This is a genomic window from Nitrospira sp. (genome assembly GCA_016715825.1).
Lineage (GTDB): Bacteria > Nitrospirota > Nitrospiria > Nitrospirales > Nitrospiraceae > Nitrospira_D.
Map to the genome: position 1 here is coordinate 230,687 of JADJXO010000003.1, position 57,671 is coordinate 288,357.

A 57,671-nucleotide genomic window follows, 5' to 3' on the forward strand; every position below is an offset into this window, starting at 1 on the left:
GCGCTACTCGATCAGCACGACCGCGAAGTACGGCGATGTGACTCGAGGCCCGCGCGTTGTCACGGAACAGACCAAGCAGGAAATGAAGAAGATTCTCGATGAGATCCAGACAGGGCGGTTCGCCAAAGAGTGGGTCCTTGAAAATCAGGCCAACCGCCCGGTGTACAATGCGCTGCTCGCCAAGGGTGAAGCGCACCCGATCGAGGCGGTCGGATCGAAGCTTCGTGCGATGATGCCGTGGCTGAAAAAGGATCAGCTCGTCGACAAGACTAAGAACTGAGGTCCTGCTGTGGCAGATCGTGCCGTCGGTATTCCATTCGCTAAAGAAGGAATTCCCTTCATCGCAGCGCCGGCTGGCGTTACACTGCTGGCTGGATGGTTGGGTTGGCCGGTCTTCGCGTTTCTCGGAGGCGTGGCGACACTCTTCTCGGCCTGGTTCTTTAGGAATCCAGCCCGGGTGGTACCGCAAGGCCCCAAGCTGGTCGTCGCTCCCGGCGATGGGAAAGTGATTGCGATTGAGGAAGAGTTTGAACCGAGATATTTAAAGGAACGTTCCCTAAGAGTGACGATCTTTTTGAATGTGTTCAACGTCCATATTAATCGGATGCCTTGCGATGGGGTCATCGAGGATGTGCAGTATCAACCAGGTTTGTTCATGGTGGCCAGTAAGCCGGAAGCCACGTTGAGAAATGAACAGAACGCGGTGATGATTAAGACGAAGGAAGGCATCAAGGTGCTGTGCGTCCAAGTAGCAGGACTCATTGCCCGGCGCATCGTGTCTTGGGTTTCACCACGGGATCAGGCCATTCGAGGTGAACGGTTCGGGTTGATCCGTTTTGGATCTAGAATGGATACCTTCCTGCCCATCGGTACCACGGTTCGGGTCGCGATCGGGGACCAAGTCAAAGGTGGGGAAACAATCGTAGGGGAATTGCCATGAAAACGGCAGGATTTAAGAATTCGTTCGGGAAAGAAGGCAAGCGGCGAAAAGCCGCCATGCACCTCATCCCGAATCTGTTTACAACCGGCAACCTGTTTTGCGGAGTATATGCCATCCTTTCCGTCTTCAACGCCAACTACCTGGAAGCGGCCATTGCGATTCTCGTCGCGATGATTTTTGATGTGCTTGACGGAAAGTCGGCACGCTTGACCAATAGTACGAGCCAATTCGGTCTGGAATACGACTCGTTGTCCGATGTCGTATCGTTCGGTGTTGCGCCGGGTCTGTTGATCTACTCCTGGGCCTTGAGTGGACAGGGGACGTTCGGTGTCGCGGTGATGTTTGCTTACGTCGCGATGGGGGCCGTGCGGCTGGCGCGATTCAACTCTACGGTCGCGGTATCAGATGGGAAATATTTTACCGGGTTGGCCATCCCAGCCGCCGCCGGGGTGGTGGCTTCTCTGGTAGTGTTTGATCATTACATCCTCAAGATGGGATCGGAACCCAAACCGATCGTGGTCTTGATCATGACCTTGATACTGGCGTTCTTGATGGTCAGTACGATCAAGTATCGTAGCTTCAAAGACTTGAAGTTTAAGGGCCACCGGCACATTACCTACCTCGTGTGGGGGATTCTCGCGTTGATGATGGTGGCAGCCCTACCAGCCGTCATGCTATTTGTGGTTTTTGCTGGGTATGCATTGATGGGTCCGGTCGAAAAGTTGTATTGGTTGGTAGCTCCGTCTGCTGGGAAAAAAGGTGTTGGGAAAGTCGACCCATCACCGATTGAAACACGACTGTGACCACGGATATTGGGAGGATTCGCAACGTATCGACTGGCGAAGACGAGGAGTAGTAGGCGAATAATCTAGAAGAGGGTATGCCGTACCTTTTAGAGAGCTGGTGGGTGGTGCGAACCAGCCTGGATTTCGTCGAACTCGCCTCCGAGCCGAATCTCTGAACCTATGAAGTAAGAGATTCCGTCTTGCCCTCGTAAGGGGCCTAACGAAGGGCCTGCGCAACCGAGTCGGTGTTCAGGCTAAATCAGGGTGGTACCACGAAGTGCGTGTCGAGCCTTCGTCCCTGGGTATAACGGGATGAAGGCTTTTCTATTTTCAGCAATCTTCGTTAGGAGAAGAGGTAACACCATGACACGCCTGATCAGAATTTTCGATACGACATTGCGAGATGGTGAACAATCGCCGGGCGCCAGCATGAACGTGGAAGAGAAGGTCATGGTGGCCAAACAGCTGGCGAGGCTTGGTGTCGATATCATCGAGGCAGGGTTCGCGTACAGTTCACCAGGGGATTTTGAGGCGGTTCGACGGATTGCTCAGGAAGTGGAAGGGCCGACGATCTGCAGCCTTGCCCGCGCGCGTCCTGAAGATATTGATCGAGCCTGGGAGGCGTTACAAGGCGCTCCGAAGGTGCGTATCCACACGTTCCTGTCGACGTCCGATATTCATCTCAAACACCAGTTTCGGATGACCCGGGAACAGGCGAAGCGGCGTGCTGTGGACATGGTCCAGCGGGCTCGCGGCTACGTCGACGACGTCGAGTTTTCCCCGATGGATGCCAGCCGGTCAGATCCAGCGTATCTCTGCGAAGTCATTGAGGCAGTCATTGCGGCAGGAGCGGGAACCATCAATATTCCCGACACGGTGGGATATGCCGTGCCTCAGGAATTTGGTGCGCTGATCAAGGGAATTTGCGATCGGGTTCCGAATTCTAAGCAGGCCGTCATTTCTGTCCATTGCCACAATGATCTCGGCGTCGCTGTCGCAAACAGCCTGGCGGCCATCATCAACGGGGCTGGACAGGTGGAGTGTACGATCAATGGCATTGGCGAACGGGCCGGGAATACGTCGTTGGAAGAAATTGTGATGGGTCTACGCACCAGGACGGACTTCTATCAGGCAGATACGGGTATCAAGACGGACGAGATCGCAAAAACCAGTCGCTTAGTGAGCAAGATCACGGGGATGGTCGTACAACCGAACAAGGCCATCGTGGGGGCCAATGCGTTTGCCCATACCTCCGGCATTCATCAAGACGGCTTACTCAAAGACAAGACCACCTATGAGATCATGCGACCGGAATCCATCGGTTTGGTCGAGAGTCAGATGGTGATGGGAAAACTCTCCGGTCGGCACGCATTTCGTCAACGGTTGGAAGAGTTGGGATATAAGCTCAACGAGGAAGAGGTCAATCACGCGTTTGAACGGTTCAAGAAGCTGGCCGATCAAAAAAAAGAAATTTTCGAGGAAGACCTCGAGGTCATCGTCTCCGAAGAGTTGTCGAAGATGGCCGATCGCATCACCTTGACGGCGTTGCGCGTATCGAGCGGCACCAGCCAGGTTCCCACCGCTACCGTCGAACTGGAGGTTGACGGTAAAGCCATGGCTCAAACCGGCACTGGCGACGGCCCAGTGGATGCGGTCTACCGCACGATTGCAGAGATCACGCAGACCAAAAGTCAATTGCTGATGTATGTGGTGAAGGGCATCACAGGGGGTACTGATGCACAGGGGGAAGTCTCGGTACGGGTTCAAGAAGATGGTCGAACCGTCACCGGGCACGGGGCCGATACGGATATCATCACCGCCTCAGCGCGAGCCTATCTCAATGCCTTGAATAAGCTCGCCTATCTTGCGGGCAAACACGCGCAAGGGGAGCAGAAGGTGAACTTGATTTGACGAGGATACGCACGGTAGAGTTTTCAATTCGGGGGCAGAAGAGCATCCTTGGAAGGAGCCTGGGCCGTGTGGAAGGTTGCGCTGGGGGACCGGCCGGAGTTTCTAGCTGGTGACCATACTCGGTTACGGGAGATTCTGCATCCTGCGAAGGACCCGCTTGAACTGGGGTATAGCCTGGCCCACGGAAGGCTGAGCCCAGGAGCGCGCTCCAAACGGCATCGTTTGACCTCTTCCGAAGTCTACTATTTTATCTCCGGCCAAGGGCGATTCACGATCAATGGCCAGGTTACGCCAATCGAAGCGGGAACCACGGTCTATGTTCAGCCTGGAGGTGAACAGTTTCTTGAAAATACGGGAGCAGTCGATATTGAGTTCTTGTGTCTGGTGGATCCCGCTTGGCGAGAAGAAGACGAAACAGTATTAGAATAGCGCATGGGAATCGTGAACGATCGAAAGGAGACGCAGTGAAGGCCAAGATCGCAGTGCTTGCTGGGGATGGAGTCGGGCGTGAAATCGTTCCGGAAGCCGTGAAAGTCCTCAAAGTAATCGCCGAGCAATACGGCCATGCGTTCGAATTTGTGACCGCCGATATTGGAGGGCAGGCGATCGATAAGTTTGGTGTGCCGTTGCCGAATGATACCCTGACGCTTGCCAAACAAAGCGACGCCGTCTTACTGGGAGCGGTAGGAGGCCCGCGGTGGGAAAGCTTGGACTACAGCCTCAGGCCGGAACGAGCGCTCCTGGGAATCCGTGAAGCCTTAGGGCTCTATGCCAATCTGAGGCCGGCGAAGGTGTACTCGAACCTCGTGGATGCCTCCAGTTTAAAGCGCGAGGTGGTCGAAGGGATCGATATTCTCGTCATTCGAGAACTCACCGGGGGTATCTATTTCGGCAAGCCTAAAGGCATCGAAAAACTACCGAATGGTCAGGAGCGGGGGGTCAATACAGAAGTCTATACCACGGAAGAAGTCCGTCGGATTGCCAAGGTCGCGTTCGAAGCGGCGAGGAAACGAGGCAAAAAAGTGACGTCGGTGGACAAGGCTAATGTATTGGAATCCTCCGAGCTGTGGCGCAAGGTCGTCATTGAGGTCCATGCGTCTTATCCGGACGTTGAATTGGGGCATATCTATGTCGATAACGCTGCCATGCAGCTGGTCAGGAATCCACGGCAATTCGACGTCCTCCTATGCAACAACATGTTCGGCGACATTCTCAGCGATGAAGCCGCCATGCTCACTGGTTCGATCGGGATGCTTCCCTCTGCCAGCCTCGGGGCGAAGGTAGGGCTGTTTGAGCCGATTCACGGAAGTGCCCCGGACATTGCGGGGAGAAACATCGCCAATCCCATCGCGACGATCGCATCGGCTGCCATGATGCTGTCGTACGCCTTTCAGCTTGAGAAAGAAGCCGAAGCCATCCAGCAAGCCATCGTGAAAACGCTCGACCTCGGCTATCGCACGAAGGACATCCAAAGTCCAGGGGCGCAGATCGTCGGAACAGTCGAGATGGGCGAGGCGATCGTCAAAAACCTCGATGAGTGACTGGTGCTGAGTCATGACAGCCATTCTTTCCACATGGACCATCGATACATTGGCGGGGAACGGGGTGTCCGGCTATTCGGGAGATGGCGGACCTGCGGTGCTGGCATCTCTGAACGAACCGAAGGGGGTCAGCCTCGATCGCCATGGCCATGTGTACGTGGCGGATTCAGAAAATCACGTGATTCGCAAAATTGATCGAACGACCGGTGTGATTTCTACAATCGCAGGTCGGTGGGTTCAGGACGATAAGGAGATCATCGGTCGGTCGGACGGCTCAACCGTGAGGGCTGAAGAGGATCCGTTTGCCGATCACGATTCTGCGGCCAATGGTCACTCAGCCTATACGCAACATACGGATGTGAGTGGAACGGTTAGATATTGGACGAATCGGACATCCGCCATCACGCGATACGCAGGGGATGGGGGATTGGCAGTCCACGCATGCCTGAATTTCCCGACTGCGGTGTGCGTGGATCGAGAAGGAAATGTCTATATTGCCGATACGATGAATCATAGGGTCAGGATGGTCGAGGTGGCGACCGGCGTCATCTCAACGTTGGCCGGGACCGGCCGGGCAGGGTTCTCCGGTGATGGGGAGGCAGCACATGAGGCGACGCTCAACGAACCGGCCGCTCTGATTCTCGATGAGTCACACCGGCTCTACATTGCCGATCAAAGCAACCATCGTATACGAGTGGTAGACCTTAACACCGGTCTGATTCAAACCATCGCTGGGACGGGAGCTGCGATATATGATGGAGATGGAAAGCCGGCGGTCAATGCAGCCCTTGCCGGGCCGAGTGGATTGGCTCTCGCAAATGACCGGCTGTATATCGCTGATACCTTCAACGGACGAATCCGGTGCCTTCACCTCTCGTCCGGGCAGATTTCCACAGTGGCAGGGGACGGGGCATCTTACCGGTACGAGTCTCCGTTCGATCCACCGTCGCCGAGCCTTGCCCGCCCAACGGGGATCGCGATTGGTCATCACGGAGATCTGTTCTTGACCGATTCAGATAATCACCTTGTTCGGCAATGGGACTGGGATTCTGGAACGGCTTTCGGTATGGCCGGGAACGGGAGTTCATCGTATTCGGGTGATCACGGGGCTGCACGAGAAGCCGGACTCTGCTACCCCTTTGGCATCGCCGTCGATCGCGATGGATCAGTGTTGGTGGCCGACACATTTAATCATCGTATTCGCGTGCTGGCCTTGGAATGAGGAACGTCATGATCAAGAATAAACCTGGGTATACGGTGGCGATCCTTGGTGCGACCGGGGCGGTCGGAAAGGAAACGCTCGACATCTTAGAGGAACGCAAATTTCCACTCATGAGCCTGAGGCTCTTCGCATCGAAGCGATCAGCCGGCGAGGTCATGACCTGTCAAGACAAGGAGTGGAAGGTCGAAGAATTGACCGACTCTTCGTCCTTTGAGGGCGTGGATATTGCGTTTATCTCCGCGACCGATGCCATCAGTCGAGAATATGGCCAACGTTTGGGAGCGTCCGGCATTGCCGTGATCGACGACAGCGCCGTATTCCGCATGGATGATGGGGTACCTTTAGTGGTCCCGGAGGTGAATGCCTCCGCGTTGCATGACATGCCTCGTGGCATCGTCTCCATTCCCAACTGTACAACCACTCCGTTGGTCATGGCGCTCAAACCGCTTCACGACGCGGTCGGAGTGAAACGCGTGGTGGTCACGACGTTTCAGTCCGTTTCAGGAACCGGTGCAGCGGCGATGGATGAACTGATGGATCAGACGAAAGACTTGCTGGCGTTCAGGGGCGTGACGGCGAAGGTCTATCCCTACCAGATTGCATTTAATCTCTTGCCGCACATCGGATCGTTTGGCGAAGGAGGCGACTGTTCGGAGGAAGTGAAAATCGCGAAAGAGACGAGGAAGATTCTCGGCACGCCCACCCTCCGGGTCACCGCGACGACGGTGCGAGTGCCCGTCCTTCGGTGTCACTCCGAAGCGATCAATGTGGAATTGGAGCGTCCGCTAAAGGCAAATGACGCACGTGCTGCACTGGCAGCCATGCCGGGTGTGATTGTGTACGACGATCCGGTCAAGAACCTGTACCCCATGCCGCTCGACGCCACGGGGAAGGATGAGGTCTACATCGGCCGCGTTCGGGAAGACGAGTCGATTGCACATGGGCTCAATCTGTGGGTGGTCTCCGACAACCTTCGAAAAGGCGCAGCACTGAACGCGATTCAGATTGCGGAACGTCTCATACATGGGTAGCAAGGCCTACCGTCAGCAGCGCTGAGGCGCTCCGCCAGGCGGGATGAAAGTTCATGCCGGAATGGACGACGTTTGGCAAACTCCTCATCGGAGTCGGTCTTGGAATCGTGTTCCTCGGCGTTCTCTTTCTCATCGCCGACCGTATGCCTGCGCTGGGAAACCTTTTCGGCTGGTTCGGAAAACTCCCCGGTGACATTTCGATCAAACGGGAGAATTTCAGCTTCTACTTCCCCATCGGAACCAGCATCGCTCTCAGCATTCTTCTCAGTCTGCTATTCTATCTCATAGGATGGCTCTTACGCAGATGATCACACCCTGGCGTTCAGCTCTGGCCTTTGGTCTAGGGGTTTGCCTCGGTTGTCTGACCATACCGGAGGCAGAAGCGGCGTCAACGATTCGTGTATTGCTGGCTCGGGATATCCAGCAGCTGGAGATCTCAAGTAGTCAGACCATTGTGGTCACGGATGATCAGCGAGAAGCTCGGCCTTATCGGACGGCCGTGCGGGTCGAGATACGAGGCCGGGTGATGTTCCTGAACGGAACGCCGGTGATGGCCGATCGCCTCATGGTGAGAGCAGGAAGTCATGATTTGGATCTTTGGCTCCCCGTAAAAGGGAACCGGGGTCTGCAACAGGTAGGCTCTGAGAAAGACGCGCTGCAAGTGGGTGGTGCGATCCAACTCCTCCGGAGAGGAAAGAGTCTACTTGTCGTCAATCATATTGACTTGGAGGAGTATGTAAAGGGTGTGGTGCCGGCAGAAGTCAACGCAACCTGGCATCTCGAGATGCTCAAGGTCCAAGCCGTTGCTGCGCGGACATACGCGCTGTATCAACAGATGCTGAGTCCTACTCGTAGCTATGACGTTGTGGCGGGGATTCAAGATCAAGTCTATCGTGGTCGGCAAGGCATCGATGCGCGTGTTGCGTTGGCAGTGGAGTCGACTCGTGGATTGGTTGTGACCTACCAAGGGGCTCCCATCTATGCCGCCTTCTCATCTACGGCGGCCGGCCTGACGGAAGATGCGATAAATGTCTGGTCGAAGGATCTGCCCTACTTGAAGGGTGTCGAGTGTCCGTTTGACGTGGCATCGCCGTTCTACCAATGGAAAGCATCCGTACAGTTGGACGACCTGCAGAAGAAACTACGGAAGCAAGGATTCATACTCGGCACCATCAGCGCGATCTCCCCCCTTACCCATAGTCGTGCCGGTCGAGTGGCAACGCTGAGAATTCTGCATTCAGATGGTGAGCTCATTATCCGTGGGGAAGACCTGCGTAAGGTGGTTGGGTATACGGTCGTACCGAGCACCCAGTTTACGGTCGAATCGATCGGTGATGATCTTGTTCTTTCCGGATACGGGGCCGGTCATGCAGTCGGGCTCTGCCAGTGGGGAGCAAAAGAACTAGCAGAATTGGGGTACTCGTTCGCGAGTATTCTGAATTACTACTACCCGGGGACAGAACTCCGGGACGCGTCGTTGACTCAGGCTCCGCCTATGCCGGTCACCATGGCCCCGCCGTCATAATGCACCTGTCCGATTTTGACTTTCCATTCGACCCAGCATTGATCGCAGTGGAACCGGTCGTTCCACGCGATCGTGCGAGGCTACTGACCTTCAGCCGAGGTACGCAGCAACTCTCTCATCGTCATGTCGCTGATCTCCCCGATCTATTGAAGCCGGGGGATCTCCTCGTGGTGAACGATACCAAGGTCCTGGCTGCTCGGGTGCCGGGAGTCAAACAGTCGACTGGGAAACCAGTCGAGGTGTTGTTCGTGAGAGAGCAAAACGAAAAGCGATGGGAAGTCATGGCGAAGGGGACGTTCAGAGTCGGACAGGTCATTGAGTTCAGTGATCATGCCCGTGCGACGATCGTGAAGCGGGACGCGACAGGCACTGAGGTGGATGTAGAGTGTCCGATGTCAGTCGATGCCTTTCTTGCAGAACGTGGATCGATGCCCCTCCCACCGTACATCAAACGGGCACCGATGCAGAAAGACCATCAATGGTACCAGACCATGTTTGCCAAACACGGCGGAGCGATTGCCGCGCCGACGGCAGGGCTTCACTTTACCCAAGACCTGTTTCAACGGGTAAAAGATTCGGGAATCAACGTGACAACCGTGACGCTCCATGTTGGGCCCGGCACCTTTAAGCCGGTGACGACGGAGCAGATCGAAGATCACCAAATGAGCGGAGAAAGATTTACGATCAGCGAAGAGGCCGTGAGGGCGATCAAGACCACCAAGGAGGCCGGCGGACAGGTGGTTGCCGTCGGGACCACTGTTGTCCGTACGCTTGAGACGGTTATGAAGGAAAAAGGGGCGATGGTACCGATGTCCGGCGAGAGCCGTCTGTTTATTACACCAGGGTTTCAGTTCAAAGTCGTCGATGCGCTCATGACGAATTTCCACCTGCCTAAAACCACGCTGCTCATGCTGGTGTCAGCCTTCGCAGGGATCGAGCCAATTCGCAGGGCGTACGAAGAGGCGGTCAAAGAACGCTATCGCTTCTACAGTTATGGGGATGCAATGTTGATCGTCTAATCTTCTGTAGTCAGCATCACTAGATGAATGGCAACAGCGATTTTATAGCAACTCTCGGCGGATGGTGATCGGCAGTTTGGCCTTCATGGATTGCTGGAATGAAACCAGCGCCCGTTGCTGCTTCTGCAACAGCATATCATCCAGCACTCGCTGCCTGGATTCAGCCCCCTTGGTCGGGTCAGAATCCGGAGGTCTTGCCATCAGGGATTGTCCTTCTTCAATCTCGGTCGGCGTAAGCGACACGGAATCCCTCACAATCATTCGAGCTTTATTGGCCAAGACTTCTTGATGTTGAATCGCCTCAAACGCAGCCGGGGTTAAATGATTCGCGGCAAGGATGCGTTTGTAGAGCTCGGGGTCGAAGGCGCCGCTTTTCTGAAAAACCTCGATTTTCATGATCAGTTCACGCAGATCGGCATCAGAGACATGCACACCCATTTCCTCCGCCGCGATAATCCAGACGCGGCTGTCGACGAGTTGTCCGACCACGAAGTCTTTGAATTCTTCTTCCTTGAACTCACTCGTGACGTTTTCTTTGTAGATACGGCGCATGTTTTCGTACGTACGCTTAAACTCGTCCAAGGAAACGGTTTGGGCGCCTACTTTGGCGACAGGCCCGCCCGCGTCCTCGCCGAACCCCCACCAGCCCATCGTAATCACGAAAGCCGCGGCTAAAATAATCATGATGGATTTGAGCAGCCAGGGATAGTTGTGCGCAGCATCGCGCATGGTCTTAATCATCTCAATCCTCGTCGTAGTAAAAACATAATTGTACCGATTGGAGAAGGCAAAAGGCAAGAGAGTGGGCTCCCACTGTCAGCACCTACAGTATGCTGAGCAGGCATTAGAGCAACACGCGATGGTGGGACACCCAAGATACGTCTGAGGTGGGGGCATTGCATTCTGGTCCGAAACTGCCAGACTAAGAACATTCAGAAAAAGATTCGGTCTTTGTTTGTGCAAGGTGATGCGTTTTGTTATACTTTGCGACAAATTACAAGGAGATCCCTTGATAGGGGAGGGGCCAACCTCGACGTTGCAGGAAACACGAGTCTATCCGAAGGCTCATGTCCTGAATCGATTCATCGCGAAGTTAATCGATCTGTTTATCGTCGTGGCCGCGGGCGAAATTGCCCCGCCGGTTGGTTTTCTTTCCGGGCTGGCTTACATCCTGATTGCCGATGGGTTCGCGGGCGGGAAAAGTATCGGCAAACGGTTGGTAGGGTTACACACGATCCGAGTGGATGGTCGAGAATCAGCGGGCTTCCAAGAATCGATCATTCGGAACCTCCCGCTCGGTGGGGCGCAGCTCGCGTACGCCGTTCCGTACATCGGATGGCTGGTGTCTCTGGCCATTTTAGCGTTCGAAGGTTTTTTGATCATTGGGAATGAGCAAGGTCGTCGGTTGGGCGATGAAGTGGCCAGGACGCAAGTATTGGATGCCGGGCAACTCGCCGTTCCGGACTAGGTAAGGCATTCAGTCAGCACACCGGTTGGACTGCAACTCGTCCGGCCAAGATGAAGGGAGAGACGCCGTGGGGTTCCCGGGAGATATGTTCGGTTGGTTCTCCGACGACCTGGCCATAGATTTAGGCACCGCGACCACTCTCGTGTACGTGCACGGAAAAGGGATCGTCCTCAACGAACCTTCGGTCGTGGCGGTCGAAAAGAAGAGTGAGAAGGTACTGGCCGTCGGAGCGGATGCCAAAAAGATGCTCGGACGGACGCCGGGAAATATCATTGCGATTCGGCCGATGAAGGAGGGCGTGATCGCCGACTTCGAGATGGCCGAGCAGATGCTCAAGCATTTCATTCGCAAAGCGCATAATCGAAGCGCGTTTGTCCGCCCTCGGATCATCATCGGCGTGCCTTCCCGCATCACCCAGGTGGAGCAACGAGCAGTGCGCGATTCTGCGGAGTTGGCTGGAGCCAGAGAAGTCTACTTGATCGAGGAGCCTGTCGCTGCGGCGATCGGGTCAGGACTGCCGATTACGGAGCCGTCAGGCAATATGGTCGTCGACGTGGGAGGTGGAACGACAGACATTGCCGTCATTTCTCTGGGCGGGATCGTGTACAGCGAGTCGGTGAAGGTCGCTGGTGATCGCATGGACGAAGCGATCATGAATTACATCAAGAAGAAATATAACTTATTGATCGGTGAGCATATGGCGGAGCGCATTAAGTTCGAAATCGGCTCTGCCTATCCGTTCGAAGAGCGGAAAACGATGATGATCAAGGGACGTGATTTGATCTCCGGCATCCCGCGGACCCTGGTCATCGATGACGCGGAGGTCCGTGAGGCGTTACAGGAACCTATTGGGACGATCGTGAATGCCATCAAGATCGCACTCGAAAACACCCCGCCCGAGTTGGCCGGTGATATTATCGATCGTGGGATTGTCTTAACCGGAGGCGGCTCACTCCTCAAGGGCATGGACACACGATTCCGGGAAGAAACGAACTTGCCGATCATTACGGTGGACGATCCGCTCACCTCCGTGGTGTTGGGAGTGGGTAAGATTTTGGATGAGTTGGATCTCCTTCGGAAAGTATCGGTTATGTCGCAAGCGAACAACCTTCGGTAAGATGCCATCCCTCATGCGGATGGTCAATTTCCGCCTCTCCTACAACGCTCGGCGTGTCGCCTTTGCGCTTGCCGTCATTCTGGTTCTTAGTTTCCTCCTGTTGCCAACCCAACTCCAAACCGTATTTCAAGCGGTCGGGAGTCCTTTCGGGTGGATCATCAGCTGGCCTCTGCAAGCTGTCGCCGGCATCCATGATCGGATTGCCGGTGTCTGGGATCACTACGTGGCGCTCCAAGGGGTTGAGGAAGACAACAGGCAGTTGAGAAGAGAGCTGGACCTCCTCAAGGAGCAAAATGGACAGTTACGAGAGTCGGCAGCAGCCACGGAGCGACTCGCGACCCTGTTGGAGTTCAAACAACAGGCGCTGCCGACACTGATCGCTGCGCAAGTGATCGGCCGAGATACCGGCAATTGGTACAAGACGATCATTCTGAACAAGGGCACTTCGGATGGGTTACAGTCAGACCAAGGCGTCGTTACCCCGGCTGGGGTGGTCGGTCGGATCGTGAAGACCACGTCGTCAACCTCGGTGGTATTGCTTCTGACGGATCCCAACAATGCGATTGCCGGATTGATTCAGCGCACGAGAGACGAAGGAATCGTTGGAGGGACGACCCATGGAACGGCCCAACTCAAATACATCCCGTTGTTGTCCGACGCGAGGCCTGGGGATCGGGTCGTCACGTCGGGATTGGTGGGAGGCTTCCCTCGTGGTCTGTCAATCGGGACGATCACACGAATCGATAAAGAAGACGAAGCGCTGTTCCAATCCGCAGAACTTGTGCCTGAGGTTGACCCAAACCATGTGGAGGAAGTGCTGGTCATCCTCCCCACCTCCTTTCCCACCGAGGGGGAACGCCTGAAGGCGCCAAAGATAAAGCGATGAAAACACTCATCTACATCGCCCTTATCGCGGGAATTGTCTCGATTGAATCGGTCCTGCTGCCCCATGTCAGTCTATGGCAGGTGAAGCCGGATCTTGGATTCGTAGCGGTGTGCCTCATTGGACTGTTTGGAGGGGAACTTGAGGGATTGCTGGTTGGTCTGGCTTTGGGATGGGCAATGAGTCTCTTTTCCGCACAAGACGTCCTTTCAGCGGCCATCATGAAAGGATGCATCGGATTTATCGCGGGCCTTGCCGGTAGGCAGGTGGCGTATCTGACACCGCCCCTGTTAGTAGTAGGACTCTTCACCGTCTCTTGCCTTCTTGGGCTCATGACCCCGGTGATCTTACGGCTTAGCGCACAACAAAATGTGTGGTGGGCTCTGTGGTCCGTGGTCTTACCTCAGGCCGCTCTTGATGCGCTGATAGGTGGGGCTGTGTATTGGCTCATCAGCCGGTATTTGAGTCTTGATCAGTGGGTCTCAGAGTATCGGATCTAGGATTTCCGTATGTTGTCGACGAGTTATCCCGAGACGGAGTTCGGTGATCTCCACCGCAGACTGTTTGCGCTACGTCTAGGCCTCTTACTGGTGGTCGGCTTGCTCGGTCTTCGCCTCTGGCATTTGCAGATTCTAGAGGGCCCGTATTATCGAGACCTCTCCGAAAATAATCGCACCAGACAGGTTCTGCTTGAGCCGGCTCGCGGGTTGATCTTTGACCGGAACGGCATCCTCCTCGCCAATAATGTATCAAGTTTCAGTGTCTATGTGACGCTGGAAGATGTGGACGATCGTGAGGTCTTGATTCAACAGCTCAGTGAACTCCTGGGTTTGGACCCCGCGCTCGTGAGAAAAAAATTAGCGATCAAAGGCAGTAAATTGCTCCCTCGCAAGATCAAAGACCGCATGACTTTGCGCGATGCCACGCTCGTTGAGTCTCGCCGGCTCGACATGCCCGGCGTCATGATCCAGGTGGAGTCCCAACGCAACTATCCCGGCGGACTGATTGCCTCGCACCTGTTGGGCTATGTGGGGGAAATTTCAGCAGATCAACTTGAGAAACCAGAATCTGACGATCTCCACCAAGGCAGCATTGTGGGACAGTACGGCATTGAGAAGTCGTATGATCGGCATATGCGGGGAATGGCCGGGCAGAAAAATGTGGAAGTCGACGCGCTGGGTCACGAGAAGAAGTCGTCAGTCGTTGAAAAACCGCAGGCAGGGAACGACCTCTATCTGACGATCGACGCGCGTCTCCAGAAGTTGGCCGAAGATTTGCTCGGTGAGGAGCAGGGCGCCATTGTCGCGCTCGATCCGAACAACGGGGACATTCTCGCCATGGCCAGTCGGCCCGCCTTTGATCCCAACGTCCTGTCAAGGGAGCTCACCGCGAAACAGTGGGTTCAAATCGTGCAAGACGAAGGGCGCCCGCTGAATAATCGTGCCTCACAAGGCCAGTATCCTCCGGGCTCCACCTTCAAGATTCCAATGGCTGTCGCTGCCCTAGAAACCAAGACCATGTCGCCATCCAGTACTGTTCATTGCACCGGCGGGTATCAGTTCGGTAGACGACTGTACCGAGATTGGAAAGCCGGTGGGCATGGGTATGTCGATCTCCATGAGGCGTTGGTCCATTCCTGCGACGTCTACTTCTACTCGATCGGTCAGCGCATGGGTATCGATGTGATGGCAGAGTTTGGAAAGGATTTTGGGCTTGGGCGGCCGACGGGTGTGGAACTACCGTCGGAACGATCGGGAATCATGCCGACCCCGGCATGGAAACAAAAGGTCAAGCGGGAATCCTGGTTGCCGGGTGAGACCATTTCGGCAGCCATCGGACAGGGATTTGTGACGGTGACACCGTTACAGATGGCCAGTATGATGGCCACCGTCGCCAACGACGGGGTCAACTATCGTCCTCGGCTGGTGCGAGCGGTCATGGATCGAGCGACGGGAAATCTCCAGGAATTGCCGGCCGTTCCTCGTGGGAAAATCAATGCCAAGCCTGAAACGTTCCGCATCATTAAGAGTGCACTGGCTGATGTCGTCACGAAGGGAACCGCGACGAGAGCGAAGTCATCCATTGTGACCATTGGGGGGAAGACAGGGACGGCCCAAGTGGCTGCGCTTCGAACTGGCCCCGAAGAAAGCATTCCCAAAAAGTTTCGTGATCATGCGTGGTTCGTGGCCTTTGCACCGGTGGAATCACCCAAGATTGCGGTAGTGGTACTCGCTGAACATATGGGACATGGGGGGGCTGCGGCAGCGCCTCTCGCCAAAGAACTCATTGAAGCGTATATGAACCTCACCACCCCGACACCGGTCGCCACCTCAGGGCTGTCAGGGATGAGCCCAGATGACGGGAGAGGCATCAAAGACTCATGATCGATCGATTGACCGAGCGTCGTGGCCTCGACGGATTCGACATTCGCTATGTCGGCCTCATGCTGGCTATCCTGGCGATCGGGGTGCTGTCCATTTATAGTGTCACGCAGGGACAGCAGAATGGGAATACCCCCTACTATCTAAAGCAGTTGATGTGGATCGCCTTAGGTACAGCGGCCTTTCTCATCATGTGGGCGGCGGATTATCACGATCTGGCGCGGTTTGCGTATCCAGCCTACGCGTTTATCCTTCTAATGCTGGTCTTCGTCCTGTTTGAAGGACGAACGAGTAAAGGGGCCCAACGATGGATTGCGATGGGTCCTTTCAGTTTTCAACCGTCTGAGTTTGCCAAGCTGATTCTCGTGTTGGTCTTGGCGCATTATTACTCGAAGGCCCCTCGTGTGGGGTGGCTGCAGCGTGTCATTGTTCCGGGACTCTTGGTGTTGCCTGGTCTGCTCCTCATCCTGAAGCAACCGGATCTTGGGAGTGGACTGAGCTTTGTGGCCGTCTACGCAGCTATGCTACTCATGGTCGGGGTTCGCTCTCAAGCCATTGGCTTTATTCTCTTATTCGGGATTATGCTGTTTCCGTTTGCATGGGAAGGGGTATGGGGGTCCTTGCATGATTATCAGCGACAGCGCATTATGGCGTTCGTCGACCCAGGCTATGACCCCGGTGGGAAAGGCTATCATGCTCTCCAATCAAGGATTGCCATCGGATCGGGTGAGCTTCTAGGCAAAGGGCTCTACGGGGGGACGCAGAGTCAACTGAAGTTTTTGCCGGAAGGGCATACCGATTTCGTGTTTGCGGTGTTTGCGGAAGAGTGGGGATTTCTGGGTGTCATGGTTCTCTTGGGGTTATTTGTGGGGTTAATCTGGCTCTCGTTGGAGATTGCGTCCAAAGCAAAAGATCAGCTTGGCGCGTTACTTGCCGCCGGTATCGTGGCCATGCTGTGTTTCTGCGTCGTGGTCAATATCGGCATGACGGCGGGAATGTTTCCGATCGTCGGGATCCCCTTGCCCTTGGTGAGTTATGGTGGAAGCGCCACGATCATGACCATGGCGTCGTTGGGCTTATTGCTGAATGTCAAACGAAAGCGACTGAGCCTGTTTTATTGAATGAAGACCGAACGACCAGACTAATGGGTATCTGTCTTTCGGAGGAGATACTACCGAAAACCCGCGGAACCAGGGGTGGTATGAACTCAGGGCCTGGGCGTACGCTCGCGTCCGGTACCCCTCCCATCACCCGGGGGTTTTCAAAGCAAAGGAGTCAGTATGGGAGTTGAGATTGCGATCACAGCCTCGCGAGAAGAAACTCGCGTGGCGGTCCTCGATGGTGGGGTGGTCACCGATTTATTTGGAGACCGCGCCAAGCACAAGGATTTTGTCGGAAATATTTATAAAGGACGAGTCGCCAAAGTCTTGCCGGGAATGCAAGCCGCGTTTGTGGATATCGGGCTGGAAAAAGCCGCGTTCATGCACGTGTCCGATCTGTTGGCGGACGCGGAACCAGGCGACATGTTAGTTGAGGCCGAGGAAGATGATAAAGATTCGGATATGCTCAGGCCCAAGCGTCAGAGTGCCAAGCCGATCGAACAGCTGCTGAGTGAGGGGCAGGAATTGATGGTGCAAATCTCGAAGGGGCCGATCGGCACCAAGGGATCCCGCGTCACGACGTATGTTTCGCTACCGGGACGCTACCTGGTTTTTATGCCGAACGTCGATCATATCGGCGTGTCGCGGCGTATCCCGCGTGATGAGGAGCGGACCAGGCTGAAGGAAATCATGCGCCGCGTTCGCCGCCAGGGCTGCGGGTATATCGTCCGCACCGTCAGTGAGGGGGTCAAAGAGGATGAGCTGAAGTCCGATGTCGACTTTCTGCACGTGCTCTGGCAGGACGTCTTGACGAAACGAGAACAGCTACCTGCTCCTGCCTTGCTGCATTCTGATTTGAGCCTCAGCTTCCGGGTAGTGAGGGACCTGTTTGGGAAGAAGGTCGATCGGCTCTGGATCGATTCACGCCAGGAATACGAGGCCATTCGTGGATTTGTCCAGCGCTTTTCTCCAGAACAGACGGCACGGATTCATTTCTACGACAAGGACGAACCGTTGTTCGACCATCTGGGAGTCGAGCAAGAAATTGCGCGTGCCCTAAGCCGGAAGGTATGGCTCAAATCAGGCGGCTATCTGGTTATTGACCATACTGAAGCCATGACCGTGATCGACGTCAACACAGGGCGTTTTGTGGGGAAACGCGACCAAGAAGAAACCATCGTGCGCACTAACCTCGAGGCAGCGAAGGAAGTCGCCTATCAGCTCAAGTTGAGAGGAATTGGGGGGATCATCATTGTCGATTTCATCGACATGGAACGTGAAAAGAATCGCGATCGAGTCTATCATGCGTTGGTAGATGCGATGGCGGCTGACAAGGCGCGAACGAGGATCTCCAGAATTTCGGATCTTGGGTTGATCGAGATTTCTCGCGAGCGTGTTCGGGAAGATCTCTTGCGATCACTGTCCGAACCGTGTCGTTATTGTGAAGGTCGCGGATATACGAAGTCTCCTACTACAGTAGCCTACGAAATCTTTCGCGAGATCCGACGGATTGAACCTGCCTCGGATCAACAACGAATCGTCGTGGGAGCTCACCCAACGGTGGCTGACTTGCTCCAAGATGAAGAGCGTCATGGAATTGAGGTGTTGGAACGGGATTGTTCGGCAAAGATCATTATCACTCCGGATAGCCAGCTACATCTTGAACAGTACGATCTGGTCGTTCTCTAGAATTGCGCCGTATCAGCTGTCCGTTCCCACCGGGAGCCTAGTTGTTCGGATAGCCTCATCCGGCTGACGCGACTCCTCGATCAATCATTGTCCTTCGACGAGATCCAGATGGACGAAGCAGCATTGACGTCATGGCTCATGCTCCAGGCGATTGATGGAGTCGGAGATCGCACGCTTGTCAAACTGATTCAAGCGTGTGGCTCAACCGACGCCGCTCTCGCTGCAACCATGGAGGAATTGTTGCATGCCGGTTGTAGCCTGGAGTTGGCTGAATCCATACGGCGCGGTCCTGATACCAACATCCGGCAGCAGATTGATCGACAAGTGAACATCATCGAGCGACTCAAGGTCAGAACGCTCACCCTGTTCGATCCATCCTACCCGTCTCGGCTCAGGTCTATTCCTGATCCTCCGCCGCTGTTGTATATGAGCGGGGCCTTGATTCAGCAGGATGACATCGCTGTGGCCATTGTGGGCGGACGACGGGCGACCGATTCCGGCAGGTTTCTCACGGAGGAGATTGCCAAAGAGCTGTCGGAGCGTGGCGTCACGATCGTGAGTGGACTGGCGCGAGGGATCGACGCGGCTGCGCATCGAGGGGCAATAGCGGGAAAGGGGCGTACGGTTGCCGTGCTGGGGTGTGGGATCGACCGAACGTATCCTTCCGAACACCACGCGTTGCGCCGGAGCATTGAGTCGCATGGTGCCGTTATCTCAGAGTTGCCGATCGGGGCAGCTCCGCACAGTCATCACTTTCCACGAAGGAATCGGATCATCAGCGGACTGTCACTGGGTGTGTTGGTCGCGGAAGCCACCACCAACAGCGGGTCACTCATTACTGCTAAGCTGGCATTAGAGCAGGGGCGCGAGGTCTTTGCAGTGCCTGGATCCGTCAAAGAAGAGGCGTGCAGAGGATCGAATCATCTCATCAAAGAGGGTGCCACGTTGATTGAAGGGGCACAGGATATTCTTGAAGAGATTCTCCCTCAAGTCGATAGCCGTCAACGGGGGATGATGCGACTCCATGCCACGCCAGCTGAAGTGCAGCCACCGCTGAAACGAGACGACCTCTTGGTCTATGAAGCGCTCTCCTATGAAGCCCAATCGGTGGATACGGTGATCGAACGCACAGGGTTGAGCGCCGCGCACGTGTCGGCGATTCTCTTGTCGTTAGAGTTGAATGGGCGGATCCGTCAGCTGCCTGGTCAACACTACATTCGTCAGTAATCGGATGATGGACACTGTCTGGTTCCTCACATCCCGTAATCGTCACCGACTGCCATTCTAGTTGCAGGAATCCCGAAGATTTGGTACGGATGATAACATTCATCAGTCGTAGACGGAGTACTCATGGCAAAATCGTTGATCATCGTTGAGTCGCCGACGAAGGCAAGAACCATCACAAAATATCTGGGGCGTGGGTATACCGTGATGGCGTCGGTGGGACATATCAAGGATTTACCCACGAGCAAGTTAGGCGTCGACCTCGAAAACGATTTCGAACCCCAGTACGTCACGATCAAAGGGAAATCGAAGGTCCTCGCTGAGATCAAGAAGAAGGCGGAAGTAGCGGACAAGATATTCCTGGCGCCGGACCCCGATCGTGAAGGGGAAGCGATTGCCTGGCATCTCGAACAAGAACTGCTCGGAAAATCGAAGAAGAAAAAGAAGGACAGCAAGATCTTCCGAGTTTTGTTCAACGAGATTACGGAGTCTGCGATCAAGCGGGCGCTCCAATCGCCCGGTGAGATCGACATGAAGCTGGTCAATGCCCAGCAGGCCCGCCGCATCCTGGATCGCATCGTCGGTTATCAAGGGAGTCAGTTGCTCTGGAACAAGGTCCGTCGCGGACTCAGCATGGGACGTGTGCAGTCGGTGGCCATGCGGCTGATTTGTGAACGAGAAGCGGAACGGGAGGCATTCCGGGCTGAAGAGTACTGGTCGATTACGGCGCTCCTGGCTGGGACGAATCCACCGCCGTTTGACGCGAAGCTTCACAGTATCAACGGTGAAGAGGCGTCGATTGAAAACGGGGAGCAGGCCGGTCGAGTCGTCGCCGATATTCAGGGAAAGCCGTTTGTCGTGCAGTCGATTGAGCGGCGAGAGAAAAAGCGGAACCCCGTGGCTCCGTTCATCACCAGCCGCCTCCAGCAGGAAGCTGCCAGGAAACTGCATTTTTCGCCGAAGAAAACGATGACGCTCGCGCAACAGCTCTACGAAGGAATCGAAATCGGAGCCGAAGGGGCGACCGGTCTGATCACCTATATGAGAACCGACTCGCCTCGGATCTCAACCGAGGCGACGGCCGATGCGCGTGAGGTGATTCAGTCACGATTCGGTGCGAACTATCTCCCGGGCACCCCGAATGTCTACAAGACATCGAAAGCCGCGCAGGAGGCTCATGAGGCGATCCGACCGACTTCGGCGGCTCGCGATCCTGAATCGATCCGTCAATACCTGGATCACGATCAATACAATCTCTATAAGCTGATTTGGAATCGATTTATTGCTTCGCAGATGGTGCCGGCTGTTTTGGATGTCACGCGGATCGATTCAGCACCGGTTGGCACAAAAGAGCGCTATATTTTTCGCTCGACCGGGACCATCGTAAAGTTTCCTGGCCATACGATTGTATACATGGAAGGGGTCGATAAGGAATTGCCGTCGCAGAAACCGAAGGCCGACCAGGAAGCGGATGACGACGAGCGTCAGTTGCCGGCATTGTCTGAAGGCGAACAGTTACGCTTGATCGAGCAGGAGGGCCAGACGGTACCGGGGATGTTGTCCAAGCAACATTTCACGCAGCCGCCGCCTCGATATAACGAAGCGCTCTTGATCAAGGAGTTGGAGGAGAAAGGCATCGGGCGGCCGTCGACGTATGCCGCCATTATTTCAACGATCCAGGACCGTAAGTACGTCGAAAAGACCGAAGGACGGTTGGTGCCGACTGAAACAGGAAAAACCGTCAACGATTTCTTAATGAAGGGATTCCCCGAACTCATCAATGTGGATTTCACCTCCCAGCTGGAAGAGCAACTGGACGAAGTCGAAGAGGGCAACAAGCAGTGGGTCACGGCGGTGCGTGATTTCTACACGCCGTTCACCAGAGAAATGGAACGGGCGAAGACGATCCCAGGCCCCAAAGATACCGTTGAACCGCCGACCGACATTCCATGTGAGAAATGCGGTCGGATGATGGAGATCAAATGGGGACGGAACGGAAAATTCCTCGCTTGCCCAGCCTACAAAGATGATCCTCCTTGCAAGAACACACAAAACTTCGAACGGCTGCCGGACGGCACGATCAAAATCGTTCCCAAAGAAGACATTACCACCGATCAGGTCTGTGACAAGTGTGGGAGTCCAATGGTGGTGAAGACCGGCCGTTTCGGGAAGTTCATTGCCTGTAGTGCGTATCCCCAATGCAAGACGACGAAAGCGTTGGCGTTGGGTGTCAAATGTCCACAGCCGGACTGCGGGGGTGATCTTGTTCAGAAGCGGACCAAGAAGGGCCGCTCCTTCTTCGCATGCAGCAACTATCCCAAGTGCGAGTATGCATTATGGGACCGCCCTGTTCCAAAGGCCTGTCCAACTTGCCAGGCACCGTTCCTTGTCGAAAAGGTCAGCAAACAAGACGGCCGGAGCGTCCAGTGCCGCAATCAGGATTGCGGGTACCGAGAAGCGGGGTGATGAGCCCAGACCCCTCCCCATCTGTTGAGCCCCCCACAGGCTCTTCAGTCAGTACCAAGGTCCCACCTGTGACACGGTCATGCTTCAACAACCACGCACGTGTATACTGCCGCCATGCATTGGCATCGTGATAAACTCTTCAGCACGTCATGGTGACTGCACGGCCCGTCAAGAACATGAGACGGGTGTGCACCGTCATCTTTCTCTGTACTGGGGTGACAGGGCTGTCACACGCCTTGGCGGAAGAACCGTCGGTAATATGGAGTGGAAGACAGACAGTCGGCTTGGCAGTTGGAGGGATGTTGCCACTGCGATTGATGGAGGGGCAATCATCCAATCTCAACGGTGTGGCGGTGCATCCCTCGTGGCAAACGGTATTGACCGAACCGATCGGCAATAGCTGGTGGACCGGTTCGGTAGGACTGGGAGTTGAAGGAGTACTCTTAGGGATTGCAGAGCCGACCAGCGCATATGGCGTCGGATTCACACCGAAACTGATCTATACGGTTACCTCATTCGGTCGGCTGAAGCCTTATATCGAAGGTGGTGGCGGCCCACTCTGGACGAATTTCGACGGACGCATCCCCGAACAAGGATCAGATTTCAATTTTTTGGTCTGGGCTGGTGCAGGCGCAACCTATGACCTCACAGCACAATGGTCGCTGAACGCCGGAGTCCGCTTCAGCCACATTTCCAACGCCGGAACAGACAGCCCAAACGGGGGGCTTAACTATCTGTTTCCATTTGCTGGACTTTCCGCAAAGCTCTTCTGATGCAAGGCCGCAGGTGCCCCAGTAACCCATCGGTTTTTGTCGACAAATTCACAGACGCACGGTAACGGCCTTGACCTCGGTGTAGAGTTCCAGCGCATCGTGGCCCATCTCGCGACCCCAGCCCGATTGTTTATACCCGCCGAATGGGAGTGCGGCGTCAAAGATGTTGTAGCAGTTGATCCAGACTGACCCGGCGCGTAGTTGGGCTGCAATGCGGTGGGCCTTGCCGATATCGCGGGTCCAGACCGCAGCGGCCAGGCCATAGATGGAATCATTCGCGGCCGGAAGCACCTCATCGAGGTCCGTGAAAGGTATCGCGCAGACCACCGGTCCGAAGATTTCCTCCTGCATGACCTTCATCTTCTGAGTGGTGTCGACCAGGACGGTCGGTTCCACAAAGTATCCTTTGCTGCCGAATTTCTTTCCACCCACCACGGCCTTCGCGCCTTCCGAAAACCCGGACTCCAGATAGTTGAGCACTCGACGTTGCTGCTCATCTGATACGAGAGGCCCCATCTGTGTATCGAGACCCATACCAGGTCCCACTTTGATTTTCATTGCATCCTCGGCCACCCCCGCCACCACCTTGTCGAAAATCCCCTTTTCCACGAAGAGGCGGGAGCCCGCACAGCAACACTGCCCTTGGTTGAAAAAAATCGCACTGGATACACCGGGGATGCTCGCTTGAACATCGGCATCTTTGCAGACAATATTGGGCGACTTCCCTCCGAGCTCAAGCGACACCTTTTTCAAGTTTCCGGCAGCTGCCCCAAGAATCAGCTTTCCGACCTCAGTGGAACCGGTAAAGGCGACCTTGTCGACATCAGGATGTGCTGCCAATGCTGCACCGGCGGTTTCTCCGTAGCCGGGGACGATGTTAACTACTCCATCGGGGAAGCCCGCTTCGCAGATGAGCTCGCCAAGTCGCAATGCCGAGAGCGGTGTCTGCTCGGCTGGTTTCAATATGACAGTGCAGCCTGCTGCCAGAGCCGGGCCCAGTTTCCAGGCCCCCATGAGGAGTGGAAAGTTCCATGGGATGATTTGTGCCACGACGCCGACCGGCTCCCGCAGCGTGTAGGCAAGGTATTGGGCGCCGGGCGTATAGGGTACGGAGATGGGGATGGTATTCCCTTCAATTTTAGTGGCCCATCCAGCCATGTAGCGGAAAAGATCGATGGCCAGCGGGACGTCTGCCGCCCGGGCCACCCCGACCGGCTTCCCATTATCGAGCGATTCCAGTTGAGCAAATTCTTCCACATGAGTTTCGAGCAAGTCAGCGAGCTTCCAGATGAGCCGTCCTCGTTCTGAGGCCGTGAGCTTGCGCCATGGACCATCCTCGAACGCCTTGCGCGCAGCGGAGACTGCTCGGTCTACGTCCGGCTTCGTGCCCTCGGCTACATGAGCGAGCACCTCGCCGGTCGCAGGATTGTACGTCGGGAACGTCTTGCCCGAAGCGGCGTCGACCCATCGGCCGCCGATCAACATCTTGCGGGGCGCGCCCACGAAGGTTCTCACTTGCTCATGTATTGGAGTTTCAATCGATGAGGTCGTCATGGGATCTCTCCTTGGTGAGAATTCATGGAGCCATCCATTCGGATTCGAAGAAGAAGAAACAACAGGATCTCATCATATATGAATAGACGATGGCAAGAGGAGGCATCATGATCCATCGGTTCCATTATGTTTTCAGCCTGTCATGAATGAGTCCAGTCTCGTCATTCACTCGGTGAAACGCGGTGTGCGGTAAAGTCTGATAGGATGTCCTGGCGATGAGCTATCCGCCAGCTGTGCCTGCACCCCGTCGAGCCGCGGTGCTCTTTATTCTCATCACTGTCCTGCTCGATATGGTGTCGTTCGGCATCATCATCCCGGTCTTGCCGAAACTGGTGGAGGAATTCTACTCCGGCGATACGGCACAGGCAGCGGTCCTCTATGGGTTGATGGGGACGGCCTGGGCCTTCATGCAGTTCTTCTGCTCGCCGATCCAGGGAGGCCTGTCCGATCGATTTGGCCGTCGGCCGGTCGTGCTACTGTCTAATCTGGGCTTGGGTCTCGACTACATCGTCATGGCGCTCGCGCCGAACGTCGCATGGCTCGTTGTCGGTCGTGTCATCTCTGGGATGGCCTCATCCAGCTTCAGCACTGCCGGCGCCTACATCGCCGATGTCACGCCGCCGGAGCAGCGTGCGGCGGCATTCGGCAAGATCGGCATGGTCTTCGGGCTCGGCTTCATCTTCGGTCCGGCCTTGGGTGGCTGGCTCGGCGCGATCGATCCTCGATTGCCGTTCTGGGGCGCGGCGGCACTCAGCCTTCTGAACACCACTTATGGATTCTTCGTGCTTCCCGAATCTCTGGCGCCGGACAAACGAACCCCCTTCGCCTGGAGGCGGGCCAACCCGGTGGGCTCACTCGTACTGCTGCGCTCCCACCATGAACTCCTCGGTCTCGCGTCCGTCACGTTCTTCGGGTATCTCGCCCATGCCGTGCTTCCGAGCGTCTCGGTGCTGTATATGGGCTATCGCTACGGATGGGGACCGGCCAGCGTGGGGATGATGATGGCAGGCGTTGGCGTGGCCGCGATGATCGTGCAAGGGGGATTGATCGGTCCGATCACCAATCGGCTCGGCGAACGGAAGACAGTGCTGATCGGCCTGCTCTGCGGATCGGTTGGATTTTTCATCTATGGTATTGCGCCGGAAGGCTGGATTTTCTGCCTCGGCATTCCCGTGATGGCCTTTTGGGGACTGGTCGGCCCCGCGAATCAATCGCTCATGACACGCCGCGTCAGCAGTGCAGAGCAGGGTCAGCTGCAAGGTGCCATCGCCAGCATCAATGGCGTGACCGGCCTCATCGGACCGACCCTCTTCACACAGACCTTCGCCTTCTTCATCCGGCCCAATTCCTCTCTCAATCTTCAGCCCTCACCCCTCGGCATTTCTCTGGATCTTCCCGGCGCCCCGTTTATCCTCGCCTCACTTATGCTCTTCAGCGCTGTCATAATCGTCTGGCGTACGACGAAGGCAGGTGGACCTTAGAGGAAACGGTAATTGTTATTCTTGTAAAGGTGGGTTGGCTGCCATCGGCGGACACATCCACTTCATTGACAGCATACTGTTATTGGCGGTACGGTTGTAGTCATAGGAAGCTATGGGGCGTAACAAAAAGTTACGAATCCGCCTCGAAAGTCTGAGAGGGAGGATTACGGATCATCGGATCAAGATTGCCCTTGAGCTACAGGGTGTGCATCCTGATCGGAGGCTTATCAAGCACTGGGAAGTTGAGATCAGAGCATGGGACCAAACCGTTGCAAATCTCGAGCGACGGTTGAAAAAGGGGAAACGCCATGATTAAGAAAACGAGGTCAGCTGCGTTCACCGAGAAGCAGTCTTTCCTGACGCCTTCGAGCTCGTTGCTAAACAATCATTTCGATGAAATCATGGAGACATCGGAGGAGATCCTGGGTCTTGTAGCACTCCTGAAAACCTTGTCGCCTACCGATTCAAAGCGTGATGAGTACGAAGGCCGACTCTACGGGGCGCTTACCCATCTCGATCACCATGTGAAACCCGCTATTAAGGAGTGGGATCGTGTGGTGGATCGGATGCCGGAAGATTGAGAGATCTTCGGACAGAACCCCGTCCGCCAGGCCGTTCCTAACGACGTGGCCACCTCATCAGACCGATTCCTCACTCAGCCCTCAGCACTTGGGTCGAGTTTCCCTGTACACCGTTCAATTGCGTATCTACTATTGATGAGAGTGGTATAGTTTCGTATTCAATACCTGTCAGCGGCCATGAGGTCCTACGCGAGGCGGTTGATGAATGACCAGCTTGATCCCTCCGTGCATGAATGGACCAAGTATGAACGGCTGATTCTCTTCGACGGGGTCTGCAACTGGTGCAATGCCTGGGTAAGTTTTGCGATTGCCCATGATCCAGCCGGGCAGTTCAAGTTCGGGACACTCCAGTCCGAACCGGCGCAACGCATCCTCCGTGATCTCAGCTTATCCACGACTGACTATCAGACCTTCCTCTTGTTGGAAGGGGGCCATGTCTCTATCAAGTCCACTGCGGTGTTAAAGGTGATCCGACAGCTCTCCCGATGGTGGCCCCTGTATTACGTCTGTGTGTTGGTGCCGGCTCCTCTCCGCGATGTGGTTTATGATTTTGTGGCACGTCACCGGTATCAATGGATGGGCCGAACGGCTACTTGTCGAGTCCCGACTCAAGAGGAACGTGACCGATTTCTTTGATCGTCAAGGCCCGTTAGGCACTGACTCACTAGCGGGGCGCGGGGGGCTGGGGGTTCGGGGCGAAGCCATGAGGGGTGTAGCCGCTTCGAGCCGGGCCTGGGAGATCTCCGGCACGAGCGACCTGTGCTGGACGGTGGAACGACCTCCACCAATGATTCTCAATCGCGGAAGAACTGCGACGCGCACGCCGAGTGGGAAGACCGTCTAGCGGAATGGCGAAACAGTTGATCGCTATCCGCCTTTCGCCCAAGCTCTTGAGTCAGTTAAGAAAACTGCCCGGAACCCCTACCAAACGCTCATTCACGAATTATCTGGAACAAAGACAGCAAGATTTGTTATGCGCTCATCGACATGCGGACCGGTTTGGTGCGACGGTTCGTCTAATCATCAAGGTTCGCCTGCGGCCTGAATGGCTTTCACATAAGTCGGCACTCTTGCCTGACATCAATATTAGCCAGTTGGTCCTATACAAAAACAGATGTGACCCAAAATGACTCGAATGGTAGGCTGGTCATCGGGAGGAATTGATTATGGCAGAACTTGTGGCCTCCCCAGGTTGTCAGTATGTTGATGCGGCATGTGACAGATTACCAATTGGTAAAGGCGGGGGGACGGACAGGAAGTCGGGGCCCGGATTTCGTGAGGCAACATCATTGCACACCACCGTTCACTTTACTTGTTAAACTTTTTATTGTCGCAGTATCCCCACCGGACGCCTACATTGCCCGGATTTTGATGAGCGGCTGCGCTGACCATTTATGCTAAACTGGCGGACTCCGAAAGATTGCCAGGAGCAGCTTTCCCACACCCCTGGTCAAGGAATACAGGAGACACCTCTGATGTGTTAAACCAAAAAAAAGGTTTTAGAAAAATTAGATCTTGGTGATACGGCCGCTGAAAATGAGATCGCGGGCTTGCGAAATTATTTCGTTCCCACCGGTCAGTTCACGCAAGCAAAACAAGGTCATGCCAGACTGTGAGGCGTAAAGGGCGGAAACAGAGGTCAGGAAGCGCTAGGAGGCGTTCGAGAGTAGTTCTCGATCTAAAGCCAGAGGGGCACCAGTTTACGAAGCTACGAGAGGCAGTGCTTTCACAGCTGTCGCCTGGCCTTCAAGAGCACACAATGACAGGATTCTGGAACTACATACTCCTTACAGAATTGGCCCACAAGATACTTTCTACTGAGGAGGTGGGCAAGCAATGATCCGGAAAGGCAGCGCGGTTCAGGCTTGAGTGATCGAGGGATTTGTCTCCGGTGTGGGCGCCAAAAAAAGAAGGCTTTTTGCCCGATACCGCCTAGCGCCCAGCGCCTGCTCGACAAACTCCGTCGCTCATCGACAATCTGGACAAAGGATGGCCTGTTCATGGAACAACTCCCGCAGATATCATGATCGTTCGGGCGCTACTTGAAGCAACCGATCTGCAGGGACAGGACGTGATGTCGGGTCACCCAGGTCTCGTTCGGTCGTGTGGCGGCAACCTGGTCCGCGCCAATACGTTGTCCGCGACCGGCCGCGCATGCGTACGAATCCGTGGTCGTCGTGAACCGGCGGACCTGGGTACAGCGCCAGCCCAGTTTCTTCCGCAGTCGCTTGATGCGGCCGATCCCAGCGGAACCCGTCGGCATGCAATTCGGCTTGAAGCCGTTCCGGGCCGTACGTCTGACGGGTGCGCACATGGGCGGCGGATCGCCACTTCCAGCCGCGCATTCTCCTGATCGCGTTTCGACGGCCGCCGTATACTGCCAGGCATTATAGTAGCGCTTCGAGACACCTCCAGCACCCGGCACAACAGACTCAGCGGATAGTGGGCACGCAGCGTCCTCATCAGCGCGTACCGGGCAGCTGCGCCCTTCGCAAAGTACGCGGTGGCTTTTTTAAGATGTCGCGCTCCATCCGTGCTTCCGCAAGATCACGTTTGAGCCGGGACAGCTCTGCTTCTAGCTCCGTCACGGGCCGTCGGCTCGCGCCCACTGTCGCAAGCTGGCCGTGCCGAGCTCCGCCCACCCAGTTCTTGAGCGTTTTGCCCGACATGCTCAGGCGCCTGGCTGCCTCCGGAATCGTCACCTGCTGTTCCAGGACTAGCCGCACGGCCTGCTCTCGGAACTCCTTCGTATACTGCTGCCGCGGTATCTGTTCCATCTCACACCTCCAGACCTCTGATTGTAGGTTGAAGGCGTCCACTTTTTCGAGCCTAGCTCACTTTGGCTGGAGTTGGCTGAAATGGAGTGGGATGAGGTGGGCTTGAGCACAAAATGAGCCAGTTGTGATGCTTCTTGATTCACTCCACTGATCAGTGAGGCAAGGTTCGTTGCAGCGCAGGGTTGGGCAGTATTGTCATACTCCGTCTCCGTTATCCGACCAATTACAGCATGCTCGATGAGGCCGAGCCTTGGGTAGTAAGGGGAGTGGTAGCAGGGTGATGTTAAAAACCTTTCGCATAATAGCCTGGGACGGGGGCGTTGCTTCCTTGTGCAGCTTCCAGGAGGTTCTTATACGAAGTGGTGAAGATAGTCGCCCAGTGGTTGTTTGCTAGGTTGTGTCGGATCGTTGCTGTCTTGTCGTAGTTCGAGCTAAGGGCCGACAGCTTCTTCCCGGCCTCATCGGTCCAGAGTTGTGGCTTCCATAACTCAAGACCGTATCTCTGAAGAAGAATTCCAACAGTCGCTGCGCGTAAACGTTCTTTGTTGGGCGGCAGGTCTTTGCTCGCGACGGCCCCGGCAGAGCATTGGAGTAAGGAGCCGAGTTGTTGTGCTGCAAGCGAAGGACTATGTGTGGTGATGGCCGTGTCTCCGCAAACAGGATCAATTGAAACGTTGGTAAAGAGGCTCAATGCTGCCTGCGTGTCGCCGTCCAACACATGGGGCAAGAGCTGTCGCCATGTATCAACCGAAATGACGTACGGCATGTCCGAGTCTTTGAGAACCTGACCGTCGCGTTCATGAAGATCCAGTAGGGTTTGTGCGGCAGGAAGACCAGCCTTGGCAGCGGCGCGAACCCAACGCAACCCTTCTTCCCTGTCCTCAGGCACACCCTCACCTTTCATGTGCATCGATCCTACGCGCATCATTCCTGTCGCAATCCCTCGAGTGGCCGCTTCATGAAACCACAAAAACGCCTGGCTAAATTTGCCTTGCTTGTAGTGGTAGACGCCAACATTGTACATAGATTCCGAATCACCAGCCTGAACCGCCTTGGTCCACCATTTGACGGCCTCCTCCCAATCTTCAGACACTCCGAGACCATTGCTGTACAAAGCACCCAAGTCGCTCATCGCTTTGCGGTGTCCAAGTTCGGCGGCTTTCTTCCACATGTGAGCAGCCTCTTCATATCGACCAGTATTGGCGAGCAACACCGCGTCGCGGTAGATTGCCTCCGGATCCTTCTTTGAACTGGCTGAGCAGCCGGGAATAACCAGAACACCAATGACAACGATTGAGCAAAGCCAGCCAGTGAATATTCTCACAGGGAACATGCTAGCCATACACTGAATCTCCCTAACGCGAGTGTGAGAGGTGGTGCCACGCGCCGTGCCCTGCATGCTGTCGTGAGGCCTGCAAGGGCTCGCCGGATTCATCGAACAGCGTTCCTAATAGCACGAAGCTCAGCAACTTGAGAAGCCCGAGGGAAACGAATAGAACGCGTGTTTGGGATCAGACACAACTATAGACTTATTGGTGCCAGCTCCTCTCCGAGATGTGATCTATGATTTCGTCGCCCGTCACCGGTATCGGTGGATGGGCCGAGCGGCCACCTGTCGCGTTCCGACTCCGGCAGAACGTGAGCGATTTGTGTGATCGTGACTAGAAGCCTGCTGAGGTAGCGGAAGTGTCATGTCGTGTAGTCTGTGGTGCTGTTGTGCACAAGACAAAACATGACCTCAATTAGTGAACACGGACGATGGTCAGAATGAATGAGATTCTCGGCATGTGGAACGGAGCGAAAATAGGGAGGGGAAACTGGCCGATTGCCCCATGTGTGTTCTTTAGCGTCAGCTCTGAAGTCTATATGAACAATACATGATCTGACCTTAATTTGTTTTTGCAGGTGCTCTTAGCTACTTCAGCCCCAACTTTTATTGGAATATCCCGAGATGCTCGGAGAGCACCACCCACACCATCGCTCAACTCTTTATCTTCCAAGTGTAAAAACAAGCAATTTGACTCTCGTAACTCCTCGCTTGATTCAATGACTTAAGAGCGATCGGAAATGGATAAAATCGCAAGGCAATTCGTATTCGCTGGGGCTATCCCAGCTCCATATGGTTGGCTTACGCAGTTCATTCGCCACATCCCCGCACATCGGTTGAGAGCTGTCAGCTGCCACTCTGACCTTACCCCGATTTCACAGACACCTGTATAAGGAGGAGTTTGATGAAATTGGAGGGCAGCATGAGCACCAAGACGAGACGGCAGTATACGGAAGAGTTTAAGACAGAAGCAGTGCGGTTGGTCCGAGACTCGGCACGACCGGTTGCGCAAGTAGCCAGAGACCTGGGCATTGCCGACCATCTGCTCTACCGCTGGCGGGTGGAGCAGCAGCAGGCGGAGGAGCGTGGAAAGACGCGGCAGGACCTCCGAGCTGAAGAGGCCGAACTGGTCCGACTGCGGCGCGAGAATGCTGTCCTAAAGCAGGAGCGAGATTTTTTAAAACGTGCGGCGGCGTTCTTCGCGAAGGAGTCCCGATGAGATATCGGGTGATCCAGGAACACGACCGTCGCTATCCCATCCGGATTGATTCGAGCCCCCATAAAGTTGCAGGTAACCGAGTCGGCTTTTACGGGACGACATTCTACATAAAAGGACTCGTTCCCGCTCTGACTGTATACTCTAAAATGGGAAGGGAGTTGGTCCTGCTCAGCTTCTCTTTGTGTGCCAGCGAAACACCAAGGCGGCATCATCCATAAGATGAACAAGTATGTCACGACTTCGAGAGCCAGAGAGTCTTTTCTCCGGTGAGCAACCAGGATGCCCCAGGAGATCATGGTAACAACCACCTTTTCCTGCTTTTAGGGTGACAAGCTGCCCGGGATGCCATGGGCCATGTTTAGTTTACACCACTTTGAGCAAACGGCTATGATTGTGCCAGGTTATTGACATTGTTTCCTCACTGGAACTTCTTGACCTATTAACGCTACCGGCCAAAGTGGTCGCTTATCTTCGGCTATTCGGAGGAACTTGTGAATTCAAGGCTGAAGTACAACACCGGCGGCCCGAGTGAAGACTTCTTCCGGTGTCAGATAGACGAGGCATTTGCGGGGTCTATTATTCAATTCCTTGACGACCCGTGCAAGATGTTGCGCCGTGATCGTCGAGAGGTCTGAGCCGTAAGTGGGGTCGGATCTTGTATTGTGCATGCCGAGAGCGAGATCTGACGGCTGAAGAAGAATGGGTTGGGAATCAGTTATGAAAAGCCGATTGCGCAACCTGTTGAGATGAAGTAGTCATCGCCACACCTTTCTTTGGTTCAACATCCTGGCCGAATGCATGATGAGCGCACGTGTCGGTTTCTGTTACTGATCTTCCGCCGCTCCTTGCCACAGCATGTCGTACCCCAGCTCCTTGGTCTCGGAACACATAGTCGCCAGTTTTGCGAACTTCTTGTTGAAGGGGTCGTCCGCATGGGAGCGTTCGTGTGCATCAAGCGAGCGCCAATAGGTGACGATCACATAGTGGTTGTCGGTAGTTCTGGATGCCGAGAAGGAACCCTCGTTCGAGACGAAGCCAGAGAACTTGAACACTTGTCCGGCGATGAAACCACCTTTCTCTCCGCCATAGGTTCCCTTGACCACGGCGCAGAGTTCTCCAACGGCCATCTCCACGTCCTCAAAGGTGATGCCGGGCTTGAGTGTGACGGTATTGAACAGCATTTTGGCTCCAAATGGAATGGTGATGGGTCCGAAGATGGATGCCCTCCTGGGTTACCCGTCCTGTTACCGCTCTCGATTTGTTGGGCAAACCCTCTGTTGATAGACGCGCGACAGCATGGCTCGACGAGTTTTCTAGATGGTCTATTGTTTATCGGGCCGCGTCAACTAAAAGAGTTTCCGCCCTCTGTACGACTCTGTGGTGGGTGGGAGGGCTATTGAGCTAACGAGGTCAAGGAGATCGGGTTCGGCACGGCTACAACCCTGTCCAAGAAATCGTGAGCGGTACAGCGGTGAGTGCCGTTTGCTACGTAGCTGCAAGGACTCCGGCAATGCAACCGGTCAGCAACGTGGCCAAAAAGGCGGTCCACAAGGCACGCAGGCCCAAGAGCGAGATGTCTTTTGCCCGATGCGGCACCAAAGCGGAAATGCCGCCGACGAAGATGCCCATGCTCGCCACATGCACGAATCCGCAGAGAGCATAGGTCATGGCCGTGAGGGATCGGGGAGAGAGCGGCGGCGCAGACGCGGTTTGCACGGCGGCCAATTTGAAATAGGCCGCAACTTCCGTCTCGATAAACCGCGACCCCAGCAAGTTCGCGCCGATCTGCCACTCCTCGGGACGAAGACCGAGGAGCACGGCGAATGGCCAGGTGAGCCAAGCGAGGATCCGTGTGACGGAGAGAGGGGTGCCCCCGATCGCCGGAATCTGTGCCAGCGCCAAGTCGACCAGCGCTTCTAATCCAAGAAACACGATCAAGAGGGCGGCGATGCCGACCGCCATTTTCATTCCCTGCCCCGCCCCATCAATCAAGGCGACAATGAAGTTGGAGGGCGGCGGGTTCGCGTCACTGTCGGAAGAAGGCGCTGAGGTTCGGCCGGTAGGATCAGAGGGCACGCCGCCCAGCGTGGCGGGCTGTCCATCTTCGGGAAATGCAAGTTTGCTGATGAGCACTGCACAAGGAATCGAAATGATTGACGCGGAAATCAAATGTCCGGCGATCTGAGGCACCGTATGTTGTAGCGCCGACACGTAGATGCCCATGACGGTGCTCGCTACGGTCGCCATCATGCACGTCAGCACCAACAGCAGTTCCGACTGCGTCATGGCTGCGAGGTAGGGACGGACGATCAAGCCTGCCTCAATCCCGACGAAGATATTCGCGGCGCCGGAGAGCGACTCAGCTCCCGATAAGCCCATGGTCCGGTAAAAGAGCCGGGCAAACAAGCCCACGATCGCTTGCATGGCGCCCACGTAGTAGAGACCCGACATCAAGGCGGCAAAGAATACGACTGCCGGCAGTGCTTGCGCCGCCAAGATAAACCCGATCGAGACCGTCCCATCCGGCAAGGTCTGGCCGGGGCCAAGTGCGAGGGGCCCAAGAAGAAACACGGTGCCTTTTTGCGAAGCGGTGAGCACGGCGACCGCGATCTCGTTGATCATGCTCCAGAGCCAGTGGGAGCCCGGAAACCAAAAGGACAGGACACCGAGTCCCCAGGCCAACGCCGCGCTGCCTCCAATGGTCCTCCAGTTCAGCCGACTGCGACTCCCGGTCACCCACGCCAACCAGGTAATTGTGACGAAACCGGCACCGGCCAGCAGGCGATATGGCCATTCCTCCACGAGCAGGTCCTCCTTCCGATAAAAACCCGCGGAGGCTACGCTGAGAGCCGACTGCCGTCAAGCGATAAAAGAGGTCCTCGATTGCGAGTGGGGGGATCTTATTTGGTGGTGGAACCAAAGAGGTCTGACCCGTATCGAGAAAAGGTGCGAATCTGTTGGCCACAGACGGTGTCATTAGTTTGGCGAGGGTGCGAGGGCAGGAGCCGACCCTACTACATGAGAGGCTGGACGAATCTCGCCTTCACCAGTAAAGGACCAGGCAAGTATAGGTTCAGAATGTTTGTACTTCAGGCACTACGCGGTCGTTCTTCTGAGCCAATCATAGGGTTCCCCGGCTGGCTGAGAAAAGTACTCGCGATACCAGCTCACGGTACGCTCAAGACCGGTCATGAAATTGTATGAAGGCTGCCAGTCCAGGTCTTGTACGGCCTTTTCGCACGAGAGACTCATGTCCCGTATTTCCACGCTGCTATTCTCATTCGTGGCAACATCAGCCGGCACGCCGAGCAAACGACAGATCTGTTTCACAATATCGAGAACTTCAATCTGCTTTCCGTAGGAGAAGTTGAACGCTTCTCCGTAGAGGGCCTCGTTTTCCGAAAGCTGCTGGGCCAACAGGAGCTGCGCGTCGACGGCATCCTCTATATACAAAAAATCGCGCGTAAACCTGCCGTTGGACCGGAGAGTCGGAGATTCACCCTGCATAATGCTCTGGACCACTCCAGGAATGAGACGCGTAAAATTGAAATCGTAGGCACCAAAAAAATTCCCGCAGCGTGTGACGGCCACAGGACACTTGAACACCTTTCCATAGCATTGAGCGGTCTGATCCTGGGAGGCCTTAGCGACTTCGTATGGGTGCAGCGGCTGGAGCGAAAAACTCTCCAGGTACGGTGTCGGCTGGCGGCCGTACACCTTGTCGGTCGAGCTAATGACGGATATGCAGTTCGGATGGTTATTCTTGAGAAAATCTAGTATCTGCCATGTGCTGATCGCCGAGGACCGAAAGCATTCCAATGGTTCCTCCAAAACACGATGCACATCAGCGCCATACGCAGTATGGAAAAATACCTCGATTGGGTGCTGGTCAAATATCCTTTCAATCAAGTCTTGGTCCGCGACATCACCCTGATAGACAGAGACAGATGCAGAGTCGTTGAACGATTCCAAGAAGAACTGGGAGTGTGGCTTGGAGGAACGGACAAGAGCGACGACATGTGCGTCGTATTCGAGGAGTCGGCGTATCAACCAGCCTCCAAGGAAACCGGTCGCACCGGTCACAAATACGGTTTTCCCGGAACAGAAGGGGAAGGTGCTATTCATCATGTGAGCCTTTCAGAATCACGTAGGGGGACATAATGCCATCGCTGCAAAATAATCGTTGCAAGAAGCTGCAAGGTAGAGGATTTAGGATACGTGCCAGAACCTACCTCAATATGGAAATTGGACGACGTGAACAGACCCAGATGTGTGACGCCAAGAGATCGACATGGGCCTGTTTGGCGACGCATGTTGGATGTAACATCCGCGCACGTCATTGGGAACTGGGGATATCCCTAGTTCCCAGAGGTGGAAGTCAGTGGGACTAAACATCTGGTAGGATTAGAACATCCTCTGTACCTAAATAACATTGACTGAATAGATGAAAGAAACCAACAAGTTATGATGTACTGACAGGGTTGTCTTCTCTTTCAGGTGCAGGCTTCCTGAGATAATTGTGGTAACTGCTTTCAGTCAAAATCATGAATATGAGCATACTATTATATAGTTATGTGTATTGACCCATAGGGTATGGTTTTGAGAACACCAGGTGTATGGTTTTAAAGACAGTCGATGGTGTGACCGTGCAAAATAACCGCTCGCGAAACTCTAACAGGCGATCGGAGAACCTCGAATTCGGGCGTCCCCTTTGAGATGGGCACACTGGTCCACTGATGTTATCGAGTCATCCATTAGTACCGTTGCGAGCGGGGGTAGGTCCGCCCATTAACGGGCTAGTTCTCTGCGCGTCTACGTGTGAACGATAAATCGGCTGCTGCTTTCTCTGCACTGCGGGAGGACGGCGCAACTATGGTGATCAAGCCAGGAGAAAATGCGGTCATCGCCTCCGGTGCATCATGGAACGTGAGTGCAACTTCCTGAGGGCCGCATTTCGTCTCACTAGAATTGTTCGCTGGCCCTGAATCAGATCTGATACCATCGCCAACCGCGTAGTCAGTGCAATCGGTCTGCATTTGGTCCTGCAGAGGCAAGGAACGAATGGAGTAACAGTCGGTGGATGCGTATGCCTCCGGGAGATCAGCAGTCGCCGAGCCAAACAGGGGCTTGATCATCATGTGGCAAAGCATCCCACTCTATGCTCGCATCGTCATCGCCTTGATTTTCGGTGTCATCGCGGGGCTGGTGCTGGGCAGCGATGCCGCTGTCCTGGCGGTGCCGGGGAAGCTGGTGCTGCGTCTCTTAGGCGCGCTCGCACCGGCGCTGATCCTCGCGGCGATTGTGCACACCTTCATGACAACGAATGTTGGCGGGCCACTGGCCAGGTGGCTGCCGTGGTTATTGTTTCTGAACACGTTGGTTGCGATCACTGTTGGGCTGACCGTCGCCAACATGATTCAGCCAGGACAAGAGGCTGGCATCGCGCCGCCAGCAGTGCACGAAGAAGCCGCGCATACCGCTAATCCACTCGCCCTCTTTCTTGAGAATGTGCCGAAGAGTCTTCTGGGACCGCTCGGGGACGATGGGAAGGTCATCGGCGTGATCTTCATTGCCGTGGCGTTTGGCATGGCTCTCCGCAAAGAACGAGAACGGCCGCTTGGAACAGTCGGACATCTTGTCGAACTCTTTCTGGAATCATTGATTAAGATTTTGCACTGGATTATCGTGCTTGTGCCGTTTGCCGTGTTTGGCATCGTCGCCCATATCGTGGGGACGGAGGGGTTCGCTCAATTCAAAGCGCTTGGGATCTTTGTTCTGTGTGTGTTGCTCGCGCTCACGATCCAGGCTGGCTATTACCTACTCCGCATTCGCTTTGGTTCTTGGGTCCGGCCGATTGAACTGCTTCGTGGGGGACGCGATGCGTTGGTCATGGCCTTTTCCACGGCCAGCTCGACGGCGACGATGCCGGTGACCTACGCGGCGCTGAAAGATCGGGTGGGCCTGCATGAGCAGTCCGCCAGTATGGGGGCGCTGGTCGGGGCGAATTTCAACAACGACGGCACCGCCCTCTACGAAGCCATGGCAGCGCTGTTCATCGCGCAGATGATTGGGATGGATCTCACTGTTCAGCAGCAGCTCATGGTTGTGGTCACCAGCATCGTTGCCTCGGTCGGGGCGGCCGGCATTCCTGAAGCCGGTCTTGTCACGATGACCATGGTCTTTACTGCCGTCGGCCTACCGGTCGAATACATCCCTGTCCTGTTGACGGTGGATTGGTTTCTCGATCGCTGTCGCACCGCGATCAACGTGATGGGGGATATGAATGTCAGTTGTCTACTTGACGGGAAGTACAAGGAAGAGGCGTAGTAGGTGTAAGTGAGCGGTCCGCCCCAAAGCTACGCAGCTTTAGCGGGGCGCCAGCGAAGCCCGACATTCAGGAGTTCCTGCAGCAGATCTTTGTATTGATAGCCGACCTTCTTGGCCGAATCCGCGAAATCTTCATCTTCCGCGATCTGCGGGTTGGGGTTTGCTTCGAGGATGTACAGCCGCCCTTCAGCATCCATGCGCATGTCGATACGGGCATACCCGCTTAAGCCGAGCGCTCGATAGAGGCGTTTCGCCAGGCCCTGGATTTCCTGAGTCTTGCTTTCTGCTAAATCGTCAGCTTCTTTGGAGATGATCCCATACTTGATCTGATACTTCCGGCTCCATTTGACCCGTTCGGTGGCAATGCGCTTCGCGTCATCAGGCAGCTTGTCCATGATGAGTTCCCAGACCGGCAGCACTTGCAGTTGGCCGTTCCCGATGATTCCCACGTAGAATTCGCGCCCCTCGATGTATTGTTCGATCAGCGCCCCACTCCCTATGCTGCTGTGGACGAAGGCGACTCGTTCGGCAAGTTTCTCGTCGTCCGTGACGATCGAGGCTTGGGAAATCCCCAGCGAGGCCTCTTCACTCACCGATTTCACGATCAAGGGGAAGGTCAGCGATTTTGGACGCTTCACCATGCGGCCGTGAGGTACTTCGATGAATTCCGGGTAGGGAATCTTGTGGAAGGCCAGCACTTTCTTCGTCAGCACTTTGTCGCGAGCCAGCATGAGCCCGCGTGGATTCGAGCCGGTGTAGGGCAGGTGCAGGAGTTCGAGGTACGACACGACATGCTGATCATAAACAGCCACGCCATCGAATTCTTCGAGGAGGTTGAACGCGATGTCCGGTTTCCATTGATCAATCGCTGATTGGATCACGCTGAGATCGCTCTTGACCCCGAGCGGGTACACCTCGTGACCGAGCTTCCTGAGAGTCGAGACCACATCGTACTCGGTCCGCCATGCGACGGTTTTCACGTCATGGCCGGTCACGTCCTCTGGTGGCACTAGATCTTCATGCATGAGGACCAGCACGCACAGTCGTTTCATAAGGCCACCCGATGTCGTCCGCTCCGCAAGAAGTTCATCGTGTGAACAGTCAGGAGGATAGTGAAATCGAGTTTGGCCTGCTCCTCGGTGACGGGTACCCTCAAATCCAATTCCCGGCATCGTCGGATCATATCTTCCAACACCTGGTCGATGGTGTATTGGTACTCGCCGGTCCAACTCGCGACCTTGCGGCGCACCTCCCGGCGAAAGCGATTAAGAAAGCCGGCAGCGCTCGGTTTGGTTGCGTGACTCGGTAGGGCGGAAAACAGTCGTTTGAGATCCGGGTCATACTGCAACTGCCGGTCGATGCCGTAATGCCTTCGTTTGCGGTCATAATGTTCGCTCAGGGTCTTCTTGAGACTTGAGAGGGAATCGACCTCTTCTTGAGTCGTGACGCAGGGTGCGACCCCTCGGAGTTCTTTCATCACCCCGTCGACATACTTGAGCTTCTTGAGCACGGGCCAGCCTCGATAGCGTTCTTCCCAGAGCGAATCGGGGGTCAACCAGACGGCAAAAGTTTCGGCGAAGTCCTCGTCCGGGTGGCTCTGCGCATACCACAAATCCAAATGGCGAACGAAGCTTCTGCTATAGGGACGGGGGGAGTAATATCTCGGGTATCGTTGGGACGACTTGCCGAAGATCTCTTGACGGGTTTTGCGGCGACGAAGCTTGTAGGCGTTTTCGATGGCATGCCCCGTTTCATGGCGGAGGATGCGCAAACACCATTCTCTCGTGCCCCCTTCGACCTCCAACATTTGCGCCAGCTCGAGTTTCGCAAGCCGGGGATGGGCGAGATAGAAGGGAATGGCCATGCCGGGTACGCCGTCGGGCGTGAACCATTCGTTGGACAGCCAAAAATATGGACGAAACAGTAACTCCCGCTGTTCAAGTTCACGGGCCAACTCAGCGATGGGTTGTTCGAGGAATCCCCCTGTCAGCCCTACGTGGAGATCGCACATAGGAAGATCCAATAAGGCCTCATCCGACCAGGATGCCCAATGTGGTTCATTCTGGCCTACGATCGGTGTTTTGAGCACGTCGGCATCCGCACGATCCATGATCAGCCCGTCCTCCATCCAGATCGACTACCCATAGAAAATATAGCAGGTGCGAGGATTCCGGTTGTGACGGTTGGGTCAGGGCGGAGCGAGGAGAAGAGATGTAGTCGAAAAGGTCGCCAGCGTCCTAATGGACTGACGGTAGGTGGCCCATCATGTCTTGCCTTTGGAGAAGTCAGGAAGTCGCACCATCAATTCAGGCACGGCCTCCCAAATGTGGTCGATGACAGACTCAATATAGGCCCGCGCCTCGACGATATCGCGTTCCCAGTCAGGGAGAGCCTCATGCAGGTCCAGAATCGGGGTTTCCTCCCCGAACGACACTTCGTTGAAGAGCGGAACCTTCAAACCGAACCGTTTTTGAATAAACTCACGATGTCCCAAGCCCATCGCAATGATGATGTCGTGCTGTTTGACCAGTTGCTTGGTCAAGAGGCGTGGGGTATGTGAGGAAGGGTCGACCCCTTTTTTAATGAGTCGGTTCGAAATCACCGGGTGGATCGTCCCAGGCTTAGCGTCAATCCCGGCTGATCCCACCCGATAGGTCGAGTGTGCACCGAGTTGCGCGCGCAGGGCATATTCCGCCGCCACGCTCCGGAAGATATTACCCGTACAGACAAAGAGAATCGATTGGCTCGCGGATCGGTCGGTCATTTTTCTCCAAACTAGCATGTCGACAGCCTTCTAACGGACCAGCTACAATCCTGACATGATTGTCCCTATCCGACCAGCATCTCCGCTTAAGTTAGATGAAGCTGCAGAGAAGATGCAAACACGCCTCTGCCGGCTGGTTGGCCAGGCTATTGCCGACTATCGCCTGATCGAAGACGGAGACAAGGTGATGGTCTGCCTTTCGGGTGGGAAGGACAGTTATGGGTTGTTAGATATCTTGCTGGTTTTGCAACGCCGGGCCCCTGTTCGTTTTGACTTGGTCGCCGTCAATCTCGATCAACGTCAGCCAGGCTTCCCAGAGCAGGTGCTTCCTAACTACCTGACAAGCCGGGGGGTACCCTTCCATATCGAAGCACGGGATACCTATTCGATCGTGAAGCGGTTGATTCCTGAGGGGCAGACGACCTGCTCGCTCTGCTCAAGACTACGGCGGGGGCATCTCTATCGCATCGCCACGGAGCTCGGTGCCACCAAGATCGCGTTGGGCCATCACCGCGACGATATCGTCGAAACGTTATTCCTCAATCTGTTTTTTACCGGCAAGCTGAAAGCCATTCCGCCCAAGCTGCGCTCAAAGGATGGACGCCACATCGTCATTCGCCCGTTAGCATCGGTTAAAGAAAGCGATCTGGCACGATACGCTGAGCTGCGGGGGTTCCCCATTATTCCGTGCGATCTTTGCGGGTCTCAAGAGGATTTGAAGCGTAACAAAGTGAAGGCGTTTCTCCGGCAATGGGAACGAGAGTCCCCAGGTTGTGGCGACAGCATTGCGGCGGCGTTGACCAACGTAGCGCCATCGCTCTTGATGGATCAACGGCTCTTTGATTTTACCTCACTGCAATCGGTGGGAGGCTCTCAGGACGACGGCGACGTCTGGCTGGATCACGAACCACATTCTCATGCACGCTAAGGCTCCTTCACTGCTGAGTCATGTCGATCTCTCCACAGCGCCTGAATAAAACCTTGCAAATCTAGCTCCTGTAGAGACGCGATTGATGAAGAATTCTTCATGGGCTTTTCGTGCATGCTTCACATTTGGAGCGTAATCATCCTGGAATAGAATCGATCTGTTTGGGTAAAGCCCGCATCTAGAACGGAGATTGTTCGTGAAGCTAGACGTATTTATCGACCGTCCAATTCTTGCGTCAGTGGTATCTGTGGTGATTGTCGTCATGGGTCTTCTGGCGCTCCAGTTCCTCCCGGTCGCCCAGTTCCCTGAAATCAACCCACCTGTCGTGCAGATTGAAGCCGATTATCCCGGTGCTAGTGCGGAAGTTGCAGCTGAATCGGTTGCCAGACCGATTGAGGTGATGCTCCCTGGCATCGACAATCTGCTCTATTTTGAGTCGACCAGTAGTAATGATGGACATGTGAGCATGACGTTGACGTTCGAGGTCGGCACCAATCCGGATATTGCTCAGGTGCAAACGCAGAATCGCGTCAAACTCGCTGAGCCTCAGCTGCCAACGGAAGTGATCCGGCAAGGCGTGTCTGTGAAGAAAGCCACTCGGAACCTCCTCGCAGTCTTTGTCCTGAAATCCACAGATCCCCAGCACGACGCCGTGTTTCTTTCGAATTATGCCACCCGTCGAGTAGTCGATGATCTCAAACGGGTGAAGGGTGTTGGTGATGCGTGGGTCTTTGGACAGTCGAACTACAGCATGCGGATCATCCTCAATCCATTGCTTATGAGGAAACTAGGCCTCGTGCCGAGCGACATCGCAGCGATCATTCGAGAACAGAATCGCGACTACCCAGCAGGAACGATCGGGAGAGAGCCAGCTCCGAAGGGGACCGAGCTGACAATTCCGATTATTGCGAAGGGTCGACTGACGGACGTGAGGGATTTCGAGGCATTGATCGTGCGTGCGCTTCCAGATGGTTCGCTGGTCCGCCTGAAGGATGTGGCCCGGGTCGAAGTCGGGGCTCAGTCGTATGCTCTGGAAGCCCGTTGGAACAGCAAGCCAACCACGTTCATCCTGGTGTTTTTGTCGCCCGGTGCCAACGCGCTCGAGATGATACGCGGTGCACGAGCCAAGATGGACGAATTGGCTCAAGCGTTTCCGACTGGTGTGACCTACGATGTCCCTTACGATACCACTCAGTTCATCGAGGTCTCGATCAGAGAGGTGGTGAAAACCTTGGCTGAGGCTATGGTCTTGGTCGTGCTGGTCGTCTATCTCTTCCTTGAAAGCTGGCGCGCAACCCTCATTCCCATGGTTGCCGTACCGGTCTCCTTGATCGGGACCTTTATTGGACTCTATGCGCTCGGCTTCTCCATCAACACGATTACCTTGTTTGGGATGGTGTTGGCGATTGGTATCGTGGTCGACGATGCGATCGTAGTCGTGGAAAACGTCGAGCGGCACATGCGCGAAAATCGATTGTTGGCGAAAGATGCGGCCAAACGGGCGATGAGTGAAGTAATGGCTCCTATCATCGCCATTGTGTTGGTGCTGGTCTCTGTCTTTGCCCCAGTGGGATTTGTCGGTGGGATTACCGGAGCCCTGTATAAGCAGTTTGCCGCCACGATCGCCATTTCGGTCACCGTTTCCGGATTTGTGGCCTTGACCCTCAGCCCCGCCCTCTGCGCTGCGGTGCTCAGGCCGCATGCTGGTGAACGGGGAGGGTTCTGGTTGTTGTTTAACCGGCTGTTCGGACGAACGCAGACTGGTTACACAAATGCGGTGGCGGCGTTATTGACCAGACCTGTACGGGTGATGGCGGTGTTCGGTGTGCTCATTGCCGTTTCCATTAGCCTGTTCCAGACATTGCCGAAGAGTTTCGTGCCGGAAGATGACCAGGGGTATTTTATCGTCGTGGCCCAGCTGCCGGACGGTGCTTCGAAGCAACGGACCGATGCGGTACTTGAGAAAATAGAACGGGTATTTCAATCAAATCCAGTGGTGAATTCAACGGATGCCCTCTCCGGCCAAAACTTTGTGTTCGGGACCAGAGGCCCGAACTCTGCGACGATGTTTGTGCCGCTGATTCCCTGGGATGAGCGACCAGAACCGCAGAACCATGCGAAAGCGATGGTCGGTGCGGCCTATAGCGCGTTTGAGCAGATTCCTGAAGCGCTTCTCTTAGCCTTCAATGCTCCGGCGATTGAAGGTGTCGGGGCGGCAGGCGGCTTCTCCGCACAGTTGCAAGATCCCACAGGAGAGGATTTCAAACAGTTTGCCGAAGCGGCTCAGCAGTTTGTTGAACGGGCGCAAAAAGAACCGGCCATCGGCCGGGTGGGAACGAATTTCCGTGTGTCTTCCCCGCGGGTCTATACCCATGTGAATCGCGAACGTGCGAAATCCTTAGGGATACCGATCTCGGAAATCTTCGATACCTTACAGGCCTACTTCGGCAATTTTTACATCAACGATTTCATCAAATTTGGGCGGGTCTATCACGTGCAGACGGAAGCGGAAGCGGAGTATCGGGCGACGCCTCAAGACTTTTCGAAGATCTACGTGCGGGCTCCGAGCGCTCATGGAGCGAACATGATTCCGCTCGATACGGTGGTGACGGCAGAGTATCAGAGCGGACCGGATCCGGTGAAACACTTCAATGGATACAATACCGCCCTTGTGCTGGGTGCCGTCGCGCCGGGATACAGCTCCGGTCAAGCACTCGAAGCGCTGGATCGTGTGGCCAAAGAAGTGTTGGTTCCACGAGGGTATGGGATCGATTGGAGCGGCCTTTCGTTTCAGGAACGACGGGTTGGAGGTCAGTCCAACCTCGTCTTCGTCGTCGGTCTTCTGATGGTGTTCCTGGTATTGGCGGCACAGTTCGAGAGTTGGGTCGTCCCATTCGCAGTTATTCTGGCCGTCCCGTTTGGGATTTTTGGCGCACTTAGCGCCGTGTGGGTACGTGGCTTCGAGAACGACATTTACTTTCAGATCGGATTGGTGACGTTGATCGGGCTGACGGCGAAGAACGCGATCCTGATCGTCGAATTTGCTAATACCCGATACGAGGAAGGACGTCCCCTGATCGAGGCCGCACTCGAAGCGGCTCGATTGCGTTTTCGACCGATTATCATGACATCGATGGCCTTTATTCTCGGCATGGTGCCATTGGTTGTGGCCAGAGGAGCCGGAGCGGCAAGCCGTCAGTCAATCGGGACCGGTGTCATGGGTGGCATGGTGGCCGCGACATTTCTGGCGATCTTTTTTGTTCCTCTGTTCTATGTGGTGCTACGAAAAATGGTACGGCGTAAGCAGTCATCGAGAGCAAACTTGGGCTGAACGCTGACATGATGGGTCCTCTCATTGGGAATGAATTATGAAGATTTCTTCATGAACTTCTAATGCCTTCTTCATCTTTAGGGGGGTATGCTTTGTAGTAGGCCTAGTGGAAGGGGGTGAGCGTCGATGACCAAGAACTTTATCGCCATCTCCGTGCGGAGCATTCTAAACGGATTGTCATGCGGGATGCGATCGAAGGAGAGCATGGCAGCAATCTTACAAAAGGTCTCGAACTATCAGGCTGTCGTGGTGTGTGTGCTTCTAGCGGCTCAGCTGCCCGGTTTTGCCTATGCTCATGGCAAAGTCATAATCGAGGAAGACATGTGCGTCCGACGAGTCGGCGGCAATCTGGTTCATTTCAATGCCTATCAACCGCAGAATGAAGCCAGGGCGCAGTACTGTACCGAAATTCCCGGTGAGGGTGAGACGTTTCTTGTTGTGGACCTCGTAGATCCAGCATTGCGGAACACAGCGGTGGCTATGCGGGTGGTGCGGGGTCTCAATGAAACCGCGGAAGACCAGACGGTGGCCTACTGGCCTCCGGTGATCCATCCAGATGGCGTGGTCCGCGGCGAAACCGCGCTTGCAAAAGGGCTCTATACACTGATCATTACGCCAGATGGCCTAAGCTCATCGTCTTATGTTTTGCGGGTGCAGCAGGTCGACTATACACACATTGCGAGAAAAGCGATTGGGCCGCTGGCCATTCTGCTTCTTCTCGCCTTGATCGGGTACGAATTCTCAAAATCCAATCGGTTTAGGAACTGGCGGGTCTCCGGACCTGCGTAACGATTCGATTCATGCGAGGGTGCTTTAACAAGGAGGGACAGAACTATGGCTAGTCAAGAGCGCGGGTATGATATTTCGCAGTGGTACGACTCGCGGCCAGCCAAGCTCGGCTGGTTTGGGATGTTGGCGATCGGCGTGTTTTGGGTCGTGTATCAACGGACCTTCGGGTACTCCCACGGGCTCGACTCCATGACCCCGGAGTTTGAGTCGGTGTGGATGGGGCTGTGGCGGTTTAACATCGTCGCCAACGCCATCTTCTTTGCCGTGGCGGTGGGCTGGATTTGGGTGACGCGGGATCGCAACTTCGCGAACCTGGACCCGAAGCTCGAGCTGAAGCGGTACTTTTATTTCATGGGGTGGTTGGTGTGCTACATCTGGGGCGTGTACTACGCGGGGAGCTACACCCTGGAGCAGGATGCGGCGTGGCACCAAGTGATCATCCGCGACACCAGCTTCACGGCGAGCCACATTGTGGCGTTCTACGGGACGTTCCCGCTGTACATCACGTGCGGGGTGTCGAGCTACCTGTATGCGCAGACGCGGTTGCCGCTGTACAGCCAGGCGACATCGTTTCCGTTGGTGGCGGCGGTGGTGGGGCCGATGTTCATTCTGCCGAACGTGGGGCTCAACGAGTGGGGCCATGCGTTCTGGTTTGTGGATGAGCTGTTTGCGGCGCCGTTGCACTGGGGCTTTGTGACGTTGGGCTGGTGCGGGTTGTTCCGGGGCCGGCGGGGGGCGTGGCGGCACAGATTGTGAGCCGCATGTCGAACCTGGCGGACGTGGTCTGGAACAATGCACCGAAGAGCATCCTGGATCCGTTCCCCAGCCAGGTGGATCCGAATGCGAAGCCTGGCTACTGAGCCGTAGAGAGAGGACGTATGCGGTAAGCAAGGGCCCGGGGCTCCAGTGATGGGGCTCCGGGCCTTCTCGTGTCCGCCTCGGGCAGTTTATTTACACAATAGTGACCGTTGAGGTAGATGAGTTTCAGGCACCAACTGGGAGTTCAATACTGGCGATGTTGTTCCTTTTGTCGCAAGAGGAACGGGAGTGGGATGGAGAGAGATCTTGAACGTCATGGGGATGCGAAGAAATAGGCTTGATTGCAGAGAAAGCAGCCTGCCGTCCTTGCTCTGGTGAGTTTCATCTGATATGAGAAGGGTTGGGATCGAGGCATGAAGACACGTCGAATAACAAAAACAAGATATCGCGCCAAGCCAGGAACGGGTCATATCCGCGATGCTGCCGACGCGGCTCGGCTGGAAAGACTGAAAAACTCTTCACGTAGGGCTGTCTACAGCCGATCAGGTCTCCCGCCGATCTCTCTGCAGTTCGAAGTCAGGCGACTCCCTTCGAAGAATGGTCACGTTGCACCGAAAGAAGCCTCTTCGCGATTTGAAGCAGCATATACGCTCTTCAGGCAGAGACATCCCAACAGCGTTCCGATTACCGGACGGCAAATCCCTCCGACGAACTGCTCTCCTCTTGAGTATGTCGAATGGGCCATCTGGAAAGCCAGGGAGCGATGGAGCGACGCAATATGGGATAACTGGTTCTTAGGCTTCTATGAAAACCTGGCCAAATCCGAGTCGCTCAAGGAGGTGTGCCAGGATCAATGTCAATCCACCGACGCCGCCTATGCACTGCTCGGACTCCTGCTGTGGGATGCCGACCGGTCAGAGCTTGCAAAAACGACGGGAGAATACGTCGGTGGGCGAGGGGAGCGCGATGTCATCGAAGAACAAGCGCGAGAATCCCTATGGCGAACGTCAGAACCCGATGCAAAGCAATTGCTCAAGATCCAAGAGTTAGTGAAGGGCCTAACGTTCGATTACGCCTTGGAGGTGAAGAAAGCCCTCACACCAGGCGTCGAACACAAGCGGCATCATCGGAAGACACTCGCCGAAATTATGGATGGTTTCGTGGATGCCTTTGTCAAAGAAACAAAAGGCAGAGCGAAAGCCTATGCTGGCACCACTAAACAGAGCACAGGGCGGCCAGAGGCTGGACTTACCTCGCGGGACATGTTCTGTGCCTTGGTGAACCACTTTGTGAAAGAAGCATTTAGAGGGGAAGACCATATTGGGCCAACCATCCTTATCATTAAGGACTTTATCCCTGGTCTGCTGAAGGACAACCACGCTGAACCCATAAAAGAGGCCAATGCCTTTGTTCAGCGGCTGGAGACCTTTAGAAAGAAGAACGGTGTGAACAAGGAGTTCAACTCGCTTGTCGCGCTCTACAAGACAGATCGCTCCTTCCCATCCATCATGAAGACCTTTCAACCTGAATAGCGATACGCGAGGTAGTTCCGCACCCGTTGCTATGGGTGGCTCAGTTTTGCCGTATTACCTGCACAGGTTGCCGCTCCAGGCGCCCGACTTGGCTTGCCCGGATGGTCGAGACGATCTTCACTCCTGAGAACGTTGACCGCTTCATCGTTCCCCTCCTTTCGCCAAAGACCACGTCAGTCGTCATCTCGCTTCAGTCCTAGAGCGCCGTCGATTTGAGGGGCGCCATGTTGCAGTTCTGACGAGCCTCGATTAGATCGTGACGAGGGCTCGGTGAAGATGACCAAACCACACATAAATGCTGGATCAGTTTGGACCTTCAATCAACTAGGACAGGACTGAGATAGTTGGGAGGGGACAAACAACGAAGATTGGTTGCGGGGAGAGGATTTGAACCTCTGACCTTTGGGTTATGAGCCCAACGAGCTACCAGGCTGCTCCACCCCGCGGATGGATGCTAACAAAGCGCTGAACAGCAAGTCAAGTTACGGTACAACCCGATTGCTTTCTCCTCACCACGATGCTAAAGCCAACGTATGCGTATCGTCTTCATGGGGACTCCAGAATTTGCCGTGCCTTCATTGGAAGCATTGCTGAAGTCCGATGATCAGGTCGTGGGCATCGTCACACAGCCGGACAGGCCGAAGGGGCGTGGACAACAGCTGACTCCCTCACCGATCAAGCTCATTGCGCAACGCGAAGACGTTCCAATCCTACAACCGGTGAAAATGAAGGCGCCGGAGTTTCTTGAGCCGTTGGCTGCCTGGAAGCCTGATCTTATCGCGGTAACGGCTTTCGGCCGCATTCTGCATCCGGGCATCCTGTCTTTACCGCCCAGCGGCTGTGTGAACGTGCATGGCTCGCTGTTACCGAAGTATCGAGGTGCAGCTCCGGTCCAATGGGCTGTCATCAACGGTGAGAGCGAGACCGGGATCACGACGATGCTGATGGACGAAGGCATGGATACCGGTCCCATGTTGCTCCAAGAGAGGCTCACGATCATGCCGGATGATACGGCTGGGACGTTGGCGCCGCGTCTCGCGGAGTTGGGTGGGCGGTTGCTTGTCGAGACGATTGCACAATGGAAAGCCGGAACGTTGATGCCGAAGAAGCAAGACAATAGGCAGGCAACCATGGCCCCTCTCTTGAAAAAGGAAGACGGTCAGATTGATTGGACGATGAAAGCTCCAGTACTGGCCAATCGAGTGCGAGGACTTTCCCCCTGGCCGGGAGCCTATACATTTTCCGGTGAGGAACGTTGGAATATCTGGAAGGCGGTTTCAACAGGTGGGACGACGACCGACAAACCGGGAACGATCGTTGCCGTAGACAAACAGTCCATCCTGGTCGCAACCGGCGAAGGTATGCTCGAGGTACGAGAAATCCAGACTGCGAATTCGAAACGTATGCCCGTCAGCCAGTTTCTATCAGGGCATAAAGTCTCAGCCGGGATACAACTAGGTTTACAGGATTTGTGATTCCGTCACCGCACACCCCTAGAACGGCCCACCTTCTTGCCGGCGAGATCTGACGAACTCCACCGAGGAACTTCTGTGTCCGAACCATCCCCACGATCCGTCGCGCTGCGCATCCTTCTCGCAAGCCAGCGGACAGATCGTTCCCTCGATGAACTGATTGATCCGCAAGCTGCGTTGATCACCCAGTCTCGTGATCGGTCACTAGTGATGGAGTTGGTGTATGGAGTGTTGCGGCGTCAGGAACCGATTGATTGGCGACTCGATGCGGTGCTTTCCAAACCCCTCCATAGGCTCCCCGTCATCGTCCAGATGTTGCTTCGGCTCGGCGCGTATCAAGTGCTATTTCTGGATCGAGTGCCGGATTCTGCGGCCGTGAATGAAACGGTCCAATTGACCAAAGTCTCTGCACGACAACTTGGTCGTGATTGGAGCGGCTTGGTAAACGGGGTCTTACGCAATCTGATCCGTGCGCCGGTACCATCCCCTCCCGATCCCGCGGCTCACCCAGCTGAATGGCTTTCACTGACATACGGTGTCCCGCTGTGGTTGGCGGAGCGCTGGTTGGAGCGAATGGGGATGGAGCAAGCGGAATCGGCCTGCCGGGCAACCAGCACCGCTCCAGGTCTGACTGTGCGAGTGAATCGTTGTCGGCTAACGAGGGAAGAATTTCTGAAGCGCCTCCAGGAGGCTGGAATTCCGGCCCACCCGACAGCGGTGAGCCCTCTAGGAGTTGTGGTGGAGAAAGGGCAGGGCGTCACCTCCTTGCTGGGTTTCACGGCAGGGGATTTTTATGTCGAAGATGAAGCCGCTCAGCTTATTCCGCCGATCCTTGAACCGCAGTCTGGCGATGTGATTTTAGACGCTTGTGCGGCTCCGGGTGGCAAGGCCACTCATCTCGCGGAGCTCATGGGCGATCACGGGACGATCATCGCCGTTGATCAGAACACTTCCCGGTTGGACTTGTTGCGGGAGAATTGTCTCAGGCTTCGGATGCAGAGCGTTGTGCCTGTGGTTGGAGATGTGAGGCAGCCAGTCCAATGGGTGAGGCTGTTGGCCGGTGGTGCCGATCGGTCAGATATCCCAGACTCCTTCGACCGGATTCTCGTCGATGCACCCTGCAGCGGACTGGGTGTCTTGCGTCGCCATCCTGAGGCAAAGGGACGGAGATCTAATTCGTCATTTGTTCGGCATCAGAAACTTCAAGCGCATATCCTTGAGTCTGTCGCGCGTACCTTGCGACCAGGGGGGGTGCTGGTCTATAGTACGTGCTCGGCGGAAACTGAAGAAACTGAAGAGGTTGTGAACCGGTTTTGCGAAACCGCTCCAGGATGGACGCGTGAATCTGTGGCCCCCTGGCTTCCGCCCACTGCGCTTCAATTTGTAACAGCACAAGGGGCGCTCTCTACCATGTGCAATAATTTTGGAATGGATGGCTTTTACGCGGCTCGTTTACGGAAGGACGAGTGATGCCTTCTCCGATCTACATTGCGCCGTCGATCCTCTCCGCCGATTTTGCCAGATTGGCGGATGAAGTCGCCGCCGTGGAGCGGGCCGGCGCCGATATGCTGCACGTGGACGTCATGGACGGCCACTTTGTGCCGAATTTGACGGTGGGCCCTCCCATTGTAGAAAGTCTTAGAAAGGTTACGAAGCTGCCTCTGGACGTGCACTTGATGATCACGAACGCCGATGCGTTCATCCCAGAGTTTGCCGAAGCCGGTGCCGACTATCTGACCGTGCATGTCGAAGCTTGTCCGCACCTCCATCGAACGATTCAGTCGATTAAGGAACGTGGGGTCAAGGCCGGAGTGACGCTTAATCCCGCTACGCCCATCTCGTCGCTTCAGGAGATCTGGGGTGATATCGACTTGGTGTTGATCATGTCGGTGAATCCAGGGTTCGGCGGCCAAACATTCATTTCTTCGGTGCTGAAGAAAATTGTCGAGGCCCGAAACCAGCTGGATCGAATCAACAGCCAAGCGCTGCTTGAAGTGGACGGCGGCGTGAAGGTCGATAACACGAGGGAGATCGTGGCGGCTGGTGCGACGACGCTCGTCGCTGGATCGGCGATCTTTTCACAACGCGACTATACGGCCACGATCGCCGCCATACGAGCGGCTGCCCAAACAGTCGCCCAACCGACGCCTCGCGCAGCGGTCAATCGATAGGCTATTCAGGGTGGACAACTCTTCCGCAGTCATCGACAGCCTGCATCCTCTCGAAATAAAAGTTCTTACCACCTTCGGCGCGCACCAGCCGGAAACAGTCTTGGACAGCGAACAGTTGGCGTCCGCCGCCGAGTTGGAACCGTCTCAGTTCAGCATGGCGGTCGAATGGCTTTTGGCCAAAGGCCTGATCACGATCCAGGCGGAAACCGTGACGCCGGTCGTGTCACTGACAAAAATTGGCGAGGAGTACCATCGGGGCGCAGCTCCCATCGAACGCGTGTTTGGTGCCGCTCGTGACGCTGCTGGGACGGGAAAACGGCTGACGATCCCTGATCTTCAAACGCAAGATGGACTTGAACCTTCCGATGTCAGTAAGGCGGTGGGGCGACTCAAGAAGGAAGGAGTGTTGCTGATCGTTCAGGGGGGATGCATTGAAACGACCGGACGTCCGAGTCCGACGGTGGAAGCCATTCGGCTGCTGCTACAACAAGTGCATGACTCCTCCTGTGAACTGGCGAAGTTTTCGGACGAGCACCGACACATCATTGAGGACTACGCTGTCAAGCGGGGAAATGCCAAAGAGCCGTTCAGAGTGGATGAGCGAGTGACACGCGCGTTCATGCTCTCTCCATCCGGGGCCAGTGCTGCCGCGCAGTTGATGAAACAGGGGGTCGCCGAAGAAGTCTCGCAAGTGACTCCGGAACTCTTGAAGGACGGAAGTTGGCGCCATAAGCGATTTCGAAAGTACACCATCAGCCTGCGGGCGCCACGCGTCGGCACCGGGAAAAAGCATCCGTACCGAGAATTTCTGGATACCGTCAAAACAAAGCTCGTGAGCATGGGGTTTCAGGAAATGCGTGGGCCGTTGGTTGAAACCGAATTTTGGAATATGGATGCCCTGTTCATGCCACAGTTTCATCCAGCGCGCGATATTCATGATGTGTATTTTGTGAAGCAACCCACCCATGCCTCTGTCATCGATGAGTCGGTGTTGGCGCATGTCGCCCAGGTGCATCAGCACGGGGCTGCGACGGGATCAACGGGCTGGGGGTATTCGTTCGATATTCAGCGCGCCAAGCGACTGGTCTTGCGCAGTCAGGGAACCGCCGTCTCAGCCAGAACATTGGCCGCTTCGCCGAGCATCCCAGGGAAATATTTTTCGATTGCCCGGTGTTTTCGGTACGATCAGGTCGATGCCACCCACGCGACAGATTTTTTCCAGGTGGAAGGCATCGTGCTCGGAGACGACATCAACTTTAGAACGTTGCTGGGGCTTCTGAATCTCTTTGCGCGGGAGGTCGCGCAAGCGAAAGAGGTGAAGTTCTTGCCCGCATATTTCCCATTCACCGAACCCTCCGTCGAGCTGCATGTGCGTCATCCCCGATTAGGGTGGATGGAGCTCGGCGGGGCGGGACTCTTTCGGCCGGAAGTCACCTTGCCGCTTGGAGTCACCGTTCCGGTGATTGCCTGGGGACTTGGACTGGATCGGATGGCGATGGTGGCGCTGGGGATTCACGATATCCGGGAGCTCTTTACAGATAACCTGGAATTAATCCGTACCACCAGGGGATCCTTTTAGCGCACGCCATGCCCACGATTACTATTTACAAAGACGATTTCGAATCCCTCCTCAACGGCGGGCAGTCGACGAACGGGACTATGCCCATTGAGGAGTTAGAAACATGGCTGATGCTCGTGAAGGGCGAGTTGAAGGGGTACACCCCTGAAACAGGCGAACTTCGCATCGAACTTCAAGACAGCAATCGGCCTGATCTGTGGTGCTGCGAAGGGATCGCTCGACAAATCCGTATCAAACAACAGGGGCCGCTCTCGCCCTATCCGTTTCTATCCGGAAAAGCAAAATCCGGGATGCAGATCCGCGTGAAGCCAGGGATGGAGCAGGTTCGTCCCTATGTGGCGGCCTGTGCGGCCCGAGGATATCGAGTCACGACGGAAGGATTGGCGCAGCTGATTCAAACACAGGAAAAATTGGCGGAGATCTTCGGTCACAAGCGCAAGACCGTTTCAATCGGAATTTATCAGCTGCCCAAGATAAAGTTTCCCGTGACCTACGAGCTGGTGAAGCCGGACGAGGCACGGTTTACCCCGTTGGGCATGGAAACGGTCATGACCCTGGCAGAAATCCTCATGGTGCATCCGAAGGGATTGGAGTATGGAGCGATCGTTTCGGGCGCCGGGTGGGTACCTCTCCTCCGTGATGCGGCCGGTCAACCGCTGTCCTTCACGCCGATCATCAATAGCAGGGAAGTCGGAGAAGTCCAGGTGGGGGACGATCAGCTGTTCGTTGAGGTGACGGGCACTGATCTTTCAATGGTCGTCTTGACCCTGAATATTTTTGCGTCGAATCTCGCTGACCGTGGGGCGATCATTGAACCGGTCGAAGTCCAGTATCCGATGGATACTTCGCTGGGGAAACGAGTGAAAACGCCTCTGGATCTTGGAAAGTCCAAAGCCATCCGGATCGACACGATCGAACAGGCCCTTGGGCAAGAACTGGGTGCAAAGACTGTTGCACAAGCTCTCGAAACGTACGGCTACCATGTTGCTCCTGGAAAGGGATCCGTCAAGGTCAAACTGCCCCTCTATCGGCAGGATCTGATGCATGCGATGGACGTGGTTGAAGATGTGGCCATGAGTCTGGGATACGCCGAATTCACGCCGGTCATGCCGGCGCAGTTTACCGTGGGTGGGTTATCCGCCATCGAGCAAACCTCGGACCGGGCACGCGAGTTAATGGTGGGCTTAGGGTTTCAGGAGATCATATCGAACATTCTTGGCTCGCCGGAAAGCTATTCCAGTCGAATGCGGCTCGATGAGACGGAATGGGGACGCATGGTTGAGGTCAATAATGTCATGTCCTTGAGCTTCTCCTGTCTCCGGCAATGGATCCTGCCGTCTCTGCTGCGTGTCGAGGCAGCATCGAGTCGGGCTTTCTATCCACACCGCCTCTTTGAGGCCGGTGATGTGGCGATTCCTGACCTCACCAAGGAGCTGGGCTCCCGGACGGAGACGGTCTTGGGAGCAGTCATCGCTCATGCATCGGCGCATTTCTCAGAGATTCATTCTTGTGTCGATGTGCTGTTTTACTACCTTGGCAAGGAATACAGCCTCGAGACGGTTCAGCATCCGTCCTTTCTGGAAGGCCGAGCCGGGCAGATTGTTGTCACGGGCCGACCCGTCGGCGTCATCGGCGAACTCCATCCCGAAGTCCTCGAACGTTGGCAAATCGCCATGCCGGTCGTCGCGTTTGACCTGAACCTCTCGCAGCTGATTCAGCCTGAGTAGGGGGGGGCCTATTTCTCCGAAAATTAACCAAAAGGGGAAACGCCATTGTGCCGCGTCCCCTTTGGTTGGATGTGTTACTGACGCTTTGAGAGTTAGACTGTCGCTGGTGTCAGGTGTTGCTTGGCAAGACCGCACAACTTTTCAAATCCCGCCGCGTCTTTGATCGCCATATCCGACAAGACCTTGCGATCCAACAACACATTCGCTTTCTTCAATGCATTGATGAATCGACCGTAGGTCAGCCCTTGGGCACGAACGGCGGCACTGATGCGGGCGATCCACAATTGCCGAAAATCCCGCTTGCGATTCTTTCGGCCGGTGTAGGCGTAGGTCAATCCCTTGTCTACACTTTCTGTGGCGGATCGAAATAACCGGCTCTTTGCGCCGTACTGGCCTGACGCTAGCTTGATCCGTTTCTTTCGTCGGGCTCTTGTTTTGGGTCCACCTTTTGCGCGAGGCATGATTCATTACTCCTTTTGGGTCCTGAAAGTCATATCTATTAAACAATCATCTATGCATAGGGCAGGAGCCGATTCAATGTCAAAACCACCGTTGGATCGACGACTGCGGTGCCGCTCAAGCGACGTTTCCGATCGTGTCGCTTGCTGGTCAGGATGTGCCGCTTGCCGGCCTTGCGCCGAACAATCTTGCCGCTTCCTGTTTTGGCAAATCGTTTGCTCGCTCCCGAATGTGTCTTCATTTTCATCGAACAATTCCTTTGGTTGATGGATCTCCCCGATTCAGCCGTCAATGTTTTGGGGCTACGATCATGATCAAACTGCGTCCCTCCATACGGGGCGCATACTCAATCGTGCCGGCCTGGGCCAACTGTTCAATAACCGAGTTCATGACTGCGCGACCCATTTCCTGATTGGCCATTTCTCGTCCGCGATACGTGAGCGTGACCTTAGTCTTGTTCCCTTCTTCCAAAAACGCCTTCATTTGCCGAACTTTGATTTCCAGGTCATGCTTGTCCGTCCGTGGGCGGAGTTTGATTTCCTTCACCTGGGTGGACTTTTGATGACGTCGGCTCTGATGATCCTTTTTACTCAGCTCGTACTTGTACTTCCCGTAGTCCATAATCCGGCACACCGGAGGAACGGACGTGGGAGCCACTTCTACTAAGTCGTAGCCGCCTTCTTGAGCCTGACGGAACGCATCTGGAGTCTGGAGGATGCCAAGTTGTTCTCCTTCCGGTCCGATCACACGAACTTCTCGCACTCGGATCTCACGGTTCACGCGCAATTTGGGGACGATAGGCCACCTCTTTCTAGTGTGTGAGTTGAAGTTCTCGCTGGGGATGTGCGGTCTCGGTTTGTAGGAGAGCCACCACTTGATCCAGCGTCATTGTACCTAAGTTTGAGCCGCTTCGACCACGTACGGAGAGGGTCCCATGTTCAACCTCGCGTTTCCCCGCGACCAACATGAAGGGGACTTTGGCTTTCTCCGCCTCCCGAATCTTGAACCCGATCTTTTCGTTCCGCAAGTCGGCTTCGGCACGGAACCCTACTGCTTTCAGTCGCGTGGCGGCAGCAGCGACGTACTCCTCCTGCTGATCGGTAATATTCATCACCACCGCCTGAACCGGAGCGAGCCACGTCGGGAACGCGCCGCCATAATGCTCGATCAAAATTCCAAAGAATCGTTCGATAGAGCCCATGAGGGCACGATGGATCATGATCGGGCGATGGGCCTTGCCATCCTCTCCAATATAACTCAATTCAAATCGCTCTGGGTTGTTGAAATCCACCTGAACCGTTGAGCATTGCCAGGACCGGCCCAACGCATCCTTGATCTTAATATCGATCTTCGGGCCATAAAAGGCTCCTCCGCCTGGATCGAGATGGAAGGCAATATTACGACTCTTTAGTGCCGCTTCCAACGCGCTTGTCGCCAGTGTCCAATGCTCCTCGCCCCCTACCGACTCTTTAGGTCTGGTCGACAGGAACACTTCAAACTCTTGGAAGCCGAACGTCTGCAAGACGAAAAACGTAAAGTCTAAGACCCGGCTGACCTCGGACTCCATCTGATCAGGACGACAGAAGAGATGGGCATCATCCTGCGTGAATCCGCGTACCCGCATCAGTCCATGCAAGACGCCGGTCCGTTCGTAGCGGTACACGGTTCCCAACTCGCCGTAGCGAATGGGGAGGTCTCGATAGCTCCGGAGATGAGACTGATAGATCATGATGTGGTACGGACAATTCATCGGCTTGAGCTGGTACTCGCTCCCTTCCACCTTCATTGCCGGAAACATATTCTCCCGGTAATAGTCGAT

General features: G+C 55.3%; 51 protein-coding genes, 1 tRNA gene and 2 pseudogenes (2 of these 54 running past the window's edge). 38 read left to right on the top strand and 16 right to left on the bottom strand.

Annotation, left to right across the window (positions count from 1 at the left end; all coding sequences use genetic code 11):
* From ilvC to queA, 11 genes are all read left to right on the top strand, one after another.
* A protein-coding gene (ilvC, locus tag IPM58_10825) for a ketol-acid reductoisomerase (GenBank protein MBK9307556.1) crosses the window boundary here: on the top strand, window positions 1-280 show its 3' portion. The gene continues 734 nt to the left of window position 1, outside the view; only the last 280 of its 1,014 coding nucleotides appear in the window; its start codon lies off the left edge, out of view; its stop codon occupies window positions 278-280.
* A gap of 30 nt (window positions 281-310) precedes the next feature.
* Complete coding sequence (locus IPM58_10830) at window positions 311-940, top strand: phosphatidylserine decarboxylase family protein (GenBank protein ID MBK9307557.1); 630 nt, start codon at window positions 311-313, stop codon at window positions 938-940.
* On the top strand, window positions 937-1,743 hold the full coding sequence (pssA, locus tag IPM58_10835) for a CDP-diacylglycerol--serine O-phosphatidyltransferase (GenBank protein MBK9307558.1): 807 nt from the start codon (window positions 937-939) through the stop codon (window positions 1,741-1,743). The genes IPM58_10830 and pssA overlap by 4 nt, the downstream gene beginning before the upstream one ends.
* A 345-nt stretch (window positions 1,744-2,088) precedes the next feature.
* Complete coding sequence (locus IPM58_10840) at window positions 2,089-3,636, top strand: 2-isopropylmalate synthase (GenBank protein ID MBK9307559.1); 1,548 nt, start codon at window positions 2,089-2,091, stop codon at window positions 3,634-3,636.
* Between the two features lie 66 nt (window positions 3,637-3,702).
* Complete coding sequence (locus tag IPM58_10845) at window positions 3,703-4,065, top strand: cupin domain-containing protein (protein MBK9307560.1); 363 nt, start codon at window positions 3,703-3,705, stop codon at window positions 4,063-4,065.
* 35 nt (window positions 4,066-4,100) lie between these two features.
* Window positions 4,101-5,177, top strand: coding sequence for a 3-isopropylmalate dehydrogenase (leuB, locus tag IPM58_10850; GenBank protein ID MBK9307561.1), 1,077 nt, complete (start codon window positions 4,101-4,103; stop codon window positions 5,175-5,177).
* 13 nt (window positions 5,178-5,190) lie between these two features.
* On the top strand, window positions 5,191-6,399 hold the full coding sequence (locus IPM58_10855; protein MBK9307562.1) for a hypothetical protein: 1,209 nt from the start codon (window positions 5,191-5,193) through the stop codon (window positions 6,397-6,399).
* Between the two features lie 8 nt (window positions 6,400-6,407).
* Complete coding sequence (locus IPM58_10860) at window positions 6,408-7,430, top strand: aspartate-semialdehyde dehydrogenase (protein ID MBK9307563.1); 1,023 nt, start codon at window positions 6,408-6,410, stop codon at window positions 7,428-7,430.
* A 53-nt stretch (window positions 7,431-7,483) separates the two neighbouring features.
* The gene (locus IPM58_10865; GenBank protein MBK9307564.1) at window positions 7,484-7,738 is read left to right on the top strand and encodes a DUF2905 domain-containing protein; all 255 of its coding nucleotides are present in this window, start codon (window positions 7,484-7,486) and stop codon (window positions 7,736-7,738) included.
* A complete protein-coding gene (locus IPM58_10870; protein ID MBK9307565.1) occupies window positions 7,735-8,955 on the top strand; it encodes a SpoIID/LytB domain-containing protein in 1,221 nt (406 codons plus the stop codon). The genes IPM58_10865 and IPM58_10870 overlap by 4 nt, the downstream gene beginning before the upstream one ends.
* On the top strand, window positions 8,955-9,974 hold the full coding sequence (gene queA / locus IPM58_10875) for a tRNA preQ1(34) S-adenosylmethionine ribosyltransferase-isomerase QueA (GenBank protein MBK9307566.1): 1,020 nt from the start codon (window positions 8,955-8,957) through the stop codon (window positions 9,972-9,974). Before IPM58_10870 ends, queA begins: the two co-directional genes overlap by 1 nt.
* Window positions 9,975-10,016: 42 nt before the next feature.
* Here queA and IPM58_10880 read toward each other — a convergent pair whose 3' ends face one another.
* A complete protein-coding gene (locus IPM58_10880; GenBank protein ID MBK9307567.1) occupies window positions 10,017-10,715 on the bottom strand; it encodes a SurA N-terminal domain-containing protein in 699 nt (232 codons plus the stop codon).
* A gap of 295 nt (window positions 10,716-11,010) precedes the next feature.
* Between IPM58_10880 and IPM58_10885 the strand changes: the two genes are divergently transcribed.
* The 10 genes from IPM58_10885 (at window position 11,011) to IPM58_10930 (ending at window position 23,075) form a co-directional block, all read left to right on the top strand.
* On the top strand, window positions 11,011-11,442 hold the full coding sequence (locus tag IPM58_10885) for an RDD family protein (GenBank protein MBK9307568.1): 432 nt from the start codon (window positions 11,011-11,013) through the stop codon (window positions 11,440-11,442).
* 85 nt (window positions 11,443-11,527) lie between these two features.
* Window positions 11,528-12,559, top strand: a complete 1,032-nt coding sequence (locus tag IPM58_10890; GenBank protein MBK9307569.1) for a rod shape-determining protein — start codon at window positions 11,528-11,530, stop codon at window positions 12,557-12,559.
* 13 nt (window positions 12,560-12,572) lie between these two features.
* Window positions 12,573-13,445 carry a rod shape-determining protein MreC gene (mreC, locus tag IPM58_10895; GenBank protein ID MBK9307570.1) on the top strand — a complete coding sequence of 291 codons (873 nt, stop codon included), beginning with the start codon at window positions 12,573-12,575 and terminating at the stop codon, window positions 13,443-13,445.
* The gene (locus tag IPM58_10900; protein MBK9307571.1) at window positions 13,442-13,942 is read left to right on the top strand and encodes a hypothetical protein; all 501 of its coding nucleotides are present in this window, start codon (window positions 13,442-13,444) and stop codon (window positions 13,940-13,942) included. Before mreC ends, IPM58_10900 begins: the two co-directional genes overlap by 4 nt.
* 9 nt (window positions 13,943-13,951) lie before the next feature.
* Window positions 13,952-15,826 carry a penicillin-binding protein 2 gene (gene mrdA, locus IPM58_10905; protein MBK9307572.1) on the top strand — a complete coding sequence of 625 codons (1,875 nt, stop codon included), beginning with the start codon at window positions 13,952-13,954 and terminating at the stop codon, window positions 15,824-15,826.
* Window positions 15,823-16,944, top strand: coding sequence for a rod shape-determining protein RodA (gene rodA / locus IPM58_10910; GenBank protein ID MBK9307573.1), 1,122 nt, complete (start codon window positions 15,823-15,825; stop codon window positions 16,942-16,944). Before mrdA ends, rodA begins: the two co-directional genes overlap by 4 nt.
* A gap of 159 nt (window positions 16,945-17,103) precedes the next feature.
* Window positions 17,104-18,612, top strand: coding sequence for an Rne/Rng family ribonuclease (locus IPM58_10915; protein MBK9307574.1), 1,509 nt, complete (start codon window positions 17,104-17,106; stop codon window positions 18,610-18,612).
* A gap of 108 nt (window positions 18,613-18,720) precedes the next feature.
* Window positions 18,721-19,839, top strand: coding sequence for a DNA-protecting protein DprA (gene dprA, locus IPM58_10920; protein MBK9307575.1), 1,119 nt, complete (start codon window positions 18,721-18,723; stop codon window positions 19,837-19,839).
* A gap of 123 nt (window positions 19,840-19,962) precedes the next feature.
* Window positions 19,963-22,302 carry a type I DNA topoisomerase gene (gene topA / locus IPM58_10925; protein MBK9307576.1) on the top strand — a complete coding sequence of 780 codons (2,340 nt, stop codon included), beginning with the start codon at window positions 19,963-19,965 and terminating at the stop codon, window positions 22,300-22,302.
* Window positions 22,303-22,451: 149 nt separating this feature from the next.
* On the top strand, window positions 22,452-23,075 hold the full coding sequence (locus IPM58_10930) for an acyloxyacyl hydrolase (protein MBK9307577.1): 624 nt from the start codon (window positions 22,452-22,454) through the stop codon (window positions 23,073-23,075).
* A gap of 48 nt (window positions 23,076-23,123) precedes the next feature.
* Here IPM58_10930 and IPM58_10935 read toward each other — a convergent pair whose 3' ends face one another.
* Complete coding sequence (locus IPM58_10935) at window positions 23,124-24,629, bottom strand: aldehyde dehydrogenase family protein (protein ID MBK9307578.1); 1,506 nt, start codon at window positions 24,627-24,629, stop codon at window positions 23,124-23,126.
* Between the two features lie 215 nt (window positions 24,630-24,844).
* On the opposite strand from IPM58_10935, the gene IPM58_10940 reads away from it, so the two are divergent.
* From IPM58_10940 to IPM58_10955, 4 genes are all read left to right on the top strand, one after another.
* Window positions 24,845-26,110, top strand: coding sequence for a TCR/Tet family MFS transporter (locus IPM58_10940; GenBank protein ID MBK9307579.1), 1,266 nt, complete (start codon window positions 24,845-24,847; stop codon window positions 26,108-26,110).
* A gap of 112 nt (window positions 26,111-26,222) precedes the next feature.
* Complete coding sequence (locus IPM58_10945) at window positions 26,223-26,426, top strand: hypothetical protein (protein ID MBK9307580.1); 204 nt, start codon at window positions 26,223-26,225, stop codon at window positions 26,424-26,426.
* Window positions 26,419-26,691 (top strand): hypothetical protein, encoded by a 273-nt coding sequence (locus IPM58_10950; GenBank protein ID MBK9307581.1) that lies wholly within the window; start codon window positions 26,419-26,421, stop codon window positions 26,689-26,691. Before IPM58_10945 ends, IPM58_10950 begins: the two co-directional genes overlap by 8 nt.
* 201 nt (window positions 26,692-26,892) lie before the next feature.
* On the top strand, window positions 26,893-27,327 hold the full coding sequence (locus IPM58_10955; GenBank protein ID MBK9307582.1) for a DUF393 domain-containing protein: 435 nt from the start codon (window positions 26,893-26,895) through the stop codon (window positions 27,325-27,327).
* Between the two features lie 1,402 nt (window positions 27,328-28,729).
* Here IPM58_10955 and IPM58_10960 read toward each other — a convergent pair.
* The 3 genes from IPM58_10960 to IPM58_10970 all read right to left on the bottom strand — a co-directional run bounded on the left by IPM58_10960 (window position 28,730) and on the right by IPM58_10970 (window position 30,810).
* Window positions 28,730-29,116 carry a hypothetical protein gene (locus IPM58_10960; protein MBK9307583.1) on the bottom strand — a complete coding sequence of 129 codons (387 nt, stop codon included), beginning with the start codon at window positions 29,114-29,116 and terminating at the stop codon, window positions 28,730-28,732.
* A gap of 37 nt (window positions 29,117-29,153) precedes the next feature.
* Window positions 29,154-29,468: a transposase gene (locus tag IPM58_10965; protein ID MBK9307584.1), complete on the bottom strand. Its 315-nt coding sequence runs from the start codon at window positions 29,466-29,468 to the stop codon at window positions 29,154-29,156.
* A 283-nt stretch (window positions 29,469-29,751) separates the two neighbouring features.
* The gene (locus tag IPM58_10970; GenBank protein MBK9307585.1) at window positions 29,752-30,810 is read right to left on the bottom strand and encodes a sel1 repeat family protein; all 1,059 of its coding nucleotides are present in this window, start codon (window positions 30,808-30,810) and stop codon (window positions 29,752-29,754) included.
* Between the two features lie 163 nt (window positions 30,811-30,973).
* On the opposite strand from IPM58_10970, the gene IPM58_10975 reads away from it, so the two are divergent.
* Together IPM58_10975 and IPM58_10980 are read left to right on the top strand one after the other, a co-directional pair.
* Entirely contained in the window at window positions 30,974-31,123 is a 150-nt protein-coding gene (locus IPM58_10975; GenBank protein MBK9307586.1) for a DUF393 domain-containing protein, read from the top strand.
* Window positions 31,124-31,699: 576 nt separating this feature from the next.
* A complete protein-coding gene (locus IPM58_10980) occupies window positions 31,700-32,014 on the top strand; it encodes a transposase (protein MBK9307587.1) in 315 nt (104 codons plus the stop codon).
* A gap of 824 nt (window positions 32,015-32,838) precedes the next feature.
* Here the strand turns inward: IPM58_10980 and IPM58_10985 are convergent.
* From IPM58_10985 to IPM58_10995, 3 genes are all read right to left on the bottom strand, one after another.
* Complete coding sequence (locus IPM58_10985; GenBank protein MBK9307588.1) at window positions 32,839-33,231, bottom strand: hypothetical protein; 393 nt, start codon at window positions 33,229-33,231, stop codon at window positions 32,839-32,841.
* Window positions 33,232-33,499: 268 nt separating this feature from the next.
* On the bottom strand, window positions 33,500-34,816 hold the full coding sequence (locus tag IPM58_10990) for a nucleoside permease nupX (GenBank protein MBK9307589.1): 1,317 nt from the start codon (window positions 34,814-34,816) through the stop codon (window positions 33,500-33,502).
* Between the two features lie 294 nt (window positions 34,817-35,110).
* Window positions 35,111-36,142 (bottom strand): GDP-mannose 4,6-dehydratase, encoded by a 1,032-nt coding sequence (locus tag IPM58_10995; protein ID MBK9307590.1) that lies wholly within the window; start codon window positions 36,140-36,142, stop codon window positions 35,111-35,113.
* A 1,008-nt stretch (window positions 36,143-37,150) separates the two neighbouring features.
* On the opposite strand from IPM58_10995, the gene IPM58_11000 reads away from it, so the two are divergent.
* Window positions 37,151-38,341: a dicarboxylate/amino acid:cation symporter gene (locus IPM58_11000; protein ID MBK9307591.1), complete on the top strand. Its 1,191-nt coding sequence runs from the start codon at window positions 37,151-37,153 to the stop codon at window positions 38,339-38,341.
* A 29-nt stretch (window positions 38,342-38,370) separates the two neighbouring features.
* Here the strand turns inward: IPM58_11000 and IPM58_11005 are convergent, their stop codons facing one another.
* The 3 genes from IPM58_11005 to IPM58_11015 all read right to left on the bottom strand — a co-directional run bounded on the left by IPM58_11005 (window position 38,371) and on the right by IPM58_11015 (window position 41,105).
* Window positions 38,371-39,393: an ATP-grasp domain-containing protein gene (locus IPM58_11005; GenBank protein MBK9307592.1), complete on the bottom strand. Its 1,023-nt coding sequence runs from the start codon at window positions 39,391-39,393 to the stop codon at window positions 38,371-38,373.
* Window positions 39,390-40,451 (bottom strand): putative zinc-binding metallopeptidase, encoded by a 1,062-nt coding sequence (locus IPM58_11010; protein MBK9307593.1) that lies wholly within the window; start codon window positions 40,449-40,451, stop codon window positions 39,390-39,392. The genes IPM58_11005 and IPM58_11010 overlap by 4 nt, the downstream gene beginning before the upstream one ends.
* A 153-nt stretch (window positions 40,452-40,604) precedes the next feature.
* On the bottom strand, window positions 40,605-41,105 hold the full coding sequence (locus tag IPM58_11015; GenBank protein MBK9307594.1) for a low molecular weight phosphatase family protein: 501 nt from the start codon (window positions 41,103-41,105) through the stop codon (window positions 40,605-40,607).
* A gap of 55 nt (window positions 41,106-41,160) precedes the next feature.
* On the opposite strand from IPM58_11015, the gene ttcA reads away from it, so the two are divergent.
* The 5 genes and pseudogenes from ttcA to IPM58_11040 all read left to right on the top strand — a co-directional run bounded on the left by ttcA (window position 41,161) and on the right by IPM58_11040 (window position 48,444).
* The gene (gene ttcA / locus IPM58_11020) at window positions 41,161-42,033 is read left to right on the top strand and encodes a tRNA 2-thiocytidine(32) synthetase TtcA (GenBank protein ID MBK9307595.1); all 873 of its coding nucleotides are present in this window, start codon (window positions 41,161-41,163) and stop codon (window positions 42,031-42,033) included.
* 196 nt (window positions 42,034-42,229) lie between these two features.
* Window positions 42,230-45,364, top strand: a complete 3,135-nt coding sequence (locus tag IPM58_11025; GenBank protein MBK9307596.1) for a multidrug efflux RND transporter permease subunit — start codon at window positions 42,230-42,232, stop codon at window positions 45,362-45,364.
* 204 nt (window positions 45,365-45,568) lie between these two features.
* The gene (locus IPM58_11030) at window positions 45,569-46,153 is read left to right on the top strand and encodes a hypothetical protein (protein ID MBK9307597.1); all 585 of its coding nucleotides are present in this window, start codon (window positions 45,569-45,571) and stop codon (window positions 46,151-46,153) included.
* A 45-nt stretch (window positions 46,154-46,198) separates the two neighbouring features.
* Window positions 46,199-47,013 (top strand): annotated as a pseudogene (locus IPM58_11035) (methane monooxygenase/ammonia monooxygenase subunit C).
* 312 nt (window positions 47,014-47,325) lie between these two features.
* Entirely contained in the window at window positions 47,326-48,444 is a 1,119-nt protein-coding gene (locus IPM58_11040; GenBank protein ID MBK9307598.1) for a hypothetical protein, read from the top strand.
* 369 nt (window positions 48,445-48,813) lie between these two features.
* On the opposite strand, the gene IPM58_11045 is transcribed toward IPM58_11040, so the two are convergent.
* Window positions 48,814-48,890 (bottom strand) — tRNA-Met (locus IPM58_11045).
* Window positions 48,891-48,977: 87 nt separating this feature from the next.
* On the opposite strand from IPM58_11045, the gene IPM58_11050 reads away from it, so the two are divergent.
* From IPM58_11050 to pheT, 5 genes are all read left to right on the top strand, one after another.
* Complete coding sequence (locus IPM58_11050; GenBank protein MBK9307599.1) at window positions 48,978-49,919, top strand: methionyl-tRNA formyltransferase; 942 nt, start codon at window positions 48,978-48,980, stop codon at window positions 49,917-49,919.
* Between the two features lie 75 nt (window positions 49,920-49,994).
* Window positions 49,995-51,386 carry a 16S rRNA (cytosine(967)-C(5))-methyltransferase RsmB gene (gene rsmB, locus IPM58_11055; protein ID MBK9307600.1) on the top strand — a complete coding sequence of 464 codons (1,392 nt, stop codon included), beginning with the start codon at window positions 49,995-49,997 and terminating at the stop codon, window positions 51,384-51,386.
* Window positions 51,386-52,087 carry a ribulose-phosphate 3-epimerase gene (locus IPM58_11060; GenBank protein MBK9307601.1) on the top strand — a complete coding sequence of 234 codons (702 nt, stop codon included), beginning with the start codon at window positions 51,386-51,388 and terminating at the stop codon, window positions 52,085-52,087. The genes rsmB and IPM58_11060 overlap by 1 nt, the downstream gene beginning before the upstream one ends.
* A gap of 10 nt (window positions 52,088-52,097) precedes the next feature.
* The gene (locus IPM58_11065) at window positions 52,098-53,666 is read left to right on the top strand and encodes a phenylalanine--tRNA ligase subunit alpha (GenBank protein MBK9307602.1); all 1,569 of its coding nucleotides are present in this window, start codon (window positions 52,098-52,100) and stop codon (window positions 53,664-53,666) included.
* Window positions 53,667-53,674: 8 nt separating this feature from the next.
* Window positions 53,675-55,393 carry a phenylalanine--tRNA ligase subunit beta gene (pheT, locus tag IPM58_11070; protein MBK9307603.1) on the top strand — a complete coding sequence of 573 codons (1,719 nt, stop codon included), beginning with the start codon at window positions 53,675-53,677 and terminating at the stop codon, window positions 55,391-55,393.
* A gap of 92 nt (window positions 55,394-55,485) precedes the next feature.
* Here pheT and rplT read toward each other — a convergent pair whose 3' ends face one another.
* The 4 genes and pseudogenes from rplT to thrS all read right to left on the bottom strand — a co-directional run.
* On the bottom strand, window positions 55,486-55,854 hold the full coding sequence (gene rplT / locus IPM58_11075; GenBank protein MBK9307604.1) for a 50S ribosomal protein L20: 369 nt from the start codon (window positions 55,852-55,854) through the stop codon (window positions 55,486-55,488).
* Window positions 55,855-55,904: 50 nt separating this feature from the next.
* Window positions 55,905-56,099, bottom strand: coding sequence for a 50S ribosomal protein L35 (gene rpmI, locus IPM58_11080; GenBank protein ID MBK9307605.1), 195 nt, complete (start codon window positions 56,097-56,099; stop codon window positions 55,905-55,907).
* Window positions 56,100-56,140: 41 nt separating this feature from the next.
* Window positions 56,141-56,650 (bottom strand): translation initiation factor IF-3, encoded by a 510-nt coding sequence (gene infC / locus IPM58_11085; protein MBK9307606.1) that lies wholly within the window; start codon window positions 56,648-56,650, stop codon window positions 56,141-56,143.
* Window positions 56,651-56,663: 13 nt separating this feature from the next.
* A pseudogene (gene thrS, locus IPM58_11090) lies at window positions 56,664-57,671 on the bottom strand (threonine--tRNA ligase) (it continues 920 nt past the right edge of the window).

Coding starts and splice junctions, on each gene's coding strand:
- pssA (MBK9307558.1), top strand. CDS start 937: ATGAAAACGGCAGGATTTAAGAATTCGTTCGGGAAAGAAGGCAAGCGG.
- IPM58_10840 (MBK9307559.1), top strand. CDS start 2,089: ATGACACGCCTGATCAGAATTTTCGATACGACATTGCGAGATGGTGAA.
- IPM58_10855 (MBK9307562.1), top strand. CDS start 5,191: ATGACAGCCATTCTTTCCACATGGACCATCGATACATTGGCGGGGAAC.
- IPM58_10860 (MBK9307563.1), top strand. CDS start 6,408: ATGATCAAGAATAAACCTGGGTATACGGTGGCGATCCTTGGTGCGACC.
- IPM58_10865 (MBK9307564.1), top strand. CDS start 7,484: ATGCCGGAATGGACGACGTTTGGCAAACTCCTCATCGGAGTCGGTCTT.
- IPM58_10870 (MBK9307565.1), top strand. CDS start 7,735: ATGATCACACCCTGGCGTTCAGCTCTGGCCTTTGGTCTAGGGGTTTGC.
- queA (MBK9307566.1), top strand. CDS start 8,955: ATGCACCTGTCCGATTTTGACTTTCCATTCGACCCAGCATTGATCGCA.
- IPM58_10880 (MBK9307567.1), bottom strand. CDS start 10,715: ATGATTAAGACCATGCGCGATGCTGCGCACAACTATCCCTGGCTGCTC.
- IPM58_10890 (MBK9307569.1), top strand. CDS start 11,528: ATGTTCGGTTGGTTCTCCGACGACCTGGCCATAGATTTAGGCACCGCG.
- mreC (MBK9307570.1), top strand. CDS start 12,573: ATGCGGATGGTCAATTTCCGCCTCTCCTACAACGCTCGGCGTGTCGCC.
- IPM58_10900 (MBK9307571.1), top strand. CDS start 13,442: ATGAAAACACTCATCTACATCGCCCTTATCGCGGGAATTGTCTCGATT.
- mrdA (MBK9307572.1), top strand. CDS start 13,952: ATGTTGTCGACGAGTTATCCCGAGACGGAGTTCGGTGATCTCCACCGC.
- rodA (MBK9307573.1), top strand. CDS start 15,823: ATGATCGATCGATTGACCGAGCGTCGTGGCCTCGACGGATTCGACATT.
- IPM58_10915 (MBK9307574.1), top strand. CDS start 17,104: ATGGGAGTTGAGATTGCGATCACAGCCTCGCGAGAAGAAACTCGCGTG.
- dprA (MBK9307575.1), top strand. CDS start 18,721: ATGGACGAAGCAGCATTGACGTCATGGCTCATGCTCCAGGCGATTGAT.
- topA (MBK9307576.1), top strand. CDS start 19,963: ATGGCAAAATCGTTGATCATCGTTGAGTCGCCGACGAAGGCAAGAACC.
- IPM58_10930 (MBK9307577.1), top strand. CDS start 22,452: ATGGTGACTGCACGGCCCGTCAAGAACATGAGACGGGTGTGCACCGTC.
- IPM58_10935 (MBK9307578.1), bottom strand. CDS start 24,629: ATGACGACCTCATCGATTGAAACTCCAATACATGAGCAAGTGAGAACC.
- IPM58_10940 (MBK9307579.1), top strand. CDS start 24,845: ATGAGCTATCCGCCAGCTGTGCCTGCACCCCGTCGAGCCGCGGTGCTC.
- IPM58_10945 (MBK9307580.1), top strand. CDS start 26,223: ATGGGGCGTAACAAAAAGTTACGAATCCGCCTCGAAAGTCTGAGAGGG.
- IPM58_10950 (MBK9307581.1), top strand. CDS start 26,419: ATGATTAAGAAAACGAGGTCAGCTGCGTTCACCGAGAAGCAGTCTTTC.
- IPM58_10955 (MBK9307582.1), top strand. CDS start 26,893: ATGAATGACCAGCTTGATCCCTCCGTGCATGAATGGACCAAGTATGAA.
- IPM58_10965 (MBK9307584.1), bottom strand. CDS start 29,468: ATGGAACAGATACCGCGGCAGCAGTATACGAAGGAGTTCCGAGAGCAG.
- IPM58_10970 (MBK9307585.1), bottom strand. CDS start 30,810: ATGGCTAGCATGTTCCCTGTGAGAATATTCACTGGCTGGCTTTGCTCA.
- IPM58_10980 (MBK9307587.1), top strand. CDS start 31,700: ATGAAATTGGAGGGCAGCATGAGCACCAAGACGAGACGGCAGTATACG.
- IPM58_10995 (MBK9307590.1), bottom strand. CDS start 36,142: ATGATGAATAGCACCTTCCCCTTCTGTTCCGGGAAAACCGTATTTGTG.
- IPM58_11000 (MBK9307591.1), top strand. CDS start 37,151: ATGTGGCAAAGCATCCCACTCTATGCTCGCATCGTCATCGCCTTGATT.
- IPM58_11005 (MBK9307592.1), bottom strand. CDS start 39,393: ATGAAACGACTGTGCGTGCTGGTCCTCATGCATGAAGATCTAGTGCCA.
- IPM58_11010 (MBK9307593.1), bottom strand. CDS start 40,451: ATGGATCGTGCGGATGCCGACGTGCTCAAAACACCGATCGTAGGCCAG.
- IPM58_11015 (MBK9307594.1), bottom strand. CDS start 41,105: ATGACCGACCGATCCGCGAGCCAATCGATTCTCTTTGTCTGTACGGGT.
- ttcA (MBK9307595.1), top strand. CDS start 41,161: ATGATTGTCCCTATCCGACCAGCATCTCCGCTTAAGTTAGATGAAGCT.
- IPM58_11030 (MBK9307597.1), top strand. CDS start 45,569: ATGGCAGCAATCTTACAAAAGGTCTCGAACTATCAGGCTGTCGTGGTG.
- IPM58_11040 (MBK9307598.1), top strand. CDS start 47,326: ATGAAGACACGTCGAATAACAAAAACAAGATATCGCGCCAAGCCAGGA.
- IPM58_11050 (MBK9307599.1), top strand. CDS start 48,978: ATGCGTATCGTCTTCATGGGGACTCCAGAATTTGCCGTGCCTTCATTG.
- IPM58_11060 (MBK9307601.1), top strand. CDS start 51,386: ATGCCTTCTCCGATCTACATTGCGCCGTCGATCCTCTCCGCCGATTTT.
- pheT (MBK9307603.1), top strand. CDS start 53,675: ATGCCCACGATTACTATTTACAAAGACGATTTCGAATCCCTCCTCAAC.
- rplT (MBK9307604.1), bottom strand. CDS start 55,854: ATGCCTCGCGCAAAAGGTGGACCCAAAACAAGAGCCCGACGAAAGAAA.
- rpmI (MBK9307605.1), bottom strand. CDS start 56,099: ATGAAAATGAAGACACATTCGGGAGCGAGCAAACGATTTGCCAAAACA.